This is a genomic window from Enterobacter cloacae complex sp. 6730903 (assembly GCF_048283985.1).
Lineage (GTDB): Bacteria > Pseudomonadota > Gammaproteobacteria > Enterobacterales > Enterobacteriaceae > Enterobacter > Enterobacter hormaechei_C.
The window spans coordinates 1-41272 of sequence record NZ_JBLVXX010000048.1 but is presented as its reverse complement, the minus strand read 5'-3'; the positions used below and the strand labels follow the sequence as shown (position 1 = coordinate 41272).

At 52.0% G+C, this 41272-nt stretch carries 57 protein-coding genes and 1 pseudogene; 32 read left to right on the top strand and 26 right to left on the bottom strand.

Annotation, left to right across the window (positions count from 1 at the left end):
• A partial coding sequence (locus tag ACNQ0W_RS20915) for an IS1 family transposase (protein ID WP_048266670.1) occupies positions 1-132 on the bottom strand: 132 nt, incomplete at its 3' end.
• Between the two features lie 135 nt (positions 133-267).
• Between ACNQ0W_RS20915 and umuD the strand changes: the two genes are divergently transcribed.
• The gene (umuD, locus tag ACNQ0W_RS20910) at positions 268-699 is read left to right on the top strand and encodes a translesion error-prone DNA polymerase V autoproteolytic subunit (RefSeq protein ID WP_006796638.1); all 432 of its coding nucleotides are present in this window, start codon (positions 268-270) and stop codon (positions 697-699) included.
• Positions 699-1970, top strand: a complete 1272-nt coding sequence (locus ACNQ0W_RS20905; protein WP_049099995.1) for a Y-family DNA polymerase — start codon at positions 699-701, stop codon at positions 1968-1970. The genes umuD and ACNQ0W_RS20905 overlap by 1 nt, the downstream gene beginning before the upstream one ends.
• Before the next feature lie 81 nt (positions 1971-2051).
• Here the strand turns inward: ACNQ0W_RS20905 and ACNQ0W_RS20900 are convergent, their stop codons facing one another.
• Both ACNQ0W_RS20900 and ACNQ0W_RS20895 read right to left on the bottom strand, forming a co-directional pair.
• Positions 2052-3026 (bottom strand): ParB family protein, encoded by a 975-nt coding sequence (locus ACNQ0W_RS20900; RefSeq protein WP_023302473.1) that lies wholly within the window; start codon positions 3024-3026, stop codon positions 2052-2054.
• Positions 3026-4231 (bottom strand): AAA family ATPase, encoded by a 1206-nt coding sequence (locus ACNQ0W_RS20895; protein ID WP_006797591.1) that lies wholly within the window; start codon positions 4229-4231, stop codon positions 3026-3028. Before ACNQ0W_RS20895 ends, ACNQ0W_RS20900 begins: the two co-directional genes overlap by 1 nt.
• 129 nt (positions 4232-4360) lie before the next feature.
• On the opposite strand from ACNQ0W_RS20895, the pseudogene ACNQ0W_RS20890 reads away from it, so the two are divergent.
• Both ACNQ0W_RS20890 and ACNQ0W_RS20885 read left to right on the top strand, forming a co-directional pair.
• A pseudogene (locus ACNQ0W_RS20890) lies at positions 4361-4436 on the top strand (hypothetical protein); the annotation flags it as partial.
• A 131-nt stretch (positions 4437-4567) separates the two neighbouring features.
• The gene (locus tag ACNQ0W_RS20885) at positions 4568-5134 is read left to right on the top strand and encodes a hypothetical protein (RefSeq protein ID WP_257394761.1); all 567 of its coding nucleotides are present in this window, start codon (positions 4568-4570) and stop codon (positions 5132-5134) included.
• 383 nt (positions 5135-5517) lie between these two features.
• Here ACNQ0W_RS20885 and ACNQ0W_RS20880 read toward each other — a convergent pair whose 3' ends face one another.
• The 11 genes from ACNQ0W_RS20880 to ACNQ0W_RS20830 form a co-directional block, all read right to left on the bottom strand.
• On the bottom strand, positions 5518-5874 hold the full coding sequence (locus ACNQ0W_RS20880; RefSeq protein WP_116330052.1) for an antiterminator Q family protein: 357 nt from the start codon (positions 5872-5874) through the stop codon (positions 5518-5520).
• A 14-nt stretch (positions 5875-5888) separates the two neighbouring features.
• Positions 5889-6878 (bottom strand): DUF968 domain-containing protein, encoded by a 990-nt coding sequence (locus tag ACNQ0W_RS20875; RefSeq protein WP_116330053.1) that lies wholly within the window; start codon positions 6876-6878, stop codon positions 5889-5891.
• On the bottom strand, positions 6875-7264 hold the full coding sequence (locus ACNQ0W_RS20870; protein WP_022650833.1) for a RusA family crossover junction endodeoxyribonuclease: 390 nt from the start codon (positions 7262-7264) through the stop codon (positions 6875-6877). Before ACNQ0W_RS20870 ends, ACNQ0W_RS20875 begins: the two co-directional genes overlap by 4 nt.
• A complete protein-coding gene (locus ACNQ0W_RS20865; protein WP_116330054.1) occupies positions 7261-7581 on the bottom strand; it encodes a LexA family transcriptional regulator in 321 nt (106 codons plus the stop codon). The genes ACNQ0W_RS20870 and ACNQ0W_RS20865 overlap by 4 nt, the downstream gene beginning before the upstream one ends.
• Positions 7578-7805, bottom strand: a complete 228-nt coding sequence (locus ACNQ0W_RS20860) for a hypothetical protein (protein ID WP_022650831.1) — start codon at positions 7803-7805, stop codon at positions 7578-7580. The genes ACNQ0W_RS20865 and ACNQ0W_RS20860 overlap by 4 nt, the downstream gene beginning before the upstream one ends.
• Positions 7802-8461 (bottom strand): MT-A70 family methyltransferase, encoded by a 660-nt coding sequence (locus ACNQ0W_RS20855; RefSeq protein WP_116330055.1) that lies wholly within the window; start codon positions 8459-8461, stop codon positions 7802-7804. The genes ACNQ0W_RS20860 and ACNQ0W_RS20855 overlap by 4 nt, the downstream gene beginning before the upstream one ends.
• Positions 8461-8955, bottom strand: coding sequence for a hypothetical protein (locus tag ACNQ0W_RS20850; protein ID WP_116330056.1), 495 nt, complete (start codon positions 8953-8955; stop codon positions 8461-8463). Before ACNQ0W_RS20850 ends, ACNQ0W_RS20855 begins: the two co-directional genes overlap by 1 nt.
• On the bottom strand, positions 8952-9842 hold the full coding sequence (locus ACNQ0W_RS20845; RefSeq protein ID WP_116330057.1) for a conserved phage C-terminal domain-containing protein: 891 nt from the start codon (positions 9840-9842) through the stop codon (positions 8952-8954). The genes ACNQ0W_RS20850 and ACNQ0W_RS20845 overlap by 4 nt, the downstream gene beginning before the upstream one ends.
• Positions 9832-10011, bottom strand: coding sequence for a DUF4222 domain-containing protein (locus tag ACNQ0W_RS20840; RefSeq protein WP_063945205.1), 180 nt, complete (start codon positions 10009-10011; stop codon positions 9832-9834). Before ACNQ0W_RS20840 ends, ACNQ0W_RS20845 begins: the two co-directional genes overlap by 11 nt.
• Positions 10012-10251: 240 nt before the next feature.
• Positions 10252-10722: a YmfL family putative regulatory protein gene (locus ACNQ0W_RS20835; RefSeq protein ID WP_032634711.1), complete on the bottom strand. Its 471-nt coding sequence runs from the start codon at positions 10720-10722 to the stop codon at positions 10252-10254.
• A 25-nt stretch (positions 10723-10747) separates the two neighbouring features.
• A complete protein-coding gene (locus tag ACNQ0W_RS20830) occupies positions 10748-10972 on the bottom strand; it encodes a helix-turn-helix transcriptional regulator (protein WP_116330059.1) in 225 nt (74 codons plus the stop codon).
• A gap of 107 nt (positions 10973-11079) precedes the next feature.
• Between ACNQ0W_RS20830 and ACNQ0W_RS20825 the strand changes: the two genes are divergently transcribed.
• Positions 11080-11739 (top strand): LexA family protein, encoded by a 660-nt coding sequence (locus tag ACNQ0W_RS20825; protein WP_116330062.1) that lies wholly within the window; start codon positions 11080-11082, stop codon positions 11737-11739.
• A gap of 385 nt (positions 11740-12124) precedes the next feature.
• On the opposite strand, the gene ACNQ0W_RS20820 is transcribed toward ACNQ0W_RS20825, so the two are convergent.
• The gene (locus tag ACNQ0W_RS20820) at positions 12125-12325 is read right to left on the bottom strand and encodes an ECs_2282 family putative zinc-binding protein (RefSeq protein WP_080394435.1); all 201 of its coding nucleotides are present in this window, start codon (positions 12323-12325) and stop codon (positions 12125-12127) included.
• Positions 12326-12713: 388 nt separating this feature from the next.
• Positions 12714-13172: a hypothetical protein gene (locus ACNQ0W_RS20815; protein ID WP_022648914.1), complete on the bottom strand. Its 459-nt coding sequence runs from the start codon at positions 13170-13172 to the stop codon at positions 12714-12716.
• Positions 13173-13698: 526 nt separating this feature from the next.
• Between ACNQ0W_RS20815 and ACNQ0W_RS20810 the strand changes: the two genes are divergently transcribed.
• The 9 genes from ACNQ0W_RS20810 to ACNQ0W_RS20770 all read left to right on the top strand — a co-directional run bounded on the left by ACNQ0W_RS20810 (position 13699) and on the right by ACNQ0W_RS20770 (position 18681).
• Positions 13699-14019: a hypothetical protein gene (locus ACNQ0W_RS20810; RefSeq protein WP_116330060.1), complete on the top strand. Its 321-nt coding sequence runs from the start codon at positions 13699-13701 to the stop codon at positions 14017-14019.
• Between the two features lie 102 nt (positions 14020-14121).
• Complete coding sequence (locus tag ACNQ0W_RS20805; RefSeq protein WP_226866578.1) at positions 14122-14481, top strand: hypothetical protein; 360 nt, start codon at positions 14122-14124, stop codon at positions 14479-14481.
• Positions 14481-15308 carry a hypothetical protein gene (locus ACNQ0W_RS20800; protein WP_045617025.1) on the top strand — a complete coding sequence of 276 codons (828 nt, stop codon included), beginning with the start codon at positions 14481-14483 and terminating at the stop codon, positions 15306-15308. Before ACNQ0W_RS20805 ends, ACNQ0W_RS20800 begins: the two co-directional genes overlap by 1 nt.
• Positions 15305-16078: a DUF551 domain-containing protein gene (locus ACNQ0W_RS20795; RefSeq protein ID WP_417933251.1), complete on the top strand. Its 774-nt coding sequence runs from the start codon at positions 15305-15307 to the stop codon at positions 16076-16078. The genes ACNQ0W_RS20800 and ACNQ0W_RS20795 overlap by 4 nt, the downstream gene beginning before the upstream one ends.
• A complete protein-coding gene (locus ACNQ0W_RS20790) occupies positions 16075-16212 on the top strand; it encodes a hypothetical protein (protein ID WP_162875884.1) in 138 nt (45 codons plus the stop codon). Before ACNQ0W_RS20795 ends, ACNQ0W_RS20790 begins: the two co-directional genes overlap by 4 nt.
• Positions 16213-16278: 66 nt before the next feature.
• The gene (locus tag ACNQ0W_RS20785) at positions 16279-16548 is read left to right on the top strand and encodes a hypothetical protein (protein ID WP_116330061.1); all 270 of its coding nucleotides are present in this window, start codon (positions 16279-16281) and stop codon (positions 16546-16548) included.
• A 32-nt stretch (positions 16549-16580) separates the two neighbouring features.
• Positions 16581-16844, top strand: coding sequence for an excisionase (locus ACNQ0W_RS20780; protein ID WP_022650818.1), 264 nt, complete (start codon positions 16581-16583; stop codon positions 16842-16844).
• Entirely contained in the window at positions 16819-17961 is a 1143-nt protein-coding gene (locus tag ACNQ0W_RS20775) for a phage integrase Arm DNA-binding domain-containing protein (RefSeq protein ID WP_006809195.1), read from the top strand. Before ACNQ0W_RS20780 ends, ACNQ0W_RS20775 begins: the two co-directional genes overlap by 26 nt.
• A 219-nt stretch (positions 17962-18180) precedes the next feature.
• A complete protein-coding gene (locus tag ACNQ0W_RS20770) occupies positions 18181-18681 on the top strand; it encodes a YbaK/prolyl-tRNA synthetase associated domain-containing protein (RefSeq protein ID WP_032653242.1) in 501 nt (166 codons plus the stop codon).
• 20 nt (positions 18682-18701) lie between these two features.
• Here ACNQ0W_RS20770 and yoaI read toward each other — a convergent pair whose 3' ends face one another.
• Positions 18702-18803, bottom strand: a complete 102-nt coding sequence (gene yoaI / locus ACNQ0W_RS20765) for a small membrane protein YoaI (RefSeq protein WP_017384693.1) — start codon at positions 18801-18803, stop codon at positions 18702-18704.
• A 287-nt stretch (positions 18804-19090) separates the two neighbouring features.
• Here yoaI and ACNQ0W_RS20760 point away from each other — a divergent pair, with 287 nt between their 5' ends.
• From ACNQ0W_RS20760 to ACNQ0W_RS20750, 3 genes are all read left to right on the top strand, one after another.
• Positions 19091-20422 carry a glycoside-pentoside-hexuronide (GPH):cation symporter gene (locus tag ACNQ0W_RS20760; RefSeq protein ID WP_045336308.1) on the top strand — a complete coding sequence of 444 codons (1332 nt, stop codon included), beginning with the start codon at positions 19091-19093 and terminating at the stop codon, positions 20420-20422.
• Between the two features lie 15 nt (positions 20423-20437).
• Positions 20438-22474 carry a TIM-barrel domain-containing protein gene (locus ACNQ0W_RS20755; RefSeq protein WP_062932508.1) on the top strand — a complete coding sequence of 679 codons (2037 nt, stop codon included), beginning with the start codon at positions 20438-20440 and terminating at the stop codon, positions 22472-22474.
• A gap of 106 nt (positions 22475-22580) precedes the next feature.
• Positions 22581-23027: a DUF441 domain-containing protein gene (locus ACNQ0W_RS20750; protein WP_003857881.1), complete on the top strand. Its 447-nt coding sequence runs from the start codon at positions 22581-22583 to the stop codon at positions 23025-23027.
• On the opposite strand, the gene ACNQ0W_RS20745 is transcribed toward ACNQ0W_RS20750, so the two are convergent.
• Entirely contained in the window at positions 23011-23802 is a 792-nt protein-coding gene (locus tag ACNQ0W_RS20745) for an AraC family transcriptional regulator (RefSeq protein WP_017384695.1), read from the bottom strand. The two genes, ACNQ0W_RS20750 and ACNQ0W_RS20745, sit on opposite strands and share 17 nt — an antisense overlap.
• A 99-nt stretch (positions 23803-23901) precedes the next feature.
• Here ACNQ0W_RS20745 and ACNQ0W_RS20740 point away from each other — a divergent pair, with 99 nt between their 5' ends.
• Positions 23902-25089: a CynX/NimT family MFS transporter gene (locus ACNQ0W_RS20740; RefSeq protein ID WP_062932507.1), complete on the top strand. Its 1188-nt coding sequence runs from the start codon at positions 23902-23904 to the stop codon at positions 25087-25089.
• A 31-nt stretch (positions 25090-25120) separates the two neighbouring features.
• On the opposite strand, the gene ACNQ0W_RS20735 is transcribed toward ACNQ0W_RS20740, so the two are convergent.
• Complete coding sequence (locus ACNQ0W_RS20735) at positions 25121-25828, bottom strand: CTP synthase (RefSeq protein ID WP_180261569.1); 708 nt, start codon at positions 25826-25828, stop codon at positions 25121-25123.
• Positions 25829-25979: 151 nt separating this feature from the next.
• On the opposite strand from ACNQ0W_RS20735, the gene ACNQ0W_RS20730 reads away from it, so the two are divergent.
• Positions 25980-26324, top strand: coding sequence for a DUF488 domain-containing protein (locus tag ACNQ0W_RS20730; RefSeq protein ID WP_047051942.1), 345 nt, complete (start codon positions 25980-25982; stop codon positions 26322-26324).
• On the opposite strand, the gene ACNQ0W_RS20725 is transcribed toward ACNQ0W_RS20730, so the two are convergent.
• Positions 26325-26630, bottom strand: coding sequence for a periplasmic protein (locus ACNQ0W_RS20725; RefSeq protein ID WP_047051940.1), 306 nt, complete (start codon positions 26628-26630; stop codon positions 26325-26327).
• An 80-nt stretch (positions 26631-26710) separates the two neighbouring features.
• Positions 26711-26965, bottom strand: a complete 255-nt coding sequence (locus ACNQ0W_RS20720) for a DUF333 domain-containing protein (protein ID WP_015570791.1) — start codon at positions 26963-26965, stop codon at positions 26711-26713.
• A 313-nt stretch (positions 26966-27278) separates the two neighbouring features.
• On the opposite strand from ACNQ0W_RS20720, the gene ACNQ0W_RS20715 reads away from it, so the two are divergent.
• Genes ACNQ0W_RS20715 through yoaJ form a run of 3 tightly spaced genes read left to right on the top strand, consistent with a single transcriptional unit; the run spans position 27279 to position 28526 of the window.
• Positions 27279-28307, top strand: coding sequence for a sensor domain-containing diguanylate cyclase (locus tag ACNQ0W_RS20715; RefSeq protein WP_062932506.1), 1029 nt, complete (start codon positions 27279-27281; stop codon positions 28305-28307).
• Between the two features lie 45 nt (positions 28308-28352).
• Complete coding sequence (locus ACNQ0W_RS20710) at positions 28353-28451, top strand: YoaK family small membrane protein (protein ID WP_015570793.1); 99 nt, start codon at positions 28353-28355, stop codon at positions 28449-28451.
• Complete coding sequence (gene yoaJ / locus ACNQ0W_RS20705; RefSeq protein WP_015570794.1) at positions 28452-28526, top strand: protein YoaJ; 75 nt, start codon at positions 28452-28454, stop codon at positions 28524-28526.
• A 53-nt stretch (positions 28527-28579) separates the two neighbouring features.
• Here yoaJ and ACNQ0W_RS20700 read toward each other — a convergent pair whose 3' ends face one another.
• Positions 28580-28828, bottom strand: coding sequence for a GlsB/YeaQ/YmgE family stress response membrane protein (locus ACNQ0W_RS20700; RefSeq protein ID WP_003857896.1), 249 nt, complete (start codon positions 28826-28828; stop codon positions 28580-28582).
• 211 nt (positions 28829-29039) lie between these two features.
• Positions 29040-29225 (bottom strand): hypothetical protein, encoded by a 186-nt coding sequence (locus tag ACNQ0W_RS20695; RefSeq protein WP_162875882.1) that lies wholly within the window; start codon positions 29223-29225, stop codon positions 29040-29042.
• Here ACNQ0W_RS20695 and yncL point away from each other — a divergent pair.
• Positions 29200-29292, top strand: coding sequence for a stress response membrane protein YncL (gene yncL / locus ACNQ0W_RS20690; RefSeq protein ID WP_071524166.1), 93 nt, complete (start codon positions 29200-29202; stop codon positions 29290-29292). The genes ACNQ0W_RS20695 and yncL overlap by 26 nt on opposite strands.
• A gap of 124 nt (positions 29293-29416) precedes the next feature.
• Complete coding sequence (locus ACNQ0W_RS20685; protein ID WP_062932505.1) at positions 29417-30916, top strand: cyclic diguanylate phosphodiesterase; 1500 nt, start codon at positions 29417-29419, stop codon at positions 30914-30916.
• A 4-nt stretch (positions 30917-30920) separates the two neighbouring features.
• Here the strand turns inward: ACNQ0W_RS20685 and ACNQ0W_RS20680 are convergent, their stop codons facing one another.
• Positions 30921-31166, bottom strand: a complete 246-nt coding sequence (locus ACNQ0W_RS20680) for a YmjA family protein (protein ID WP_062932504.1) — start codon at positions 31164-31166, stop codon at positions 30921-30923.
• A gap of 75 nt (positions 31167-31241) precedes the next feature.
• Positions 31242-32492, bottom strand: a complete 1251-nt coding sequence (icd, locus tag ACNQ0W_RS20675; RefSeq protein ID WP_003857898.1) for an NADP-dependent isocitrate dehydrogenase — start codon at positions 32490-32492, stop codon at positions 31242-31244.
• Between the two features lie 117 nt (positions 32493-32609).
• On the opposite strand from icd, the gene rluE reads away from it, so the two are divergent.
• From rluE to purB, 5 genes are read left to right on the top strand one after another with little or no spacing between them, the layout of a single operon-like run.
• The gene (rluE, locus tag ACNQ0W_RS20670; RefSeq protein ID WP_062932503.1) at positions 32610-33272 is read left to right on the top strand and encodes a 23S rRNA pseudouridine(2457) synthase RluE; all 663 of its coding nucleotides are present in this window, start codon (positions 32610-32612) and stop codon (positions 33270-33272) included.
• Entirely contained in the window at positions 33272-33745 is a 474-nt protein-coding gene (locus ACNQ0W_RS20665) for an NUDIX domain-containing protein (RefSeq protein ID WP_062932502.1), read from the top strand. Before rluE ends, ACNQ0W_RS20665 begins: the two co-directional genes overlap by 1 nt.
• A gap of 40 nt (positions 33746-33785) precedes the next feature.
• The gene (mnmA, locus tag ACNQ0W_RS20660; RefSeq protein WP_032103856.1) at positions 33786-34898 is read left to right on the top strand and encodes a tRNA 2-thiouridine(34) synthase MnmA; all 1113 of its coding nucleotides are present in this window, start codon (positions 33786-33788) and stop codon (positions 34896-34898) included.
• A gap of 27 nt (positions 34899-34925) precedes the next feature.
• Positions 34926-35555: a high frequency lysogenization protein HflD gene (hflD, locus tag ACNQ0W_RS20655; RefSeq protein ID WP_062932501.1), complete on the top strand. Its 630-nt coding sequence runs from the start codon at positions 34926-34928 to the stop codon at positions 35553-35555.
• 19 nt (positions 35556-35574) lie between these two features.
• Entirely contained in the window at positions 35575-36945 is a 1371-nt protein-coding gene (gene purB / locus ACNQ0W_RS20650) for an adenylosuccinate lyase (protein WP_023305884.1), read from the top strand.
• Between the two features lie 86 nt (positions 36946-37031).
• On the opposite strand, the gene ACNQ0W_RS20645 is transcribed toward purB, so the two are convergent.
• Complete coding sequence (locus ACNQ0W_RS20645) at positions 37032-37424, bottom strand: hypothetical protein (RefSeq protein WP_168928031.1); 393 nt, start codon at positions 37422-37424, stop codon at positions 37032-37034.
• A gap of 390 nt (positions 37425-37814) precedes the next feature.
• On the opposite strand from ACNQ0W_RS20645, the gene phoP reads away from it, so the two are divergent.
• The 3 genes from phoP to ACNQ0W_RS20630 all read left to right on the top strand — a co-directional run bounded on the left by phoP (position 37815) and on the right by ACNQ0W_RS20630 (position 41163).
• On the top strand, positions 37815-38486 hold the full coding sequence (gene phoP / locus ACNQ0W_RS20640) for a two-component system response regulator PhoP (protein WP_026094318.1): 672 nt from the start codon (positions 37815-37817) through the stop codon (positions 38484-38486).
• Positions 38487-39950 (top strand): two-component system sensor histidine kinase PhoQ, encoded by a 1464-nt coding sequence (gene phoQ, locus ACNQ0W_RS20635; RefSeq protein WP_015570801.1) that lies wholly within the window; start codon positions 38487-38489, stop codon positions 39948-39950.
• A gap of 91 nt (positions 39951-40041) precedes the next feature.
• Positions 40042-41163 carry a cupin domain-containing protein gene (locus tag ACNQ0W_RS20630; RefSeq protein WP_062932500.1) on the top strand — a complete coding sequence of 374 codons (1122 nt, stop codon included), beginning with the start codon at positions 40042-40044 and terminating at the stop codon, positions 41161-41163.
• Positions 41164-41272 lie beyond the last annotated feature (109 nt).

Below are 41272 nucleotides of genomic sequence, written 5' to 3'. Positions count from 1 at the left end.
AGTGAACTGTAGCTGCCATGTTTTACGGCAGTGAGAGCAGAGATAGCGCTGATGTCCGGCAGTACTTTTACCGTTACGCACCACGCCTTCAGTAGCTGAGCAGGAGGGACAACTGATGGAGATGGAAGCCACGGGAGCACCTCAAAAACACCATCGTACACTAAATCAGTAAGTTGGCACCATTACCCGGCAGGCGATCTGGATTATCGTCACGCTGTTAAATATACTGTATACATAACCAGTAAAATTAGAGTGTCAGGAGGAAAGATGAAGCTACAGCTTTTCAGCACCGGGAAAGAACACCCGCCACAGGCCCATCCATTGTTTGCCGATCTGGCCAGCTGCGGTTTTCCCAGCCCTGCCGCTGACTATGTCGAGTCCGATCTGGATCTCCATGATTACTGCATACGGCATCCGAGCGCGACGTACTACCTGCGTGCCAGCGGAGACAGCATGGCGGACGGTAGTCTGTACAATGGCGATCTGCTGGTTGTGGACAGTGCTGAAAAGCCGCGGCACGGCGATATCGTTGTCGCCAGCGTACAGGGGGAGTTTACGGTTAAACGGCTTCTGCTGACGCCTCGACTGACGCTGCAGCCCATGAATGCCTCCTGGTCGCCGATTTATCCTGACCCCGACGAGCTGGATATCTTTGGCGTCGTCACGCATATCATCCACCGCCCGAGGGAGATGTACTGATGTTTGCCCTGGCCGATGTGAACAGCTTCTATGCCAGCTGTGAACGTGTTTTCCGACCGGATTTGAAAGGAAAGCCGATAGTCGTCCTGAGCAACAACGACGGGAACGTAATCGCTCGCAGTGCCGAGGCGAAGCCCTGGATCAAAATGGGAACTCCGTGGTTTCAGATAAAAAACGAAAGGTACCCGGAAAAAATATATTCGTTTTCAAGTAATTATGAACTTTACGCCTCGATGTCCGCGCGCGTGATGAACTGCCTGGAGGAACTGGCCCACAGAGTGGAACAGTATTCAATTGATGAGATGTTCCTCGATTTGACCGGCGTGGAGCACTGTATGGAGCTTGAGGACTTCGGCCGGCAGCTGCGTCAGCACGTGTATGACTGTACCCACCTGACCATTGGCGTGGGCGCCGGACCAACGAAGACCCTTGCAAAATCAGCCCAGTGGGCCTCAAAAGAGTGGAAACAGCTTCGTGGCGTACTTGCTCTGACCAGGGGAAATCCGCAGAGAACGCGGAAACTGCTTTCACTGCAGCCGGTTAAAGAAATCTGGGGGGTGGGTAACCGTATTGCACGCAAGCTGAATGTGCTGGGCATTAAGACCGCGCTCGATCTCGCCCTGACGAACCCGGCCTTCATCCGCAAAAATTTTTCTGTGGTCCTTGAGCGAACGGTACGTGAACTGAACGGGGAAAGCTGCCTTTCGCTTGAGGAAGCCCCTCCGACGAAACAGCAAATTGTCTGCAGCCGCAGTTTTGGCGTGAAGATCACGGAGTACGAGTCACTCCGTCAGGCTATCTGTCAGCACGCAGAGCGGGCCTCTGAAAAGCTGCGTAAAGAGCACCAGTATTGCCGGCATATTTCCGTTTTCATCAAAACGTCTCCGTTCGCCGTTAAAGAACCTTACTACGGCAACGTGGCTACGGAAAAACTTCTTACACCCACTCAGGACACCAGGGACATCATTGCAGCCGCCACAACGGCTCTGGAGCGTATCTGGAGGGATGGACACCGGTATGCCAAAGCCGGAGTTATGCTGAATGACTTCACCGGCTCCGGCGTTTCGCAGCTGCAGCTGTTCGACGAACGCCCGCCACGCCCTCACAGTGCTGAGCTGATGAGGGTTCTGGACGGGATCAACAACTCAGGGCTGGGTAAAGTATGGTTTGCGGGGCGGGGTATTGCCCCGGAATGGCAAATGAAACGGGAGATGCTTTCTCCTGCTTATACGACACGATGGTCAGATATTCCTGCAGCGAAACTGGCGTAAAACTTTGGCGATTTCACCTTGAAATTCTCAGCCTAAACTGCCTAATTACAATAAGTTAGATGTGAAATCGCCATGGCGAAATTATTGACTCAAATTTCTGTCAAGGACCTCGTTGATAGCCTTGTCCAGTTCATCCTGAATCACTTTTGACATACGGCTAAACTCATAAGTCAGCGTACGCCCTTTCACACGCTTACGCGCGAACTTGTCCTTTTCTTCAAAAGACCAGAGTGGGGAAACCACTGACTTTTCCTTGGGAGATGGATCTATCAATGCCTGAGATGCCTGAGAAATCAGCTTCAGTATACTGGCTTTCTGTTCGTCTTCTGGTCGCTCGCCTTCACTCAAAATTGCATCGAGCTGAGCTGATACAGACTGAATGAGTTCTTCAGGCGTTAATCCCTTTTCACTGAGTTTTTCATTAACTTCTAAAAGAAGTTTATAGTCACTAAACGATAGCTCCGACTGAACCGGGAACAGAGAAATCAAGTCTTGCGGTACGGCCGCCGCCTGCAGCGCCCTGGTAACTTTAGCTTGAGATAACCCCTCCAGTTCAGCAATTTCCTTTTGATTAAATCCGGACTCTTTAAGAGCGATCAATCTCAGGCCAATCTCCCGAAGATTATGTTCTTTAGCTGTCTGGATATCTTTAGCCAGTTGGCGAGCTTCATCAGCTGATAAATGCTCTTCGGTAACCATTACATCAAGGCCTGAACGGACAAAAATTGCTGAGGCTCGCCGTCTTGAACCATCCAGTATCTCAATCCTTTCACTTTGCTTAATACCAATACAGGGAAAGAACTGCTGAAACTTAATCGTCTGGATAATGGATTTCAGGGACTCCCTGGTCAGTGCCAGTTGATCTCTTCCGTTGTTTTCCTGGTTTACGAAGGTCTTACTTTCAACTTCAGATGCAGGCACCCGAACAAACCGGAACGTTACCTTCCTGCCGGTTTTTAAGGTAAATACCTGGCTTCTACCGGTGTCCGTCATTTCCGCAATTGACGCCTGGGTATTTAACTGTCTGCCGATGGTTTTTCTTTTCTCATTCGACATCACATACCTCCGTTAGTACGAATGAACTCGATGCGATCAAAGACTGCCTTCGCAAAGTCTTCCGCTGCTGATTTTGCGCTTTTTAGTGCCTCTGTACTTCCATCATAGGTTGCTGGATTTGCTGAAATAACTGTGTCAAAAGTCTCCCCACAGCGTTCGAAACCATCCAGTCTCGGCAGAACCATGTCTAGCATATCGGCACCGAAAACCTCTTTGGCCTGACTATGGCAAATTTTGTGATCAGACTTGTTCAGGATCTTGGACATGAAGCCGACATTACCGATGAGATTGCAGGTGTGCCCATCCATTTCAATGGAATCTATGAGGGCAGGGAGGCTGGCCACAAACTTCAGGGAAGAATGAAAATCAACCGTAGCCGGTGGAAGAGGGGTCAACATCAGGTCTGCCGCCCCAATACAGTTTTTCAGGAACGCATCAAGGTGAGGACCACTATCAAGGAAAATAAAGTCGTAGTCATGCTGGAGCTTATCGATAATGTTATCTTTAAGCACAGCATGAATATTTTTCCCTGGAAGATGTTCTTCACACAATCCCTTCCAGCCTTCAGCAAGGAATGCATCGTCAATGGAAGCGGGGATTACATCAACACCAGGGATAATAGACGGTACTATAAAATCGGAAAGTAATTCTTCACGAGACACGTTCTGGAGCATGGCCTGAGCAGCCGTATTTTCAACCAGGCCCACTGAATTTTCATGGCTCAGGAACATTGTCAGAGATGCCTGCGGATCGAAATCGATGGCCAGAATACGTAGGTCTTCGAACAGAAGCTGAGGATGAGCTCGAAAAGCATGTGATAATGAAGCGGTAGAAACTGTCTTGGAACCACCACCTTTAAGATTACATACAAAAATCGTAAAGGCTTTATCAAAGCGATCCCTGTACTTGGGTACTTTACGGTGGTTATACAGATCGATGACATTCTGAATCGTCATCGCGTATTTCATCGTATTACCAGAAGGTTTCTTTTTGAAAATGTAGCCACCGGCTTCCATTTCGGCCACAGCATACTCAACACTGCCTTTACTGAGCTTAGGCAGCTTATACAGAGCGGCTTTGCTGTATTCCTGATAGAACTCGGTAAGCTTCAATTCCTCTTTTTGCTGGCGGATACTCTCGCTCAAAGATGTCAGAAGCTTACCTGCACGTGTAGCAACTTTCCGTAACTGCTCAATATTGTTCATTTATCACCTCATGACGTTTTTTGTCATTTTGAACAAAAAGAGTCATGTTGCAAGCAAAAAATCATATTGTTTTGATTTCGCTCTCAACAGGAGGGGGGAGAAGTTCGACGGGCGTGCCACTCAATCACAGTGCCGCAACACGCAGACGCACTTATGACCATCACACAACAAGTCGTACAAAAGGGTATAGAGAAAGGTATCAGCGCTCGCCGCAGCCATGTAACCGAGCGTAGCGAGCGAACTGGCGAGGAAGCGAAGAGGAACCGTTCCGGCAGATAGCTCTTACGCTCAGCACAAGAAGAGTTTTCCATCCTCTGTGGGAAACAGGTCAACTTTATGGACGCTCAGGACTATGGGAAACAGGTCAACTTCGCGGACGGCCCGGACTATGGGAAACAGGTCAACTTCACGGACGGCCCGGACTATGGGAAACAGGTCAACTTCACGGATGACCGGGAGTGTGGGAAACAAGTCAACTCCGCGGACGGCCCGGACTGTGGGAAACAGGTCAACTTTGCAGACGGCCCGGACTGTGGGAAACAGGTCAACTTTGCAGACGTCCGGGACTGGGGGAAACAGGTCAACTTTGCAGACGTCCGGGACTGTGGGAAACAGGTCAACTCCGCGGACGGCCAGGACTGTGGGAAACAGGTCAACTTTGCAGACGTCCGGGACTGTGGGAAACAGGTCAACTCCGCGGACGGCCAGGACTGTGGGAAACAGGTCAACTCCGCGGACGGCCAGGACTGTGGAAAACAGGTCAACTTTACAGACATCCGGGACTGTGGGAAACAGGTCAACTACGCGGACAGCCGGGATTGCGGGAAACAGGTCAAGTTAGGCAAGCACTATGGGAAATACAGCAATTTTAGTATATATCATCTAATCAGACTAAAGCACTGACTATTCCTGGTGCGCTTATAGCAGCAGGCGGTTTGGTTAAAGCTAATGAAACCACTGAGGCTATTTTAATAGTAACTGGTCTTTGGATGATAAAAAAAGTAAATTATATATCCATTGAGATATTTAATGAAACCTTCGATAACTTGCGTTCGCGAGTGGAATCTGCTTTCGATAAGTATCTGAAATTTGAAGAAAACAAAGAAATTAAGGATAATGCAGACAGTATAAAAAGTAGTATTATAGGTCTTATCGACAAAGCTATAAAAAGGATGAAAACTGTTAAATATCTCGCATCTGCCATGTTCTATGGAGGTCTTATCTATGTTGGATATAAACAGTTCCCATCCTTTTTTGAAAAATTGACAACGAACACATTCTATTTTTTATGTCACACTGTCAGTAATAATTGCTAGACATCCTTCAACAAACCCCAAAGCTGTCTGAAGTTCTTTACGAACAGTTCCATCACAACATTTTCTTTTTTTCGCAATCGTCCTCAGCGAGATCCCTAACACAAAGTGAGCGATTATCAGTTCGTATTCTTCAGGTTTGTATTTCTTCAATCTAGCAACACAACCATCAATCATAATCCCTTCATCGTCGTCACATTGCAGACGTGACTTCTTACCGTGCGGCAGCAACCCCTTAAAACCAGCTGCGATAGGTTGCCAGTCGACTCCACTACTATCAGCAACGGCCCAAGCTCCCCAGAGGTCCATAATTTCATACATATCGCGCATTTTTTCTCCACTGTTCATGCTAATACGCCGATTGCCAGCGCACGATCTAAAAATCGAAACAGCAGCGTTAACTGGTCGCCGTATTTCGCTTCAAATGCCACGGGATCAGCGTGTAACTCGTCGTGATGCGCTCTGCACAGCGGTATCACAAACAGGTCATGCGCCTTAGTACCCATTCCACCCTGCCCGTGGCCTATCAGGTGGTGGGGGTCGTCTGCCGGGTTATTACAGCAACAGCACTGCTGCGACGTCACCCAGCGGGTGTATTTCTCGTTTTCCCAGCGTCGGCGCTTTGGCCTCAGCATGAAAGATTCCGGAGTTTCAGGATCAACCTTCACCACCACTATCTTTTTTGCCTTCTCCTGAAAGATTTGCGTAGCCGGTAATGACGGGACAATGTCGCTTTCCCTCATCACCGAACTGTGTTGTTCTGGCTTGATTCTGAGTGCTTTACTCGCCACCGATTCAGGAACAAGGTCAGCCAGATCATTACGTACCATCCACCAGCAGAACTCAGGAAGCGAAAGAGTGTGGTCAGTGCTGAAACCTAAATCAATATTTACCCTTTCCAGCAGCCATTTTACCAGGTTCTGCATGGCAATTCCTGCCAGTCTTTCAGTGGTTTGCTCACGTAAATGGTTATCACATGACCAGCAAAGACGAATGCTCCCTGGAGCGTGGCGCATTACCGTAAAGTCACTGGCATGCCAGTCAGTGTGAGGCCACTGACATTCAAATTTTCTCTCCAGCCAGGCATCAAGGCTACTCAATCCACCAGCTCGCTGAATGACCCTTTCGTTAACGAAAATAGCCTGCATGTTGGCATCGTCAGTCAGGGGCTGGTGGGCTTCAGGGATTAATCCCGATGGCAGATGCTGTATGGCTTCGGATGGTGGCTCAATAACTACCCTTCCCTGACGGAATAACCAGAGCAGTTCTGTACCAGGGCGGAACAGAACCACCCCGGACATTGGCGCAATTTCAGGCGTCAGTATGGCTCTCACCCAATTCCCCCCATTGTTGGTTGATGCCTAGTTATCGATATTTCTACCCTTCCGCCATGCACTTTAGGTCCCCACTCCACCAGCATTCTCTGCACCTGGCTGTCATCCTCCCAAATGCCTGCGTGCGTGAGCGCGTCAAACAACGCCTTGTTGTAGTTGTCGATGTCGCGGCGGCGGGCATCTGGCGGAAAGAGAAGGATCTCCACCGCAGCTGGTGATGATGATGGTTTTGGAAGGCAACGCAGTTGCTCAATGATCGCTGCACATGCCGCGCTCTGGTATGCCCTGCCCTTCTCGCTGATAAGATGGCGGCCTTTTAACGGCCCCTTGTTCGGGGCTCGCCAGTATGTGTTTACGCTCGGTGGGAACGGGAGCACCAGTTTCATAACGTCACTCCCTGTTTTTTCAGCCAATCCACAGCGTTATCTCTGGCCTTTTCTCCACCGGATAGCAGGTCTTTGATGATCGTCACTGGATCTGCATCCCATTCCGTTTTGACGACGGTAATGCCCCTGGCTGCGCCAGGAGCAACAGTGATGTAACCCTTTTTCTTAAGTGACTTCACGTGCGCTACAGCAGCGTTCGGTGATGCGCAGCCAATTAATCCGGCAAGCTCCAGCATCGTAGGTGGGAAGCCAGCCTTTTCGATATGAACCTTGATAGCTTCGAACACTTCATTCTGACGCGGCGTTAATTCGATCATGACTCGACTCCATAACGCCCGTTTAGGCGTCCGATTACGCTGTTGAACATCACCAGGCTAACTCCCATAGGTTTAACCTTCTCGTGGTACTCCTTCAGGATCGGAGGCACTACGACATTCCAGCTTGGCTTTGGCTTCTGCTTTAGGGCTTTTTTGATGGCATCGTTGCATTGACGGGCTACATCACGCACAGCGTTCTCATGCTCGGTAGATAGCTTTTTCATGCGGCGCGCTCCTGTTGTTTTTTCATGGGAACGGCAACTGCCGGTATAAGCTCAACGGCTGGTGATTCAGATTGATTTCCCCAGTGGTCCCAGCCAGGCGCACCGCAACGGCTGAATAGTTCGATGCGCGGGACGTCACCATAAAGTTTTTCCAGACGGAAACGCGCCTCTGCTGGCTTCTGGCTGTGCTTACCGAGTGGACTGTAGATAACCTGCTTGATGCTGGCGCACTTGCGTTCAAGTCCATTTCCCCTGGTGGCGATCAACAGGTCTTCGGTATTGGCTCGGGTGTAGTTTCCGCCGTTCATGCGTGTCTGTGCGTTCAGCAGGTCGAGGAAGTCGTAAAAATCTTCCACACGGCCTGCCTGAAGTGCTTTGTTGATATGCTGCTCTGCCAGTGGGTTGAACTTTACCCAGGTAAAGCCCTTCATCGTGCGGACCTTAAAGCCCCACGCTTCAGCCAGTTCGATAGCTTCGCGGGTGTGGGTTCCGGTAAACCACATAGCCAGAACTGCATCATCGGCAGCCAGGTCCCAAACCGGCAAGCGCTTCATGTCGATAAGCTTCATCGTGCCGTAATGGTTATTTGCAGCGCCATTGCTGATGGTGTTCCCGTATTCCCGCACAGGGTCGGCATAAATCAGTGAATATTTCATCAGACATTCCTCGCTCGGCCAGCCAGACACCATGCATCAGAGGGTGCTTTAACTTTCGGCGCCATGCTCAGGCAACGCTGACGCTCAATCAGTATCTTCATCCGCTGCTCTTCGTTCTTAGTAAGATTGAAGGCATCCATCAGAACGGTGGCCGCACGGTGGTAGAGACCTTTTTCAAACAGGCCTTGAGCCTTATCCATCATTGTGGTCACAGCCGGATTCAGACCTTCTTCCTGCTCTGGTACAGCTGGTTTATCAGCCCGGTTGATTTTCAGTGCAGAACGCCCCTCGCCAACCTCCCCGCCCGGTGCTTTGGCAAAATACTGGTAGCACTTGCCGTTATGCTGGCGGGTTGCGCGATTCAGTTTGACCAGATGGCATACACCGCGCTGAACAGCATGAACGTCGTACTGTGGCATTGATGCCGCAATCTCTTTGTTCGTTAAGCCAGGGTTAGTGGCGATGAAAATCTGAATGTCTTTCAAGAGGCTCATGGCTTAGCTCCTCTGAAACCTGCTGGGATTGCTTTATCTGGCCCGCCGAAGGTAAGGGAGTTTTTCTTACGTGCTGCATCCCAATCTTCGCGTTGTGGTCTGCCCTTCGCATCCCAGCGAGTTGCAATCTGTAGGTAGCCTGGGAAGTTTCCGGGGGAGAACAAAGTTTTTGGACGCATGTACTGGTAATCCTTCAGTCCTTTCCAGTGCTCGTGCTTGTAATCGACCACCAGCATGAGTTCTTCAGAAGTGAAGCCCTCGCGAAGTCTTGCGCGGATGTTATCCAGCGACGCAGAGCAATTCTGGAAACGAGAACAGCTCACCTGGTTGAGATGTTTCAGTACCAGTCTGGAATTGTCAGTCAGCAAAACTTCAGGGTCAGTCTTCTTGCCAGTACTCTCATCGTCGGGTTGCGGGGCAACCTGACAAGAAGGTTTTATATCTGATGGATCAGTAGTTGATTTTACTGACGGATCCCCACCAGATTCTGACGGGTGAAAACTGCCGTCATTGCTGTTTTTCGACGCATCGAATTTTGACGGGTCGGATTTTGATGCATCAGATTTTGACGCGTCAGATTCTGACAGGTGAGAAAAGGCAGCTGCCTGTAATTTCGAAACATTGAGCTGGTAAACATTCGAAGCATTGCGGTTGCCTTTACGACGCTGCTGGCGGGTTAACCAACCGTCTTTTTCCAACTGAGAAATAGCTGTGCGTACCGTGCTCTCACCAGCACCAATCTGGCGCGCGATGGTAGCAATAGAAGGCCAGCTAACCCCTTCATCACTGCTGAAGTCTGCCAGACGCGCCATGATGGCAACGCTGGACAGCTTCATGCCTGAAGAAGCGCAAGCGTCCCAAACGTAACCTGTTAATTTAGTGCTCATGGTCGTCCTTTAACTCTGTAAATTTACGCTGGAATTGCTCAAGAGGGCTGAAGCACTCATGATCGTACCCTTCGCGAAGGTATATAACGCGTCGAGTCTCGGGCTCCCACCTGATGACGTGGACGGTGATGCCTCTGTGGTCTCTGAATCGCCGGTCAACTTCAGCCATTCCTCACGCCCCTTCTCGTTCATCAGTGCAAATGCCTCTACCATCGCGTTCTCAGGCTGGTAGTTGTTCTGATCCGCCTGGTTGTTTAATCTCTCCACATAGCCGAACGGGGAATCTTTTCCCACCAGTGGAAGGCATCTGAATTGCTTCGCTGGTCTCAATCGGTTTAAACTGTTCATGCGTTAGTTTCTCCACTGAATACGACACGCCACGACGCCCGGAGCTGCACACTCGCGGGCGTCACTTCTTTTGGCTTTTCTTACGGCTAAACAGCGCGACAATCGCGCGGATCTCTTCTTCACGCGCTGCCAGATGACGGCGGTGATATTCATTGATTTCTTCAGCTTCATGACGTTCGATTACTCCATCTTCGAGAGCTCTCTGGATCACGGTATCAACACGTCCACGCGCTGCTGACGTTCTCATGGCACGATCAAACAGGTCGACACGATCAAGGTCTTCAAGTTGAGGAACGTCCACCAGCAGCGCGCCACGGCGACGGGCAAAGTAATCCGCCAGGAGGGACGTATTCGAGATATCTTCCATGGCCTCCAGCTCGTTCACTTCGAAGAAGCGGCAGCCGTTCTTCTCGTACAGGTTGTTGTTGAACTGTGTTACTGACATACCAAGAGCACCGGCCATAGCCTCACGACCTCCTGGATACGCTTTGCACATCGCTTTAACTACTTCTTTCAGACTTGGCTCTACCATATTGATTTTCCTTTGGTAGTTATGTTTACACCGCAGTTTCACTAGACTTCAGCGGTGGGAAAACATCATCGATACTCACTTCCGCGCCGAAATCATTAAGGGCAGAAACGATTGCACGGCACTGATCGATGTTCATTTTCCTTTTGCTGTTTTCGTAATGACAAACAGCCCCTTTTGTTACACCAAGTGCGCGTGCTAGGTGCCCTTGTGTAATGCCCAGATTTGTTCTGATAGCTCGTAGATTATTCATTTGACTCTCCCGTTAACAGGATGAATATACATTTTGTATCTTAAATCTACAAGATGAATATACGTTTTGTGACTCGATTTAAGGTATACAAGTTGTATTATTTTGGTATGACTATGAAATGGTACGACCTCGCTAAATCCCTGATGAAATCTCAGGGAATTACTCAAGAGCAGCTGGCAGAACATCTTGGTATAACTAAAGGTGCAGTAAGCCATTGGCTGAATGCACGCCGTGAACCTAGCCTGGGGGAGATCGCACAAATCCTAGAGTTTTTAGGAAAAAAACATTTCTCCGTTGGCGCGGGAGGTCTAATAGTTGATGAGACCCTCAAAGGGGATGTTGAGTACGTTGGGCCATATAAGGCTGGTAAAAAGTATCCGGTTTTGAGTAGCGTTAAAGCTGGGGCGTGGGGAGAAGCTGTTGAAGCTTATACCTTGAAAGATATCGATCTATGGCTTGAGTCCGATGCACATATTCAGGGAGAGGCATTCTGGCTAGAAGTTGAAGGAGATTCTATGACAGCGCCAGTTGGACTGAGTATACCTGAGGGCACTTTTGTCTTATTTGACACAGGAAGAGACCCTATAAACGGCAGCTTGGTGATTGCAAAACTTTCAGATACAAATGAAGCTACATTCAAAAAGTTAATCATTGATGGTGGTCAAAAATATTTAAAAGGGCTTAATCCTCAATGGCCACTTATGCCAATCAACGGCAACTGTCGAATCATCGGCGTAGCAGTTGAAACCAAGTTACGGCTTCTCTAAAAATTTTTTTATACCCAGCTTCCAGGCTGGGCTCTAAAATCTTACTGCACTACATATCTTAAGCCTTAAGCGCAATTCTTTTCATCAATCCTTCCGTTAAGAAACAAATACATAATGTTAACGCCGATTTTTTGTATACAAATTGTATTGACCATAATGAATACGTTTTGTATATTTCAATCATCAGCAGCGAACATTGTGGGTAGCAAGTATGAGCACAAGCGCAAACAGAAAGACGATTAAGTTGCCAGCCGGCGAGACCTTTGCGCCTATTAGCAATAAGTGTAAGAGCTGTGGCTATGTCGAATTGACGCTGCATGTAGATTGCAGCGCCTTGAAAGCTCAAACGCAGGTTGTTGAGGCGGTCAGCAAGCGTTACTTGCCATTAATCGAAAAGGTTCCTGGTGAGATTGTCGAAGTAATCATTGGCAAGCTGATCATCGAACTGAGAGCTCTCGTCTTCAGTTACAACGTGACCACAATTTCCACAGACAGCTCCCGCAAAACTGTCAGAACCTTCAGGTATCGCGGTGCTATCGAAGAGTTCGCTACTGCATTCTGGGCAAGAGAACTTAACTTCGTCCATTTGTAATATCCTTCTTGGTTGTGTGAGAACTCCAAGAATACCACTGAGCCTGATGTGGTGAAAAGACAGGCAGCAGTTGCAGTACGGCATATGGCACATGTGCCGCAGCGGTCCGGGGATTCCTTGCAAGACATATCCAGATCCAGCGGGTAGCCGGAATGTGCAAGCCAGGCAAGCACGACGGCCAGAGACGTTTCACCAGCGTGGCGATCAGGTGTGACACCTCGGAAGAGACGAGGATGCATTCAGAAAATAAAAAAGCGCCCATAGGACGCTTTGCTCTTTAACAATCTGGATATCCCTAACCCTGCGGGCGGGGACTTGGTTGGACAGGTGGCCGTGGTTGTGTTGGCTTATGTCCACCAGCTCTTTCAATCATCTTGAAATCCTATACTGGAAGATCTCCCCCAAGCCTCGCGAGAAAAGCCTCTTTGCTAGTGAGAGCACGGGAATTGTCAATGCGACCAAGCACTATTGAAGCGCGTTTATGCGCGGCTGGTTTAAGCGATCCCCATGGCTCCGAATCGGAATCCTGCAAAAGTTTAAAGCGGGACAACAATTCCTCATTCGATAGTGCAGGCTCATCTGTGATCAATGCCAGGTATTTTCTTGCATGCTCTGCCGCAACACCTGACGCCCGGGAGAACTGAAATACAACCTGGCAGATCGACAACGCAGCTATCAATGCGCCGACAATAAAATAGCCAGTCACGGAAACAAATACGCCGCACCCGGACAAAATAATTATGAACGTAATTATTCGGTCAATCCGCCCTGTAAGGGTGGCAAACATCTTTTCCAGATAGTGCGAATAATGAATATCAAAAATTATATCGTCGCGGTTCATGCGGTACCTCAGTCTTCGTCGTTGGGTTTTGGTGGCTCAGGTCTCTTAAAAGGAGACATGTGCCGCTCTTCATAATCTGAATAATTTTTCATTGAAAAGTACTCATGTGGTTGCTGGGGATATCCAGATTAACTGAACTCTGGTTGTTGGGGAATAGCCAGATCCACCGAGCCTGATGTGGTGAAAAGACAGGCAAAGTTTTGATTGCTGTGTGTAGTCTTGGCGGTCGGCAGTTTTGAATGTCCTTAATGTCGACCGCCCCTTTTACACAACTGAAAGCGCGTTCAGCGTTCAACTTGAGAGGCCGTAGTCGTTAAATCAACTCAGGAGAACGCGCTCTCAATTGTGGAGAAGTAACGTGTCGACATTGCAGTGTCGATTGTGGCTGCCAGCCTCAAGCATCCTCAGGGTGCTTGGTGATGGTAATAACGCCATCTCAACCAACAGGAGACGATGAGCCTGTTCTGGTTGGATTGGAAAAATGTTATTTGCCCGCTCAGCGGCGGGCGCTTTTTCTGGAGGTAGCATGTCTGCAAATGATTTGGCTGTTAAATATGGTACTTATCAGCCCGAAAATTTACTGGTCATCCTTCCACTTGAAGAAGCGTCAGACATTATTCGTGAAAGTCTTCGCGCTGAGGTTCGCCACGAGCTGGAATATGAATACGATGACCGTATTTCTTCTGCTGAAGAAGAGGCATCTGATTGGGAATCACGGGCAGACAATTACGAATGCGATGCGATTAGTTTTGCCAGAGCGATAGAGAAAGCCTTGCTTGCACCAACCTTGGATGAAGCAAAAATTATTCTCGAACGCGTTCGTTCTGATAATCGCGAATATTTTTAATACCTAATGAATAATTACGAATTTGGCAGCATTCAAGTGCCGGGATTCGTGCAACCAAAATTCAGCGCTGTGCAGAGCGCGTATAACACGGAGAAACTATCCATGACGAACACACAGAACGTCACCGAGTTACAACCACGTATGACCCGGGAGCAGCTGATCGACGCAGCGCGTAAGGCCGCCCCTCTTCTTCCGCCAGCTTATCGCGGAATTATGACCGAACTGGCTAACCGCCTGGACTATACCAGCGTCGCGCTTTGTGAAGCGATGGCTCAGCGTAAGGAACTGGCTGCCCAGAACGCTACCCTGCGTGAAGATGTCGCAAGCTGGGCCAAAGAGTGTGACCGCATTGTTGAACGCCACACGAAGAGCAGAACCAATATGCATTTACTTGAAGCCCAGCGAGAGCTGCGTGAGTTGTCTACCGTCGTCATTTCCCAAAATAACGAGGTGGCTCTCTAATGGCTAACTCATTCAAGCAAATGACCCGTGACGGGACCATCAAGCGTACCGATACCGGGATGTTTATCAGCCTTGACCAAATCCATGTGCGGGAAGGTTTCAACAAACGCGAAGATGATGAGCGTACCCGCCAGGCAGATGATGACCTCTTCAACTTTCTGATGAATGGTGGCTCCGTTCCCCCGCTGGAGGTTATCGCCCGTGATGAAGGTGGAGTGTGGGTTGTTGAAGGCCACCGTCGGCGTCGCTGCTATGCGCGCTGTGCAGAAGCTGGTAAGCCAGTAGACCGCATCCATATCATGCCGTTCAACGGTAACGATGTTCAGCGCCTGGCGCGCATCATGACCAGTAACAACCAGCTCCCGCTATCTGATATGGAACAGGCAGCTGTTATTCAGGAGCTTCATAACGCCTTCAACCAGACCACCAGCGAGATTGCAAAACTGGTCAACAAGTCTGTCCCTACTGTCGAAAAACTTCTGCTTCTTAGCACAGCCAATCACGACGTTCAGAAAGAAGTTAAGTCCGGAGCCGTGTCTGTAGATGTGGCCGTAGACAGAGTAAAAGAGTTTGGCGAAAAGGCCGGTGAGGTGCTTCAGAAGGATAAAGCTTCTGCTGCTGCCAAAGGTAAGAAGAAAGTTACCCGCAGCGTTATAGCGCCAGAAATTAGCGTTAAGAAAGCGCGTCGCCTTGTAGAGCTGATCAGCCTGGCGGGTATAAGCGACACAGGTGTTATCTATCTCGAAGGATTGGTCCATGCAGAAGTCGTGGAGATTATCGACGAGCACAAAGCTATCGCCGTTCAGCGTCATGGAGAAGCATCATGAGCACACTTACCAAAGAATGGCTCCAGCAGACAATCGCGGAGCTTGAAGAAGAGCGCGATGCGACGCCAGGCGCAGTAAACGAAGATGTGGCCATGGCGCTTGCTGCGATGAAGTTAGCGCTGGCATCGCTGGAAGCTAAAGATAAGATTCCGGAACTGCGTCAGGTTATTTATCATTTCCGCGATTGGAATGAAGGTTTTCCGGTTGAGCGGTTCAAGGCCGACTACGTAATTAGTTGGATGTTGGCAAATTATCCTCCAGCTCAGCCAACGGCGGTATCTGTGCCTGATGGATACAGGTTGCAGCCAATTTCTGAATATGACGCAATGTGCGCCGCCATGCTTCAGGGTGCTGAACCTGTAACGACGACTTACACGTTGCCAGCCAATACGCCATGCAAGGATGCGCCAGAGCATATTTGGCTTCAGACTGCTGGAGTATGGCCTGAGAACGGCGAGTTCAGCGAATTAACGTGGTGCAGCGACAATCAGCACCAGGACGACACGCTTTATGTTCGCGCTGACGTTGTGACTGGCAACTCTCCGGTGATTCCGGATGGTTGGGTGTCTTGCAGTGAGCGGATGCCGGAAGACGAGCAGGAAGTAATTGTTCAGAACAAGATGGGATACCGTTATGTATCTTACTTCGATGAGCATTCCGGACTGTTTTTTGACATGCGTGGCGGTAATCAAATGAACTGCATTGAGCACATATTTGTTACCCACTGGATGCCAATGCCAGCAGCACCGCAGCAGGAGGTGAAGCCGTGAGTAAATCCGAAGCGCTGAAATACGCAATGATAATTGGCTTTGGTGTGGCCGCAGGGATTCACCTTTACGTGGCATGGGCATCCATGCTTGAGATTGCCTGGGGTGCAGTGAAAGGGGTGTTTAACCATGCCTAACCCATTCGACGCAGTAATGTTCGTGCTTCTGGCAATCGGCGCACTTCAGCAAATGGGGTGGCTGCCATGGTGAGCAAACTCAAACAGCGGCGCCTGCGCCGCCTTAAATCCGACGTGGCATGGTGGCGCGAAGAGGCAGAGGATTGCCGCTCCCGCCTGCTGGAGCTTGCCGGTGAAATCGACAGGCTCAAAAAGCTGGTTATCCTCGTTCCTATGCCAGTACTTATTTCAAAGGAGATAGCCAACCAGCTTTATAACAACGAAACGAAAAGATGTCGTACCTGCAATGATGGCCTCCGTGGTGGGTGCTCATCATGCATTTTCTATAAAAGATAGCCGGGTGCAGCCGGTAAAGTGGAGAGAAACGCATGGGGCAGTTAGTAACACTTCATGAGTGGGCATCTGGTCCTAATGGATTCAAATATCCATTAAGCAACTCAGCATTAAACAAAATAGCAAAGACCAAACAGACTTATCCGCCAGCCTTAAAGCAAGGTCGACGCTGGGTAATAGATGAAGATGCTCGTTTTGTTGGCATGGTTGGCAGTGTTGATATTTCGTCATCATTATCAGACAAGGCCCGCCAGTTAGTGGAGAAAGCAATAAATGGCAGCTCGCCCCAGAAAACATAATGTCAAAATACCCAACCTTTACTGTAAGTTAGATAAACGTACTTCAAAAATTTATTGGCAATATCGCCACCCTGTAACAGGTTCATTTATTGGATTCGGAACAGATGATGAAGCGGCAAAAGCTGCTGCAATCGAGATGAACCGTATAACAGCAGAACAAGAAACTCAGCAATCTTATGCTCTGATTGATATGGCAATGAAGAGCTCAGGGAAAAAGGATCAAGGTATACGTGTTTCTGAGTGGATTAAAAAATACATCGAAATTCAGATGGAAAGGTTGCGTGACGGTGAGATAAAAAACCCTACTGTAAAATCCAGACGATTATGTTCTCAGATTCTCGCAGATAGAGTGCCAAACCTTCGCCTGAAGGATGTTGATACAAGACTCATTGCAAAAATTATTGATGAATATAAGGCAGAGGGAAAGCACAGAATGGGCCAACTGATAAGAAGCGTACTAAACGACGTGTTCAAAGAGGCGCAGCATGCTGGCGAGGTTGATCCTGGCTACAACCCAGCCTTAGCTGTAAAAAATCCAATAGCCAAAGTGAAACGAAGCAGACTTAGCATTGAACAATGGAAGTTGATTTTTGAAAGCGCAGGCTCTTTGCCGCCTTGCGCTCAAAATTCTATGCTTTTAGCTTTAGTAACCGGGCAAAGGATAGGTGACATAGTCGAGATGAAGTTTAGTGACATTTGGGATAATCACCTTCATGTTACCCAAAATAAAACCGGAATGAAGTTAGCTATTCCTTTAAATTTAAGGTGCGATGCAATCGGGTTGACTCTGGCTGATGTTATTAGTAAGTGTCGCGATAGAGTAGTGAGTCCTTATCTGATCCACCATGTTAAGCATCACGCCTACGGTAAAGCGGGATCTCACGTTCCCGAAAAAACAATTTCAAGATATTTTAAGGAGGCAAGAGATAAAGCAAATATTACCTGGCCTAAGGATTGCACTGCCCTCCCGCCGTTTCATGAACAGCGCTCGCTTTCATCAAGAACATACAAAGCTCAGGGTATAGATGTCAAAACTCTTTTAGGGCATAAAACCGAAGCAATGAGCGTAATGTATGGAGATGACCGTGGTCTAGAATGGAAAAAAGTTGTGATTTAGACAGGGAGTTTTGGGGAATTATTTTGGGGATGTTTTGGGGAAGGATTTATATTATTTAAATTCAGGCACTTACATTTTAGCGAATTACTCCAGAAGCAGTCGTCCACCAGCAACGCATGACCCAACAGCCAGCGCGCCCGCTGGCTGTTTTCTTTCAGCCCTCTCCGTCCCGTGCTAATGTAGCAAGCTACGTATTGGCAAATCACAGGTGAAATCGTTATGTCTGATGACGTGACCGGGACGACGACCCATCAGCAGCTAATCAGCTTATTAACCGAGCAGGAGGCGCGCTTTCGTGTGGTGGCGCATGAGGCCGTTGGGAAATGCGAAGCGGTCAGTGAAATTCGCGGGACCGATCTCCGACAGGGTGCAAAAGCACTGGTCTGCAAGGTAAAAGGCAACGGCGTTAAGAAACATATTCTGGCAATCCTCGCCGCCGATCGACAGGCCGATCTGAGTCTGCTGGCCAGCCATTTCGGTGGGCTAAAGGCCTCGCTCGCCAGTCCGGCTGAAGTGGATGCGCTTACCGGCTGCGTTTTTGGCGCCATTCCCCCCTTCAGCTTTCATCCGGATCTGACGCTGGTCGCCGATCCGCTGCTGTTTGAGCGCTTCGACGAGATCGCGTTTAACGCCGGCCTGCTGGAAAAATCGGTGATTATGGATACCCAGGACTATCTGCGTATCGCCCGTCCTGAACTGGTGACGTTCCGTAAACAGTAAATACAGCGGCTGGCTAACGGTCAGCCGTTTTCCAGCAGCAGCACGGAAGCAATCAAAATAATCGCGATGATAAAAAACGATGAGGAGATAATCAGCGTTTCGACAAACATAGGATCGTTCATGATGCCCTCTGCTTTGCCCGTTTGCCTCTTTTTTACCCCCGCACAATGACAGTTAAATGACAATGACGCGTCCGCGAAATAACTATTTTTCCGCTGAAACGATTCGCTGTTAACTATCCTTCCCCCATATAAAGTCACTGTTTAAATACTTTATTTGTTACCGGTATCACGAAAAGAAATTTACGTAACCCCGATGCCAGATCTCGCAATTGTTAACCTTTTCATCCTGGTTAACCCTGTTTACGGAGCACCTCATAAATAAACCTTACAATGGCAAGGTGAATACAATGACCGAAATAATTACCCGTAAAGAAAAAATCAGTTATGGGTTAGGCGATATGGCGAGCCATATTGGGCTGGATAACGTCATTATTTTTCTGACGTTTTACTATACGGACGTGGTGGGGCTACCTGCCGCATTCGTGGGCACCATGTTTCTTCTGGCGAGAACCGCCGATGCCATAATAGACCCGGCGATGGGCTATATCGCAGACAGGACGCGCACGCGCTGGGGCAAATTCCGCCCCTGGATGCTGTGGCTGGCGCTGCCCTTTGGCGCAAGTTGTCTGCTCACCTACGCCGTGCCGGCGTCGCTCGATCTGCACGGTAAAATGATTTTCGCCACCGTCAGCTATACCCTGATGATGCTGATGTATACCGCAATCAATATTCCCTATTGCTCCATGGGCGCGGTGATTACGCCCGACAACGATGCGCGAATTTCCCTCCAGTCCTATCGCTTTTTCCTGGCCACGCTGGGTGGCGCGCTGTCGACATTCTTTATGATGCCGCTGGCAGAGTTTTTAGGCGGCGATGATAAATTACTGGGCTACCGCTGGGCGATGGCCATTATGGCGACCATCGCGGTCGTCATGTTCTGGATCTGCTTCGCCAATACGCGTGAACGTATTAAGGCTCCCGCCACCCACAATAATTATCTTGCGGAACTGCGGGATTTATTACGAAACGACCAATGGCGGGTTGTCGCCGTCCTGGTATTAACCAACATTGGTTTTGGCGTTATTCGCCTTGGCGCAATGATGTATTTCGTCACTTATTATCTCGGTAGCGCGAGCTATTTTATGTGGATGCTCGGGGCGCATATTCTCGGGAAAGCCGCAGGCAGCGCGCTGGCCAAACGTCTGACGCAGAACGTCAGCAAAGTGCAGATGTTTGGATACTGTTCCGTACTGGCGGGGGTACTCAGCATCGCCCTGTTCTTTGCGCCTAAGTCAGTGCTTATTCTGGTGCCCATGACGTTTATCGTCTCCACCCTTTACCAGGCCACCACCACGCTGATGTGGGTAATGATGGCGGACGTCGCCGATTACGGCGAATGGAAACAGGGGAAACGCATGGACGGCGTGATCTTCTCCACCTTCCTCGCCGTACTCAAGCTGGGAATGGCGATCAGCGGCGCGATTGTTGGCTGGACGCTGGGCTTAAGCGGCTATGTTGCCAATGCCCCGGAACAGACCACCACGGCCATGTACTGCATCATCGCCCTCTTCACCGTCGTGCCTGGCGTCTTGTCACTCTGCGCGTTTGCCACGCTGCGCTGGTACAAGCTCGACGACAGCACAATGCAATCCATCCATCTTGCCAAACACCCTGTTTAGAAGGACGCGTTATCCATGAGTGAGCTGATCCAACATTCCAACAGCATCGAATGGCGTTTTGAACGCCAGATCCTGCGTATTGAACCGTGGGGGGAAAACAGCCTGCGCGTCAGGGCTACCTGCTCCCCGGCTTTTGATGACGCTTTACAGGCACTGTTGCCCGCCGCCCCTTGCCAGGCTGAGATTGTCGCCGAAGCGGAAAGCCTGACGCTGCGCAACGGCAATATTACCGCGACGCTGAACCTTAAAGGTCAGCTGGCCTTCTACAATCAGCGCGGCGAACTGCTGCTGGAAGAGATGTGGCGCCAGCGTTCAACGGTGGGTATCGGTGCCAGCGAGAAGAGCCAGGATAAATATGTCAGCGCCCTGAAGCTGGATGGCCGCGAATTTAAGCCGCTAATGGGTGGGAAATATCAGCTCACCGTCCGGTTTGAATCGCGTCCGGATGAACGCATCTATGGCATGGGTCAGTATCAACAGCCGTGGCTGGATCTGAAAGGCTGTACGCTGGAACTGGCGCAGCGCAACTCCCAGGCCAGCGTGCCCTTTATGCAGTCCAGCCTTGGCTATGGCCTGCTGTGGAACAACCCGGCGATTGGTGAAGCCAGCTTTGCAAAAAATCAGACGGAATGGCGCGCCCGCGTGACGGGAGAAATGGACTACTGGATCACCGCCGCCGACACGGTGGCGGATATCACCCGCCAGTATGTGAAAGCCACCGGTACTCCGCCCTCCGCCCCGGCGTTTATCAGCGGGCTGTGGCAGTGCAAATTACGCTACCGCACCCAGCAGGAGGTGCTGGAGGTTGCGCGGGAGTATCGCCGCCGTAATCTGCCGCTATCGGTGATGGTCATCGACTTTTTCCACTGGCCGAATCAGGGCACCTGGTGCTTCGACCCCGTAGACTGGCCCGATCCTGAAGGGATGGTCGACGAGTTGCGCGAAATGGGTATTGCGCTGATGGTGTCGGTGTGGCCAACGGTAGAGGCGCGCAGCCCTCTCTACCCGCTGATGAAAGCCAAAGGCTGGCTGGTAAGCAGTGAACGTGGCGTACAGGTCAACCTCGATTTTATGGGCAATACCACCTTCTTTGATGCGACCCATCCTGAGGCGCGGAAATTCGTCTGGGATACGGTGAAGAAAAATTACTACGACATGGGCATTAAGCTGTTCTGGCTGGACGAAGCGGAACCGGAATACCGAGCCTATGATTTTGACAACTATCGCTACCACGCCGGTCCGGTGCTGGAAGTGGGCAATCGCTACCCGCGTGACTTTGCGCAGGGCTTTTACGATGGGCTTCAGGCAAACGGCGAAACCGACATTGTTAACCTGGTACGCTGCGCCTGGGCAGGCAGCCAGCGCTTCGGCGTGCTGGCGTGGTCGGGTGATGTCCACTCCTCGTTCCATGCTTTTCGCAATCAACTCGCCGCGGGACTGAATATGGGGCTGGCGGGGATCCCATGGTGGACGACCGATATCGGTGGCTTCCAGGGAGGGAACGTTAACGACCAGGCGTTCCACGAATTGCTGATCCGTTGGTTCCAGTGGGCGGTATTTACACCGGTTCTGCGCATGCACGGCTATCGCGAACCGCAGATCCAGCCCCCGGAGCGCTACCGTGACGGCATTCTTCAGTGTAACAGCGGTTCGCCTAATGAGCTGTGGAGTTACGGAGAAGAGAATTACGCCATCATGCAGCACTGGCTTACCGTGCGCGAAACCCTGCGCCCGTATGTTGACGCGTTGTACCAGCAGGCTCATCTGCACGGAGACCCGCTCATACGTCCACTGTTCTGGCACTATCCGCAGGATAAGCAGAGCTGGGCGTGTGAAGATCAGTATCTGTTTGGCGAAGATCTGCTGGTGGCGCCGGTTATGCAGGCCGGTCAGCGTGAGCGCGATGTCTGGCTGCCGACGGGCAATAGCTGGGTCGCCCTTAACGGTGAGCGCTACGCCGGTGGGGAGCATATCCGGGTGCCTGCGGCGCTGGAAACCATCCCGGTATTTATCCGCGAAGGGAGTCCGCTTATCCAGCAGCTGGTGGACTGACGTCAGGCAAGTGCCCAAAAATAGACAATTTTTTCAGTAAAGCCTGCCTGCCGTCGCGTTTGCGCGTAAAGTAAGCAAGCTTACTATTTTTGGCAAGGATCTCCTCATGTTCGACCCTACACTGCTCATACTTCTGGCCCTGGCTGCTCTGGGTTTTGTCAGCCACAACACCACCGTTGCGATTTCCATTCTGGTCCTGATCATCGTTCGCGTCACACCGTTGAATACCTTCTTCCCGTGGATAGAAAAACAGGGGCTTACCATCGGGATCATTATTTTGACCATCGGCGTAATGGCCCCGATTGCCAGCGGAACGCTACCGGCCTCAACGCTGCTGCACTCCTTTGTAAACTGGAAATCGCTGGTGGCGATTGCGGTGGGCGTTTTTGTCTCGTGGCTTGGCGGGCGCGGCGTGACGCTGATGAGCAGCCAGCCTTCGCTGGTGGCCGGGCTGCTGGTGGGCACCGTGTTAGGCGTGGCGCTGTTTCGTGGCGTGCCGGTTGGCCCGCTGATTGCTGCCGGTCTGGTTTCGCTGTTTATCGGGAAGTCGTAGTCAGGCTGGCGATATAGCGGGCGGGCGTCTGTCCCAGTCCTTTCTTAAACATGGTGATGAAGGCGGTGGTGGAGTCATACCCCAGCGCCTGCGCCGCCTGCTGAACCGACTTTCCGCCGATCAAAAACTGCAATGCGACAATCAGCTGGAGCTGGTGCCGCCAGCGGCGAAAGCTTAAGCCGGTCTCTTTCACCACCAGCCGCGCCAGATTGCGCTCGCTCATGGCAAAGTGGCTTGCCCACTGCGCCAGCGTCTGCCAGGCGGCAGGTTCGTTTGCCATGGTCTCGCTCATCAGGCGAATTTTTGGATGCGGAGATACCGGCAGCTGTAGATGCTCCTGCGGTTGCAGGGGCAGTTCATCAAACAGGACGTCAACCAGCCTTCCGGTAGCGGGAAGAGGCAGTTCCTCCCGTGACCTGTCCGCAAGCGCCAGCACCAGCTCCCGCACCAGGGGCGATATTTTCAGCGTACAGGTACGCGTCGGCAATTCGAGCGCACCGGGTTCAATAAATAACAGGCAGAGCTGCGCGCCGGGCGTCGCCTTGTTGCTGTGCGGCGTTTGTCCCGGGATCCACACCGCGTACTGGGGCGGCACCATCAGCATCGCGTTCTCCACTTCACAGGTGATCGCGCCCCCCAGCGCCATAATCAGCTGCCCTTTGCGGTGCTGATGCAGCGGAATATATTGTTCCTGTGCCACCACGCGGATGCGAAAGGCCACCGCCGCGTCGTGCTGGCTATCGGGATCGTAGCCGTCGAGCCCCAGTCCGTACATAAAGTTGTCCGATATTAGCGATAAACTGTCATTTTAGCATGATTTCAACCACGACTTAAATCGGTATGGTATGCGCTCGCCTGAACGTAAGAGACAATAATGACTACTGCTATTCAACCTTCCGGGAAACAGGGTGCGCTGCTGGTTGCAGGCATCCTGATGATTGCTACGACGCTGCGCGTCACCTTTACCGGCGTCGCCCCCCTGCTCGACACTATCCGACAGGACTATGGCTTAAGCACGGCGCAAACCGGCCTGCTCACGACGCTGCCTCTGCTGGCCTTCGCCTTTATCTCTCCCCTTGCCGCAGGCGTCGCCCGGCGCCTGGGCATGGAGCGCAGCCTTTTTATCGCTCTGCTGCTGATTTGCATCGGGATTGGCGTACGTTCGCTGCCGTCGGCCTCGCTGCTGTTTATCGGTACGGCGATCGTGGGCTGTGGGATTGCGCTGGGCAATGTCCTGCTACCCGGCTTAATCAAACGTGATTTTCCGGGCCAGGTCGCAAAACTGACGGGGGCTTATTCGCTGACGATGGGGGCCGCTGCTGCCGCAGGGTCGGCGCTGATCGTCCCACTGTCGCTGGGGAGTGGTGGCTGGCACGGGGCGCTGTTGATGCTGATGTTCTTCCCGCTGGTGGCGCTGCTGCTGTGGTTACCGCAATGGCGCCACAGACCGGCTGCCACCCTGACCGGAGCGGGCGCGTTGCACAATCGGGCTATCTGGCGCTCGGCGCTCGCCTGGCAGGTGACGCTTTTTCTGGGCATTAACTCGCTGATTTACTACGTCATTATCGGCTGGTTACCCGCGATTTTGCTTAGCCACGGCTACAGCGAAACGCAGGCTGGCTCCATGCACGGGCTTCTCCAGCTGGCAACCGCGGTTCCCGGTCTCGCCATTCCGCTGATCCTGCACCGTCTTAACGATCAGCGTGGCATTGCCGGGCTAGTCGCCCTGATGTGCGCCGTCAGCGCGGCCGGGTTCTGGTTCGCGCCGGGGCTGGCCGTCGTCTGGACGCTGGTGTTTGGCTTTGGATCCGGCGCCACCATGATCCTCGGCCTGACGTTTATCGGGCTGCGCGCCAGCTCGGCCCATCAGGCCGCGGCGCTCTCCGGCATGGCACAGTCGATTGGCTATCTTCTGGCGGCCTGTGGCCCACCGCTGATGGGGAAAATTCATGATACCGCCGGAGACTGGCGCATTCCGCTGCTCGCCTGCGCGCTGGCCGCGGTGGTGATGGCGTTATGCGGTATGCTTGCCGGGCGTGACCGGGAGATCACACCCCGCTGACATTCAAGGCAGACCCGGAGGTCTGCTTTTTTTATCCCTGCGCCGCCCGCAGCATGGCCTGTACCAGCACGACCGGTCGCCCTTGCAGCGCGGCCCGCTCATGCTGGAACAGGGTGATGACAAAGAAAGGATGGGTTACCAGCTCTGCCGCGCGGATCTCACCCTGTTCGTCCCAGCCCGTTACGCGCATGTCGCCCCGCTCAAGCTGGTCGGCAAACTCAGGTGAGACGCCGTAATTGCAGTGATATCCCTCCTGAATTTCCGGCTTGCCATACGCTCTGGCAATCAGCGTGTTGTTCCGCAGCTCGATCGCGTCGTTTTTTTCCACCAGCGAGCAGGTCAGTGGCGCAATTACCATCCTTCCCTCGGTGTCGGTTTCGGCATGGCCTGCATCGTGCCAGCCCAGTACATTACGCGCATACTCAATCAGCGCATGCTGGAACCCGCCGCAGGTGCCGAGAAAGGGGATGCTGTTCTCACGCGCGTAACGGGCCGCAATAAACGCCGCCTCGGTGTTTTTATACGGGCTTGCCGGTACCAGCCAGATGGCATCGTACCCGACGAGGTCTTCGGGGCTGGTCAGCTCAGGCGTGGCGAGCCAGTCATAATCAGCGGTGAGATCCAGAACCGCAGCGGCGTCGTCAATCGCCAGCGGGATCGCCTGGTGCGCAATAACATCGGGATTGTAATCACCAACCAGCGCAATGCGCAGCGTCGTTTTAACCGGGGAGAGTTCCATGTGAGATTCCTTATGCCGGAGGCTTTTCAGATAACATAAGGAACCTCAGACTACCGATCTTTTGCAATTATCACAATACCTTAAATTGGGTGGATAAAAGGCGGGTGCTATAGTGTTGTTGCTGAACGTCGTAAGGAAATGAGGAGGACCCATGATTCAATGTAAACGCGTGTATGAGCAGGCGACCTCAAAAGACGGTTACCGGATCCTGGTCGACAGACTCTGGCCGCGAGGGATAAAAAAGACCGACCTCGCCTGTGATGAGTGGTGTAAAGCGCTAACGCCGTCCAGCGAACTGCGAAAAGCTTTTCACAGTGAAACGATAGATTTCACCGCGTTCAGTGAAGCCTATCGTAAAGAGCTGGCGCAGCATCAGGATGAAGGCAAACGCCTGGCGGCTCTCGCCAAACAGCAGACCGTGACGCTACTCTATGGGGCGAAAAATACGGAGCAGAATCACGCGCGGGTACTGGCAGACTGGCTACGTAAACTGTGATTAACCGATCGCCAGCGCATCCACGTTGTGTGGCATCTCGTCGGGAGTAAGCGGCATCAGATGTTCCGGGCGAACAAACGCAAAACCGTGCTGGTTATCAAAGGCATAAACATCACCGGTGACCAGCCACAGCGCACGCGCTGACGTGGCGGGTAATTGCGTCATGACGCCGTTAACCGGGTTCACAAAACGCTGGCCCGGCTGACAGAGGCCAAACAGCTCCACGGATTTACCGATATTTCGACGGCCTGCCGCCGTACGCGCACCCACGATCATCGCCATGCTGCCCGGTTTTAACTGAAACATACTTCTTCTCGCAAACGTACTGCCAGAAACTGGCTAAGAATAATCCTAAAGAGAAGTGTATCGCAGTTTTATTGCCGTTGTCATCTGGTCGGTTGCGGGTGATCGCGGCGGTAGAGATCCCATTCATCGATCACTTCCCCGCCGGGTAATTTGCACTCGGTACGTACGCCCTGCGGGCTTTGAACAGGGATTTGCTCTCCCCCTTTCTCCAGACAGTACACTGACGCCGGGTTTGCCATGCCAATAGCGTGCGGCGGTTGAGGCGCATCAGGAGGGGTTGTCTTTGTTGAGCAGGCGGCCAGCGGTAACACCAGCGCCAGGAGAAGATATTTCATTATCATGATCCTTCAGGGTGTAAAAACGTCAGAGTAACGGGTCATCGCCGTTTTCTCCATGATTTCTCCATTAAACCTGCACGATTCCCCCTTATAGTGATGCCTGTTCTCACACTGACCAGAGAACATCATTCCGTAATCAAGATGTTTTGCCCCGATCTCAACATCGGGGCTTTTTTTTTAGCCTCTCCCTCATCCGCTTCCAGAAGAATCTATAAAATTAATCCTGTTCATGTTTTACTATGACCGGAGTCTATATTTTCAGCATAACATGCAGATACAGAGGTCTTCTGCATGGGAGTCAACCTGCCTCATGTCAGATATCATTCTTGCCCGTGTTTCAGAAACCCTCTCCACTGAGCAATCTCTCGACAGTCTGGTGCGTCAGCTACTGGAAATGCTGGAAATTGTGACGGATATGGAATCAACCTACCTGACGAAAGTCGATATCAATGCGCGTTTGCAGCACATTTTATATGCCCGTAACAGCAAGCAAATGCAGATCCCGGAAGGGTTCAGCGTGCCCTGGGACGAAACGCTGTGCAAGCGCGCCATCGACAGCGACACGTTGTTCAGTAACGAGGTGCCCGACCGCTGGCCGGAGTGTGAAGCGGCCAAAGCACTGGGCATTACAACCTATATGAGCGTGCCGGTTCACCTGGCTGACGGTTCTCTGTATGGCACGCTTTGCGCTGCCAGCACCGCACAGAAACAGTTCAGCGAGCGTGGCGAGCAGGTGATCAGGCTCTTTGCCGGGTTAATTGGTCAGTACATTCAGAAAGAGTCGCTTGTGCTTCAGCTTCGCGAAGCAAACGCGGCGCTCATTGCCCACTCTTACACCGACGCCCTCACCGGCCTGCCGAATCGTCGCGCCATTTTTGAAAACCTTACCACCCTGTTCTCACTGGCGCGCCATCTTAACCGCAAGGTCATGATGGCCTTTATTGACCTCGATGATTTCAAGCGAATCAATGACCAGTACGGGCATGAGGCGGGCGACCGCTTCCTCGTACAGGTCGGCAAGCGGCTGACTCACGAGCAAACGCAGGATGAGATTATTGGCCGGCTCGGCGGCGATGAATTTCTGGTTGCCAGCCTGAGTCACAGCGATGATGGCGACGCCAGCACAGAGGTCAACGCAATCAAAACCCGCCTCAATGGTCTTATTGCGGGCGAATACGGGTTGGGTAATGCCACCATTCTTTATCCCGGCGCAAGCCTTGGTGTCGTTATTGTTGATCCTCACAGCACGGATGAAGATAGCGCCCTGCGCACCGCCGACCTCGCGATGTATCAGGACAAAAAAGGAAAAAGCAAAACAGGCTTTGTCGCGTTAGATTAAAACCGTACACTCTACGGCCTTATACAAACTCAAACAGGTGATGGCATGAGAATAGGGATCCTCTTTCCGGTGGTGATTTTTATCACGGCGGTGGTGTTTTTAGGCTGGTTTTTCCTTGGCGGTTACGCCGCGCCGGGGGCTTAAATGAGAAAAACGACCATCATCATGCTGATTGTCGCCATCGTGGCCGTCGCCGGTACGCAGTTAGGCTGGTGGTAACGCCCAAAGTAAAAAGGCCGCCGTCAGGCAGCCTTTTTTAACACAGGTCAGATTTAGCTTTTGATTTTTCTGTAGATAAACAGAACAACCAGCGCGCCAATCACCGCGACGACAAAGCTGCCGAAGTTGAAGCCATCAACTCTGCCAAAGCCGAACAGGGTACTGATCCAGCCACCGACGACTGCACCCACAATCCCCAGAATGATCGTGACGATGAAACCGCCGCCATCTTTGCCCGGCATAATCCACTTCGCCAGGATCCCCGCAATCAGCCCAAAGATAATCCAGGATAAAATTCCCATAGCTTTCCTCTCTGTATGGTTTTTGTCATTAAATCAACGACACAGAAAAGGATAGCACAGGATCTGAGAAAGGAAATTTGTGATAAGAATCACACGGCTCGTTTGAGTAAAATATGAGCAGTAAAAAATTGCCGTTCCACACTCATCGTGGGGTTGCATCTTTTACTGAGAAAGATTATCTTTCTCATTACTGAATAGTTGAGCAAATCACTCAGGTATTCAGAACGACATTGCTCACATTGCTTCCAGTATTTCTTGCCCACTCTTGAGTGGGCTTTTTTTTGCCCGGCCCCACCAAAATCTGGCGTTTTTTCTGTGGAGGTGAAACGCTATTCTCTTTGGCTTCTGAATAACCAAAAAGCGTTGATAACATGAACGTATCGAGCAAGTTTGTCATCTGCCTTAATCTTGTTTCTGCCAGTACGCTACTGTTACTGCTCTCAACACGGTTTGAGTGGTTCTGAGTTGAAAGGAGCCTGGCATGGTGGCTTTCCTTCCGATACCGTGCGGCCTCAACTCTCATACTTGTAGCTTTTATGACCTGTGTTAAGATCCCTGCACCTCAGGACGTGGCGGGACAGCAGGAAAATGAAGAAGGCCATTGCCGTTGCTATCATCTCAACCTTTATGGTCGTCCTGTCGCTGTATGCGGTTAACGCCATTATCGTTGAGCAGCAAAAGAACCGGCAGAGGGAGATCTCCCACACGCTCTTAAGCTATTCCGAAGAGTTAACGCAAAATATCGCCAGTACGCTTAAAAATACCTCCGCACAGGGATGCGATAGCGCCAGTCTGAACGTCTACCGAAAATTAAAGATGCGAAGTCTCTATTTCGCCGATGTGGGGTTTATTGAAAAGGGGAAAATCACCTGCACCGCGTTTTGGGGCAAGCTGGCAAATCCCATCGCCCTTCCCTCTGAGCTGCATAAAACCCAGAACGGATTCAGTCTGGCGCAGTTTTCGCAGAAAGATTTCTTTGTCGGCAATGCGACAATTTATAACCACCTTATTATCTTCACCTCCCGTTCAGCCTACGATAAATTTGCCCCCGTTACCGCCAACTATTCGCTTCGTTCTTCCACTAAAGATTTCGGCCGCACCTTTTTCACCGTTACGCCACCATCAGAAAACCTTAGCCGCTTACAGTCTCTGTTATTTACGCTGGCTGTGACAGAGTGCAGTACACGCTGGGATTTATGTGTCACCGTCACACACCACGATGCCGGACTGGCTTCGCTCTCCCACGTAGTGATGGTGCTTCTGTGCCTGTTTTTATACTTTATTTGGGTATCCCTGACGCTGTTTTCTCTTCGACTTTATGAAGACCGACGTTCCCTGGAGCGAACGCTGGTCAAGGCGGTAAAAGCGAATACCATCAGCGTTCATTTTCAGCCTGTTATTCGGGTTGCTGATAAGAAAATTGTCGGGGTTGAAGTGTTATCAAGATGGCAGGATAACAATCACAAAGAGGTTTCTCCTGAGCTGTTTATCCCGTTAATCAAAAAAATTGGCCTGTATAACGTTTATTATCAGAACATGATAAAGAAATCCCTGGCGGAAATTGCCGCGCTGGCCGCTGAACATCAGTTAATGATTTCACTGAACGTTGGCCGGACGGAAATTGAAGACGGCAAATTCCTGGCGGTATTACGTCATGAATGCTCAGAGAACGCGATTCCCTTATCGTTAATCAAAGTTGAGTTATCCGAGAATGGCGTTTCCACCTCGGCCATCCTGGAAGAGTTTTGTGAGGAGCTTAAATCGGCAGGCGTCAAAATTTCAATAGACGACTTTGGTGTGCAAAACTCAAATCTTGCCAGGCTCTCGAATCTCAAATATGACGAAATCAAGGTGGATAAGTCGTTAGTGGACGGCATCAGCGAGCACTATAAACAGGATATCCTGGTGATCTTTAGCGACGCGCTCGCTAAACTGCACAAAACCCTGGTTTTTGAAGGGGTGGAAAGCGAAACGCAATATCAGTTCATCGCGCAGAGATACCCCGATGCACTCGTACAAGGCTGGTACTTTTCAAAATCGCTAACCCGGCACGACCTCGCCAGGCTGCTGGCAGACTCAGCGCGATGACGCGTTATTCATTGCCCCATTGATTCAGGAAGTTCGCAATATCGTCAATGCGCGCTTCGTCTATCTCCGCCTGGGCAGCCATCTCCCGCTGCGCCTCTTCACTGATTTCCTCATTGTTGTACAGGCGAGTGAGCAGCAGCTGGAAATAGTGCGCCAGCGGCGTACGCTCTGCCTCTTCTACCGGTTTCGCCGTTTCAGTCGCATACTCGTCGACGATGTCATAATACTTGAGCGGGATATCATGGGTCATAGCGTTGTTTCCGTCTTGTGTGCATAAAAAACGGGAACCCTCAGGCTCCCGTTGTCATTTAACCCAGCGAGTGGATTACATGTTCGCGATAATCGCGTCGCCAAACTCTGAGCATTTCAGCAGTTTAGCGCCTTCCATCAGACGTTCAAAGTCATAGGTGACGGTTTTCGCGTTAATCGCGCCTTCCATACCCTTAACGATCAGGTCTGCGGCTTCGAACCATTCCATATGACGCAGCATCATCTCTGCGGACAGAATAATAGAGCCTGGGTTGACTTTGTCCTGGCCTGCATACTTAGGTGCAGTACCGTGAGTTGCTTCGAATAGGGCGCACTCGTCACCGATGTTCGCGCCCGGGGCGATACCGATACCACCCACCTGCGCGGCCAGCGCATCGGAGATGTAGTCACCGTTCAGGTTCATACAGGCGATCACGTCATACTCAGCAGGACGCAGCAGGATCTGTTGCAGGAACGCATCGGCGATCACATCTTTAATGATGATCTCTTTACCGGTGTTCGGGTTCTTAATTTTCTGCCATGGGCCGCCGTCGATCAGTTCACCGCCGAACTCTTCGGTCGCCAGCTGGTAGCCCCAGTCTTTGAACGCGCCTTCGGTGAACTTCATGATGTTGCCTTTGTGAACCAGGGTCACAGAGTCACGATCGTTGGTGATAGCGTATTCGATGGCGGCACGCACCAGACGCTTGGTCCCTTCTTCGGAGCACGGCTTGATGCCGATGCCACAATGCTCAGGGAAGCGAATTTTCTTCACGCCCATCTCTTCGCGCAGGAATTTAATCACTTTTTCTGCATCAGCAGAGTCCGCTTTCCATTCGATACCGGCGTAGATGTCTTCTGAGTTTTCACGGAAGATAACCATGTCGGTCAGTTCCGGATGCTTAACCGGGCTTGGGGTGCCCTGGTAGTAACGCACCGGACGCAGACACACATACAGATCCAGTTCCTGACGCAGCGCCACGTTCAGGGAGCGAATGCCGCCGCCAACTGGCGTGGTCAGAGGGCCTTTGATAGCAACGCGATAGTCGCGGATCAGGTCCAGCGTTTCGGCTGGCAGCCAGACGTCCTGGCCATAAACTTGAGTCGATTTTTCACCGGTGTAAATTTCCATCCAGGAAATTTTACGCTCGCCTTTGTAGGCTTTCTCAACAGCGGCATCAACCACTTTCAGCATCGCCGGGGTAACGTCTACACCGATACCGTCGCCTTCAATGAACGGGATAATCGGGTTGTGAGGAACGTTAATCTTGCCGTTTTGCAGGGTGATCTTTTTACCTTCCGCCGGAACAACTACTTTGCTTTCCATTAACCTCTCCTTCGAGCGCTTCTGGTTGTTACTGATCTTATGTTAATAAATTGTAATGAGCCTTCCGATAGTACCTGATTGTCCGACGCCATGAAAGGTCTTCGTTATTAGGCTATAATGCGGCAATTGATAACGCCTGAAAATACCATGAAGAAAACTTCTTTTAGAAAACACCGGGTTGAGCGATTCAGCTCACGACAAGCCACCAGAAGAACGCCAGAACCCCAGCCAACGCGGGTCATACTGTTCAATAAACCCTACGATGTATTGCCGCAGTTTACCGACGAGGCCGGGCGCAGCACGCTGAAGGACTTTATTCCCGTTCAGGGAGTCTACGCGGCGGGACGTCTGGACCGCGACAGCGAAGGGCTGCTGGTGCTCACCAATGACGGCGTGCTCCAGGCCAGGCTTACTCAGCCGGGCAAACGTACCGGAAAAATTTACTATGTTCAGGTTGAAGGCGAGCCGGACGACGCGTCGCTGGCAAAACTGCGCAACGGCGTAACGCTGAACGACGGTCCCACCCTGCCGGCTGGTATTGAGCGCGTGAATGAGCCCGAGTGGCTGTGGCCGCGCAACCCGCCGATTCGTGAGCGGAAATCCATTCCCACCAGCTGGCTTAAAATCACCCTTTATGAAGGCCGCAACCGACAGGTCAGGCGCATGACCGCGCATGTGGGCTTCCCTACCCTGCGACTCATTCGCTACGCCATGGGCAGCTACACGCTGGACTCGCTGGCAAACGGGGAATGGCGGGATGTTACCCCTAAGGAGAACTGATGTTTAAACCTCATGTTACGGTCGCCTGCGTGGTCCACGCGCAGGGGAAATTCCTGGTGGTGGAAGAGACCATCAACGGCAAAGCACTGTGGAACCAGCCTGCCGGGCATCTTGAAGCCAATGAAACCTTACGCCAGGCGGCAGCGCGTGAGCTGTGGGAGGAGACGGGTATCCGCGCCGAACCGCAGCATTTTATCCGTATGCATCAGTGGATCGCGCCTGACCAGACGCCTTTCCTGCGCTTCTTATTCGCCGTTGAGCTTAACGAAACGTGCGCCACTGAACCGCACGACGACGATATCGATCGCTGCCTGTGGGTGACTGCCGACAAGATTCTGAGCGCGCCAAACCTGCGTTCGCCGCTGGTTGCGGAAAGCATCCGCTGCTGGCAGTCTGCGGCGCGCCTGCCGCTGGATGTCATTGCAGAATTTAACTGGCCGTTTACAGAGGGTGTCAATGGTGGGGGGGCGTGATAGAATACGCCGCCTTGAAGTTCAATGTCGTGAGTATTCCATGTCAGATAACAGCCAGAAAAAAGTAATCGTCGGCATGTCCGGCGGTGTCGATTCCTCCGTTTCCGCCTACCTGTTGCAGCAACAGGGCTATAAGGTGGAGGGCCTGTTCATGAAGAACTGGGAGGAAGACGATGGCGAGGAATACTGCACTGCCGCTGCGGATCTCGCCGATGCGCAGGCCGTGTGCGATAAGCTCGGCATCGAACTGCACACCGTTAACTTTGCCGCAGAATACTGGGACAACGTTTTTGAACTCTTCCTCGAAGAGTACAAAGCGGGCCGCACGCCAAACCCGGATATCCTGTGCAACAAAGAGATCAAATTCAAAGCCTTCCTGGAATTCGCCGCGGAAGACCTGGGCGCAGACTACATTGCGACCGGCCACTACGTGCGTCGCGCGGATGTGAATGGCAAAAGCCAGCTTCTGCGCGGTCTGGACGGCAACAAAGATCAGAGCTACTTCCTCTATACGCTGAGCCACGAACAGATTGCCCAAAGTCTGTTCCCGGTCGGCGAGCTGGAAAAGCCGGAAGTGCGTAAGATTGCTGAAGATCTGGATCTGATCACTGCGAAGAAAAAAGACTCCACCGGTATCTGTTTTATCGGCGAGCGTAAATTCCGCGAGTTCCTGGGGCGCTACCTGCCTGCACAGCCGGGCAAAATCGTCACCGTTGACGGCGATGAGATTGGTCAGCACCAGGGGCTGATGTACCACACTCTCGGCCAGCGTAAAGGTCTGGGTATCGGCGGCACCAAAGAGGGCAGCGAAGATCCGTGGTACGTGGTCGACAAAGACGTCGAAAACAATATTCTGGTTGTGGCTCAGGGTCACGACCACCCGCGCCTGATGTCCGTTGGACTGATCGCGCAACAGCTGCACTGGGTCGATCGCGAGCCGCTGAAAGGCACGCTGCGCTGCACAGTGAAAACGCGCTACCGCCAGACGGACATCCCTTGCACCGTAACCGCACTGGATGACGATCGCATTGACGTGCGTTTCGACGAGCCGGTTTCCGCCGTTACCCCTGGCCAGTCTGCTGTTTTCTACAGCGGCGAAATTTGCCTCGGCGGTGGGATCATTGAACAGCGCCTGCCGCTGCCTGCTGTTTAAACCGTTTGCACACATAAAGGAGACCGTGTGGCGAAGAACTATTACGACATCACCCTGGCGCTGGCGGGAATTTGCCAGTCAGCCCGTCTGGTGCAACAGCTGGCGCATCAGGGTCATTGCGACGCTGATGCCCTGCACGTTTCACTCAACAGCGTTATCGATCTTAACCCAGGCTCCACGCTGGGCGTCTTTGGCGGCAGTGAAACCAATCTTCGTCTCGGTCTTGAAACGCTGCTCGGCGTGCTCAATGCCAGCAACCGTCAGGGATTGAACGCGGAGCTGACCCGCTACACCTTAAGCCTGATGGTACTGGAGCGTAAGCTTAATGCGGCAAAAGGCGCAATGAATACCCTGGGCGACCGCATCGCCGGGCTACAGCGCCAGCTCGAACACTTTGACCTCCAGTCTGAGACCCTGCTCAGCGCGATGGCCGGTATCTACGTTGACGTGATTAGCCCGCTCGGCCCGCGTATTCAGGTCACCGGTTCGCCTGCCGTATTGCAAAGCCCACAGGTACAGGCGAAGGTACGCGCCTCGCTGCTGGCAGGCATCCGTGCCGCCGTGCTGTGGCAACAGGTCGGCGGTGGCCGCCTACAGTTAATGTTTTCTCGTCATCGCCTGACGACTCAGGCAAAACAAATTCTTGCTCATTGTTAACCTCCCGGAGTTGCGAATTATGGAATTATCCTCACTGACCGCCGTATCCCCTGTCGATGGACGCTACGGCGATAAAGTCAGCGCGCTGCGCGGGATCTTCAGCGAATATGGCCTGCTGAAGTTCCGTGTTCAGGTTGAAGTACGCTGGCTGCAAAAGCTGGCCGCCCAGACAGCAATCAAGGAAGTTCCTGCTTTTGACGCAAAGGCAAACGATTACCTTGATAAAATCGTTGCTGAGTTCAGCGAAGAAGATGCCGCGCGCATTAAAACCATCGAACGCACCACCAACCACGACGTGAAAGCGGTTGAATACTTCCTGAAAGAGAAAGTAGCAAGCGTCCCTGCCCTGCACGCGGTCTCTGAATTTATTCACTTCGCCTGTACGTCTGAAGATATTAACAACCTTTCTCACGCGCTGATGCTCTCTACCGCGCGGAAAGAGGTGGTACTCCCTTACTGGCGTAAAATCATTGATGCGGTGAAAGCGCTGTCCGTGGAATACCGCGACATTCCGCTGCTGTCCCGTACTCATGGCCAGCCAGCAACCCCATCCACCATGGGTAAAGAGATGGCGAACGTGGCGTACCGCATGGAACGCCAGTATCGTCAGCTGGAGCAGGTTGAGATCCTCGGTAAAATCAACGGCGCGGTGGGTAACTACAACGCCCACATCGCCGCGTACCCGGAAGTGGACTGGCACCAGTTCAGCGAAGAGTTTGTGACCTCTCTGGGGATCCAGTGGAACCCGTACACCACCCAGATTGAGCCGCACGACTACATCGCCGAGCTGTTTGACTGCATTGCGCGCTTCAACACCATCCTGATCGACTTCGATCGTGACGTATGGGGTTACATCGCCCTGAACCACTTCAAGCAGAAGACCATCGCCGGGGAAATCGGCTCTTCCACCATGCCGCACAAAGTGAACCCAATCGACTTCGAAAACTCCGAAGGTAACCTGGGTCTGGCGAATGCCGTGTTACAACATATGGCGAGCAAGCTGCCGGTATCCCGCTGGCAGCGCGACCTGACTGACTCCACGGTGCTGCGTAACCTGGGCGTAGGTATTGGCTACGCGCTGATCGCCTACCAGTCCACCCTGAAAGGAGTGAGCAAACTGGAAGTTAACCGCGACCGTCTGCTGGACGAGCTGGATCACAACTGGGAAGTGCTGGCGGAGCCGATTCAGACCGTGATGCGTCGTTACGGCATCGAAAAACCGTACGAGAAACTCAAAGAGCTGACCCGCGGTAAACGTGTTGATGCTGAAGGTATGAAACAGTTTATCGACGGTCTGGCGCTGCCAGAAGAAGAAAAAGCGCGCCTGAAAGAGATGACCCCGGCAAACTACATTGGCCGCGCCATTACTATGGTTGACGAGCTGAAGTAATCGCCCTTCCCCCTTTCCATCCGGAAAGGGGGCTGCTTTTCATCATCGAGCCGATGTTTTCACATTACATTCCCTGTTTGCCGTGATTAAAGCCTGCCGTCAGGCTGATTGTTAATTTTCGCTGTGGAATAACTTTCCGGTATATACCGTTTTAAGCCGAACGGGCACAGTTTGAACTGGCACGGGGTTTCAGCCGTGCACGGGCGATCCATTTCCTGCCGGTTTCCTGGACATGCGTTTTTCTGTTTGAACCCCATCCAGCCTATGGATGTAAAGGGCATTGCCTGCGCTATCCATACTCTACGCCGCCGATCGTTAATCAGGATCCCCTGGTTTGAGGTGGTGATGATTTCACCTGTACGAACGTAATAATCTCCCTTTAACCACAGGATATAATTCAGGCCATACTGTGTTTCAACTTTGCAAAAGATGGTTCCGCTTTCCGGGCTCGCAATAGTCTCAACAACCTTCCATTCCATAAAATCCTCTTTACTCGCTATATTGCTGTTTTGTTGTGTAAAAATGCTGCTTTTCTGGCACATCTTATGCAAATCTAATTTCGCACCATAAAATAAGCGTAGACAAAGACAGACATAGTGAGAACATCCTTACAAAAAAAAGGGCAATCTTTACAAAACTGCTATGCCCGTTCTGTCAAAAAGCGACTCGCCTTCAACAGTTCATAAACGGATGGCTGTTTTATCCGGATTGCGGAAGCTTGCGATAACAAGTCCGTTTATATTACCCGCGCCTGGCGTCATGCCCTCTGTGTTCGGAAGCATGAAAAAATCATTAATTTCATCGCGCTGGTGTCAACCTGAATAATCAGCGTTAAACTATTCATACCATTTATAAAGGGAGAAGTGATGATGCGCGTACTGGTTGTTGAGGATAACGCATTGCTACGTCATCACCTGAAAGTTCAACTTCAGGAGATGGGTCATCAGGTGGACGATGCTGAAGACGCAAAAGAGGCCGATTATTATCTCAATGAACACCTGCCGGACATCGCCATTGTCGATTTAGGGCTGCCGGATGAAGACGGATTGTCCCTTATCCGCCGCTGGCGTAGCCATGATGTTTCCCTGCCGGTGCTGGTGCTGACTGCCCGCGAAGGCTGGCAGGATAAGGTTGAAGTCCTGAGCGCTGGCGCGGATGACTACGTGACCAAACCCTTCCATATTGAAGAAGTCGCCGCGCGTATGCAGGCGCTGCTGCGCCGCAACAGCGGGCTGGCGTCGCAGGTGATCTCTCTGCCGCCGTTCCAGGTGGATCTCTCCCGCCGTGAATTTTCTATTAATGATGAAGTGATCAAGCTGACCGCATTCGAATACACCATCATGGAAACGCTGATCCGTAACAACGGTAAAGTGGTGAGCAAAGATTCCCTGATGCTTCAGCTCTATCCGGATGCCGAACTGCGCGAAAGCCACACCATTGACGTGCTGATGGGCCGCCTGCGTAAAAAAATTCAGGCACAGTACCCGCATGACGTGATCACCACCGTGCGTGGTCAGGGCTACCTGTTCGAATTACGCTAAATGAAAGGGATTTTGCGTCACATTTTACCCCTTTCGCTGCGGGTTCGCTTTTTGCTGGCAACCGCCGCCGTCGTGCTGGTGCTGTCGCTCTCTTACGGGATGGTGGCGCTGGTCGGGTATAGCGTGAGCTTCGATAAAACCACCTTCCGCCTGCTTCGCGGCGAAAGTAACCTGTTTTATACCCTGGCGAAGTGGGAGAACAACCGAATCACCGTCGAGATGCCGGAAAACCTGAATCAGCAGAGCCCGACGCTGGCGCTGATCTACGATGAAAAAGGGAAATTGCTGTGGGCCCAGCGCGATGTCCCGTGGCTGAAAAAGCGCATCCGTCCGGAATGGCTGAAAACCAACGGTTTTCATGAAATAGAAGCCGATCTCAACTCCACCAGCAGCCTGCTGCGTGACGATCGTGCCCTACAGATCAAGCTTAATGAGATCCGTGCCGAAGATGACGACACGGAGATGACCCACTCTGTGGCCATCAACCTTTACCCCGCCACCCTGAACATGCCGCAGTTAACCATTGTGGTGATCGATACCATACCGGTTGAACTGAAACGCTCGTATATGGTCTGGAACTGGTTTGTGTATGTTCTGGCTGCCAACCTGCTGCTGGTGATCCCTCTCCTGTGGGTTGCTGCGTGGTGGAGCCTCCGCCCGATTGAATCCCTTGCCAAAGAGGTGCGCGAGCTGGAGGAACATCACCGAGAGAAGCTAAACCCGGAGACCACGCGTGAGCTGACCAGCCTGGTGCGCAACCTCAACCGCCTGCTGAAAAGCGAACGTGAACGCTACGACAAGTATCGCACGACGCTCACCGACCTTACGCACAGCCTGAAAACCCCGCTGGCCGTAATGCAAAGTACCCTGCGTTCCATGCGCAGTTCGAAAATGAGCGTGGATGACGCCGAGCCGGTGATGCTGGAACAAATCAGCCGTATTTCACAGCAGATCGGCTATTACCTGCACCGCGCGAGCATGCGTTCCGGAAGCGCCCTGTTGAGCCGTGAACTGCACCCGGTAGCCCCGCTGCTGGATAACCTTACCTCTGCGCTGAACAAGGTGTACCAGCGTAAAGGGGTCAACATCAGTCTGGATATCTCACCGGAAATCAGCTTTGTCGGTGAGAAAAATGACTTTATGGAAGTGATGGGAAACCTGCTCGATAACGCCTGCAAATATTGTCTGGAGTTTGTCGAGGTATCCGCGCGGGTAACGGATAACGAACTGCATATTATCGTTGAGGATGATGGTCCTGGCATTCCCCGTAATAAACGCGAAGTGGTGTTCGATCGCGGCCAGCGCGCCGATACGCTGCGGCCGGGCCAGGGCGTCGGATTATCCGTCGCCAGGGAAATTGTCGATCAGTACGAGGGCAAGATTGAAACCGGTGAAAGTTTGCTGGGCGGTGCCCGGATGGAAGTTATTTTTGGCCGCCAGCATCCCGTATCGAACGATAGTTGACCCGGAATGTGAAAAATACGCAGATCTCGCAGCCAGGGGGCGGGGCTTCCGTTATAATCCGTCTCAGTAAGAGCCTGCGGAATACATAAATATGGATTATCAATTAACGCTTAACTGGCCCGAATTTATTGAACGTTACTGGCAAAAACGCCCGGTCATTCTTAAACGCGGATTCAGCAATTTTATCGACCCTATTTCCCCTGACGAACTCGCTGGTCTGGCGATGGAAAACGAAGTGGACAGCCGTCTGGTGAGCCACCAGGACGGGAAATGGCAGGTCAGCCACGGTCCCTTTGAAAGCTACGATCACCTGGGCGAAAACAACTGGTCTTTACTGGTGCAGGCGGTCAACAACTGGCACGAACCTACCGCAGCCTTGATGCGTCCCTTCCGCGCCCTGCCAGACTGGCGAATGGACGATCTGATGATCTCCTTCTCCGTTCCCGGTGGCGGCGTGGGTCCGCATCTGGATCAGTACGACGTGTTTATCATTCAGGGTACCGGTCGCCGTCGCTGGCGCGTGGGCGACAAAGTGCCAATGAAGCAGCACTGCCCGCACCCGGATCTGCTCCAGGTTGATCCGTTTGAAGGGATCATTGATGAAGAGCTGGAGCCAGGCGACATTCTCTATATCCCGCCAGGCTTCCCGCATGAAGGTTATTCCCTGGAAAACTCGCTGAACTATTCGGTTGGTTTCCGCGCGCCAAGCGGCCGCGAGATGATCAGCGGATTTGCAGACTATGTTTTACAGCGTGAGCTGGGCAGCTACCGTTACAGCGATCCGGACGTTCCGGCGCGTGAGCACCCGGCGGATATTCTGCCAGAGGAGCTGGATAAGCTGCGCGGGATGATGCTGGATCTGATCAACGAACCGGAGCACTTCAGACAGTGGTTTGGCGAGTTTATCAGCCAGTCGCGTCACGAACTGGACGTCGCACCGCCAGAGCCGCCGTATCAGGCAGATGAAATTTATGATGCGCTCCAGCAGGGCGATAAGCTGGTTCGTCTGGACGGATTACGCGTCCTGCGCATTGGCGAAGAGGTATTCGTCAACGGCGAGCGCCTGGACTCTCCGCATCGCCCGGCGCTGGAAGCGATTGCCAGCCATATGGTGCTGACTGCGGATACCTTTGGCGACGCGCTGGACGATCCCTCCTTCCTCGCCATGCTGGCCGCGCTGGTGAACAGCGGGTACTGGTTTTTTGAGGACTGAGCCGCTTTAATGCCCGGTGGCGCTGCTGTATGACCGGATACATAGGTGACAGATCAGACCGGGAACATAGGTAACACTTTTCAGTCTATCCGGAGCACACTCTGGGTTT

Bases quoted from the DNA above. Each gene is read 5' to 3' on its own strand.
- umuD (WP_006796638.1), top strand. From the start codon at position 268: ATGAAGCTACAGCTTTTCAGCACCGGGAAAGAACACCCGCCACAGGCC.
- ACNQ0W_RS20905 (WP_049099995.1), top strand. From the start codon at position 699: ATGTTTGCCCTGGCCGATGTGAACAGCTTCTATGCCAGCTGTGAACGT.
- ACNQ0W_RS20900 (WP_023302473.1), bottom strand. From the start codon at position 3,026: ATGTCGAATGAGAAAAGAAAAACCATCGGCAGACAGTTAAATACCCAG.
- ACNQ0W_RS20895 (WP_006797591.1), bottom strand. From the start codon at position 4,231: ATGAACAATATTGAGCAGTTACGGAAAGTTGCTACACGTGCAGGTAAG.
- ACNQ0W_RS20885 (WP_257394761.1), top strand. From the start codon at position 4,568: ATGGACGCTCAGGACTATGGGAAACAGGTCAACTTCGCGGACGGCCCG.
- ACNQ0W_RS20880 (WP_116330052.1), bottom strand. From the start codon at position 5,874: ATGCGCGATATGTATGAAATTATGGACCTCTGGGGAGCTTGGGCCGTT.
- ACNQ0W_RS20870 (WP_022650833.1), bottom strand. From the start codon at position 7,264: ATGAAACTGGTGCTCCCGTTCCCACCGAGCGTAAACACATACTGGCGA.
- ACNQ0W_RS20865 (WP_116330054.1), bottom strand. From the start codon at position 7,581: ATGATCGAATTAACGCCGCGTCAGAATGAAGTGTTCGAAGCTATCAAG.
- ACNQ0W_RS20860 (WP_022650831.1), bottom strand. From the start codon at position 7,805: ATGAAAAAGCTATCTACCGAGCATGAGAACGCTGTGCGTGATGTAGCC.
- ACNQ0W_RS20855 (WP_116330055.1), bottom strand. From the start codon at position 8,461: ATGAAATATTCACTGATTTATGCCGACCCTGTGCGGGAATACGGGAAC.
- ACNQ0W_RS20850 (WP_116330056.1), bottom strand. From the start codon at position 8,955: ATGAGCCTCTTGAAAGACATTCAGATTTTCATCGCCACTAACCCTGGC.
- ACNQ0W_RS20845 (WP_116330057.1), bottom strand. From the start codon at position 9,842: ATGAGCACTAAATTAACAGGTTACGTTTGGGACGCTTGCGCTTCTTCA.
- ACNQ0W_RS20840 (WP_063945205.1), bottom strand. From the start codon at position 10,011: ATGGCTGAAGTTGACCGGCGATTCAGAGACCACAGAGGCATCACCGTC.
- ACNQ0W_RS20835 (WP_032634711.1), bottom strand. From the start codon at position 10,722: ATGGTAGAGCCAAGTCTGAAAGAAGTAGTTAAAGCGATGTGCAAAGCG.
- ACNQ0W_RS20830 (WP_116330059.1), bottom strand. From the start codon at position 10,972: ATGAATAATCTACGAGCTATCAGAACAAATCTGGGCATTACACAAGGG.
- ACNQ0W_RS20825 (WP_116330062.1), top strand. From the start codon at position 11,080: ATGACTATGAAATGGTACGACCTCGCTAAATCCCTGATGAAATCTCAG.
- ACNQ0W_RS20820 (WP_080394435.1), bottom strand. From the start codon at position 12,325: ATGGACGAAGTTAAGTTCTCTTGCCCAGAATGCAGTAGCGAACTCTTC.
- ACNQ0W_RS20815 (WP_022648914.1), bottom strand. From the start codon at position 13,172: ATGAACCGCGACGATATAATTTTTGATATTCATTATTCGCACTATCTG.
- ACNQ0W_RS20810 (WP_116330060.1), top strand. From the start codon at position 13,699: ATGTCTGCAAATGATTTGGCTGTTAAATATGGTACTTATCAGCCCGAA.
- ACNQ0W_RS20805 (WP_226866578.1), top strand. From the start codon at position 14,122: ATGACGAACACACAGAACGTCACCGAGTTACAACCACGTATGACCCGG.
- ACNQ0W_RS20800 (WP_045617025.1), top strand. From the start codon at position 14,481: ATGGCTAACTCATTCAAGCAAATGACCCGTGACGGGACCATCAAGCGT.
- ACNQ0W_RS20795 (WP_417933251.1), top strand. From the start codon at position 15,305: ATGAGCACACTTACCAAAGAATGGCTCCAGCAGACAATCGCGGAGCTT.
- ACNQ0W_RS20785 (WP_116330061.1), top strand. From the start codon at position 16,279: ATGGTGAGCAAACTCAAACAGCGGCGCCTGCGCCGCCTTAAATCCGAC.
- ACNQ0W_RS20780 (WP_022650818.1), top strand. From the start codon at position 16,581: ATGGGGCAGTTAGTAACACTTCATGAGTGGGCATCTGGTCCTAATGGA.
- ACNQ0W_RS20775 (WP_006809195.1), top strand. From the start codon at position 16,819: ATGGCAGCTCGCCCCAGAAAACATAATGTCAAAATACCCAACCTTTAC.
- ACNQ0W_RS20770 (WP_032653242.1), top strand. From the start codon at position 18,181: ATGTCTGATGACGTGACCGGGACGACGACCCATCAGCAGCTAATCAGC.
- yoaI (WP_017384693.1), bottom strand. From the start codon at position 18,803: ATGAACGATCCTATGTTTGTCGAAACGCTGATTATCTCCTCATCGTTT.
- ACNQ0W_RS20760 (WP_045336308.1), top strand. From the start codon at position 19,091: ATGACCGAAATAATTACCCGTAAAGAAAAAATCAGTTATGGGTTAGGC.
- ACNQ0W_RS20755 (WP_062932508.1), top strand. From the start codon at position 20,438: ATGAGTGAGCTGATCCAACATTCCAACAGCATCGAATGGCGTTTTGAA.
- ACNQ0W_RS20750 (WP_003857881.1), top strand. From the start codon at position 22,581: ATGTTCGACCCTACACTGCTCATACTTCTGGCCCTGGCTGCTCTGGGT.
- ACNQ0W_RS20745 (WP_017384695.1), bottom strand. From the start codon at position 23,802: ATGTACGGACTGGGGCTCGACGGCTACGATCCCGATAGCCAGCACGAC.
- ACNQ0W_RS20740 (WP_062932507.1), top strand. From the start codon at position 23,902: ATGACTACTGCTATTCAACCTTCCGGGAAACAGGGTGCGCTGCTGGTT.
- ACNQ0W_RS20735 (WP_180261569.1), bottom strand. From the start codon at position 25,828: ATGGAACTCTCCCCGGTTAAAACGACGCTGCGCATTGCGCTGGTTGGT.
- ACNQ0W_RS20730 (WP_047051942.1), top strand. From the start codon at position 25,980: ATGATTCAATGTAAACGCGTGTATGAGCAGGCGACCTCAAAAGACGGT.
- ACNQ0W_RS20725 (WP_047051940.1), bottom strand. From the start codon at position 26,630: ATGTTTCAGTTAAAACCGGGCAGCATGGCGATGATCGTGGGTGCGCGT.
- ACNQ0W_RS20720 (WP_015570791.1), bottom strand. From the start codon at position 26,965: ATGAAATATCTTCTCCTGGCGCTGGTGTTACCGCTGGCCGCCTGCTCA.
- ACNQ0W_RS20715 (WP_062932506.1), top strand. From the start codon at position 27,279: ATGTCAGATATCATTCTTGCCCGTGTTTCAGAAACCCTCTCCACTGAG.
- ACNQ0W_RS20710 (WP_015570793.1), top strand. From the start codon at position 28,353: ATGAGAATAGGGATCCTCTTTCCGGTGGTGATTTTTATCACGGCGGTG.
- ACNQ0W_RS20700 (WP_003857896.1), bottom strand. From the start codon at position 28,828: ATGGGAATTTTATCCTGGATTATCTTTGGGCTGATTGCGGGGATCCTG.
- yncL (WP_071524166.1), top strand. From the start codon at position 29,200: ATGAACGTATCGAGCAAGTTTGTCATCTGCCTTAATCTTGTTTCTGCC.
- ACNQ0W_RS20695 (WP_162875882.1), bottom strand. From the start codon at position 29,225: ATGACAAACTTGCTCGATACGTTCATGTTATCAACGCTTTTTGGTTAT.
- ACNQ0W_RS20685 (WP_062932505.1), top strand. From the start codon at position 29,417: ATGAAGAAGGCCATTGCCGTTGCTATCATCTCAACCTTTATGGTCGTC.
- ACNQ0W_RS20680 (WP_062932504.1), bottom strand. From the start codon at position 31,166: ATGACCCATGATATCCCGCTCAAGTATTATGACATCGTCGACGAGTAT.
- icd (WP_003857898.1), bottom strand. From the start codon at position 32,492: ATGGAAAGCAAAGTAGTTGTTCCGGCGGAAGGTAAAAAGATCACCCTG.
- rluE (WP_062932503.1), top strand. From the start codon at position 32,610: ATGCGGCAATTGATAACGCCTGAAAATACCATGAAGAAAACTTCTTTT.
- ACNQ0W_RS20665 (WP_062932502.1), top strand. From the start codon at position 33,272: ATGTTTAAACCTCATGTTACGGTCGCCTGCGTGGTCCACGCGCAGGGG.
- mnmA (WP_032103856.1), top strand. From the start codon at position 33,786: ATGTCAGATAACAGCCAGAAAAAAGTAATCGTCGGCATGTCCGGCGGT.
- purB (WP_023305884.1), top strand. From the start codon at position 35,575: ATGGAATTATCCTCACTGACCGCCGTATCCCCTGTCGATGGACGCTAC.
- ACNQ0W_RS20645 (WP_168928031.1), bottom strand. From the start codon at position 37,424: ATGGAATGGAAGGTTGTTGAGACTATTGCGAGCCCGGAAAGCGGAACC.
- phoP (WP_026094318.1), top strand. From the start codon at position 37,815: ATGCGCGTACTGGTTGTTGAGGATAACGCATTGCTACGTCATCACCTG.
- phoQ (WP_015570801.1), top strand. From the start codon at position 38,487: ATGAAAGGGATTTTGCGTCACATTTTACCCCTTTCGCTGCGGGTTCGC.
- ACNQ0W_RS20630 (WP_062932500.1), top strand. From the start codon at position 40,042: ATGGATTATCAATTAACGCTTAACTGGCCCGAATTTATTGAACGTTAC.